This is a genomic window from Vibrio sp. 9-16B-A1 (genome assembly GCF_056726165.1).
On record NZ_JBSDZD010000006.1, the window covers coordinates 230,686 to 288,356 of the forward strand.

General features: G+C 54.6%; 40 protein-coding genes (2 of these 40 only partly in view). 21 read left to right on the plus strand and 19 right to left on the minus strand.

Features of this window, described 5'->3' with window-relative positions:
• Positions 1-1,003: the 5' portion of an ATP-dependent zinc metalloprotease FtsH gene (gene ftsH, locus ACVB80_RS12260; protein ID WP_481081566.1), read on the minus strand. The gene continues 941 nt to the left of window position 1, outside the view; only the first 1,003 of its 1,944 coding nucleotides appear in the window; its start codon is at positions 1,001-1,003; its stop codon lies beyond the left edge, outside the window.
• A 99-nt stretch (positions 1,004-1,102) separates the two neighbouring features.
• Entirely contained in the window at positions 1,103-1,732 is a 630-nt protein-coding gene (gene rlmE / locus ACVB80_RS12265; protein ID WP_481081567.1) for a 23S rRNA (uridine(2552)-2'-O)-methyltransferase RlmE, read from the minus strand.
• A gap of 129 nt (positions 1,733-1,861) precedes the next feature.
• Between rlmE and yhbY the strand changes: the two genes are divergently transcribed.
• Positions 1,862-2,158 carry a ribosome assembly RNA-binding protein YhbY gene (yhbY, locus tag ACVB80_RS12270; protein WP_481081568.1) on the plus strand — a complete coding sequence of 99 codons (297 nt, stop codon included), beginning with the start codon at positions 1,862-1,864 and terminating at the stop codon, positions 2,156-2,158.
• Positions 2,159-2,305: 147 nt separating this feature from the next.
• Here yhbY and greA read toward each other — a convergent pair whose 3' ends face one another.
• A complete protein-coding gene (gene greA / locus ACVB80_RS12275) occupies positions 2,306-2,779 on the minus strand; it encodes a transcription elongation factor GreA (RefSeq protein WP_481081569.1) in 474 nt (157 codons plus the stop codon).
• Between the two features lie 543 nt (positions 2,780-3,322).
• On the opposite strand from greA, the gene ACVB80_RS12280 reads away from it, so the two are divergent.
• Together ACVB80_RS12280 and dacB are read left to right on the plus strand one after the other, a co-directional pair.
• Complete coding sequence (locus ACVB80_RS12280) at positions 3,323-4,360, plus strand: porin (RefSeq protein WP_481081570.1); 1,038 nt, start codon at positions 3,323-3,325, stop codon at positions 4,358-4,360.
• A 126-nt stretch (positions 4,361-4,486) separates the two neighbouring features.
• The gene (dacB, locus tag ACVB80_RS12285) at positions 4,487-5,887 is read left to right on the plus strand and encodes a serine-type D-Ala-D-Ala carboxypeptidase (RefSeq protein WP_481081571.1); all 1,401 of its coding nucleotides are present in this window, start codon (positions 4,487-4,489) and stop codon (positions 5,885-5,887) included.
• Here dacB and ACVB80_RS12290 read toward each other — a convergent pair.
• Positions 5,853-6,680, minus strand: a complete 828-nt coding sequence (locus ACVB80_RS12290; protein WP_481081572.1) for a magnesium transporter — start codon at positions 6,678-6,680, stop codon at positions 5,853-5,855. The genes dacB and ACVB80_RS12290 overlap by 35 nt on opposite strands.
• A gap of 665 nt (positions 6,681-7,345) precedes the next feature.
• Positions 7,346-8,533 carry a tyrosine--tRNA ligase gene (gene tyrS, locus ACVB80_RS12295; RefSeq protein WP_481081573.1) on the minus strand — a complete coding sequence of 396 codons (1,188 nt, stop codon included), beginning with the start codon at positions 8,531-8,533 and terminating at the stop codon, positions 7,346-7,348.
• 131 nt (positions 8,534-8,664) lie between these two features.
• Here tyrS and ACVB80_RS12300 point away from each other — a divergent pair, with 131 nt between their 5' ends.
• Positions 8,665-9,954, plus strand: coding sequence for a peptidoglycan DD-metalloendopeptidase family protein (locus tag ACVB80_RS12300; protein WP_481081574.1), 1,290 nt, complete (start codon positions 8,665-8,667; stop codon positions 9,952-9,954).
• Between the two features lie 96 nt (positions 9,955-10,050).
• Here ACVB80_RS12300 and ACVB80_RS12305 read toward each other — a convergent pair whose 3' ends face one another.
• The 4 genes from ACVB80_RS12305 to erpA form a co-directional block, all read right to left on the minus strand.
• Positions 10,051-11,124, minus strand: coding sequence for a glycosyltransferase family 9 protein (locus tag ACVB80_RS12305; RefSeq protein WP_481081575.1), 1,074 nt, complete (start codon positions 11,122-11,124; stop codon positions 10,051-10,053).
• Positions 11,125-11,198: 74 nt separating this feature from the next.
• Positions 11,199-14,333, minus strand: coding sequence for an efflux RND transporter permease subunit (locus tag ACVB80_RS12310; protein WP_481081576.1), 3,135 nt, complete (start codon positions 14,331-14,333; stop codon positions 11,199-11,201).
• Between the two features lie 9 nt (positions 14,334-14,342).
• Positions 14,343-15,428 carry an efflux RND transporter periplasmic adaptor subunit gene (locus tag ACVB80_RS12315; RefSeq protein ID WP_481081577.1) on the minus strand — a complete coding sequence of 362 codons (1,086 nt, stop codon included), beginning with the start codon at positions 15,426-15,428 and terminating at the stop codon, positions 14,343-14,345.
• Positions 15,429-15,624: 196 nt separating this feature from the next.
• A complete protein-coding gene (erpA, locus tag ACVB80_RS12320) occupies positions 15,625-15,966 on the minus strand; it encodes an iron-sulfur cluster insertion protein ErpA (protein WP_481081578.1) in 342 nt (113 codons plus the stop codon).
• Between the two features lie 381 nt (positions 15,967-16,347).
• Between erpA and hemL the strand changes: the two genes are divergently transcribed.
• The 14 genes from hemL to ACVB80_RS12390 all read left to right on the plus strand — a co-directional run bounded on the left by hemL (position 16,348) and on the right by ACVB80_RS12390 (position 39,055).
• The gene (gene hemL / locus ACVB80_RS12325) at positions 16,348-17,640 is read left to right on the plus strand and encodes a glutamate-1-semialdehyde 2,1-aminomutase (RefSeq protein ID WP_481081579.1); all 1,293 of its coding nucleotides are present in this window, start codon (positions 16,348-16,350) and stop codon (positions 17,638-17,640) included.
• A gap of 234 nt (positions 17,641-17,874) precedes the next feature.
• A complete protein-coding gene (locus ACVB80_RS12330) occupies positions 17,875-18,960 on the plus strand; it encodes an AI-2E family transporter (RefSeq protein WP_481081580.1) in 1,086 nt (361 codons plus the stop codon).
• 81 nt (positions 18,961-19,041) lie between these two features.
• Entirely contained in the window at positions 19,042-20,064 is a 1,023-nt protein-coding gene (rsmC, locus tag ACVB80_RS12335) for a 16S rRNA (guanine(1207)-N(2))-methyltransferase RsmC (protein ID WP_481081581.1), read from the plus strand.
• Between the two features lie 169 nt (positions 20,065-20,233).
• The gene (locus ACVB80_RS12340; protein ID WP_481081582.1) at positions 20,234-23,617 is read left to right on the plus strand and encodes a response regulator; all 3,384 of its coding nucleotides are present in this window, start codon (positions 20,234-20,236) and stop codon (positions 23,615-23,617) included.
• An 846-nt stretch (positions 23,618-24,463) separates the two neighbouring features.
• Positions 24,464-26,140 (plus strand): ABC transporter substrate-binding protein, encoded by a 1,677-nt coding sequence (locus tag ACVB80_RS12345; protein WP_481081583.1) that lies wholly within the window; start codon positions 24,464-24,466, stop codon positions 26,138-26,140.
• Between the two features lie 158 nt (positions 26,141-26,298).
• Positions 26,299-27,285, plus strand: a complete 987-nt coding sequence (locus ACVB80_RS12350) for an ABC transporter permease (protein WP_481081584.1) — start codon at positions 26,299-26,301, stop codon at positions 27,283-27,285.
• Positions 27,286-27,287: 2 nt separating this feature from the next.
• On the plus strand, positions 27,288-28,313 hold the full coding sequence (locus tag ACVB80_RS12355; protein WP_481081585.1) for an ABC transporter permease: 1,026 nt from the start codon (positions 27,288-27,290) through the stop codon (positions 28,311-28,313).
• 1 nt (position 28,314) lies between these two features.
• Positions 28,315-29,298: an ABC transporter ATP-binding protein gene (locus ACVB80_RS12360; protein WP_481081586.1), complete on the plus strand. Its 984-nt coding sequence runs from the start codon at positions 28,315-28,317 to the stop codon at positions 29,296-29,298.
• Positions 29,299-29,336: 38 nt separating this feature from the next.
• Positions 29,337-30,332, plus strand: a complete 996-nt coding sequence (locus ACVB80_RS12365) for an ABC transporter ATP-binding protein (RefSeq protein ID WP_481081587.1) — start codon at positions 29,337-29,339, stop codon at positions 30,330-30,332.
• Between the two features lie 57 nt (positions 30,333-30,389).
• A complete protein-coding gene (locus ACVB80_RS12370) occupies positions 30,390-32,105 on the plus strand; it encodes a glycoside hydrolase family 9 protein (RefSeq protein ID WP_481081588.1) in 1,716 nt (571 codons plus the stop codon).
• A 6-nt stretch (positions 32,106-32,111) separates the two neighbouring features.
• Positions 32,112-33,002, plus strand: a complete 891-nt coding sequence (locus ACVB80_RS12375; protein WP_481081589.1) for a glucosamine kinase nucleotide-binding domain-containing protein — start codon at positions 32,112-32,114, stop codon at positions 33,000-33,002.
• Positions 33,003-34,907 carry a beta-N-acetylhexosaminidase gene (locus ACVB80_RS12380; RefSeq protein WP_481081590.1) on the plus strand — a complete coding sequence of 635 codons (1,905 nt, stop codon included), beginning with the start codon at positions 33,003-33,005 and terminating at the stop codon, positions 34,905-34,907.
• 67 nt (positions 34,908-34,974) lie between these two features.
• Complete coding sequence (locus ACVB80_RS12385) at positions 34,975-37,380, plus strand: glycoside hydrolase family 94 protein (RefSeq protein WP_481081591.1); 2,406 nt, start codon at positions 34,975-34,977, stop codon at positions 37,378-37,380.
• A 262-nt stretch (positions 37,381-37,642) separates the two neighbouring features.
• On the plus strand, positions 37,643-39,055 hold the full coding sequence (locus ACVB80_RS12390) for a phosphoglucomutase/phosphomannomutase family protein (RefSeq protein ID WP_481081592.1): 1,413 nt from the start codon (positions 37,643-37,645) through the stop codon (positions 39,053-39,055).
• Between the two features lie 157 nt (positions 39,056-39,212).
• Here the strand turns inward: ACVB80_RS12390 and ACVB80_RS12395 are convergent, their stop codons facing one another.
• The 6 genes from ACVB80_RS12395 to ACVB80_RS12420 all read right to left on the minus strand — a co-directional run bounded on the left by ACVB80_RS12395 (position 39,213) and on the right by ACVB80_RS12420 (position 45,219).
• Positions 39,213-40,241, minus strand: a complete 1,029-nt coding sequence (locus ACVB80_RS12395) for an ABC transporter ATP-binding protein (protein ID WP_481081593.1) — start codon at positions 40,239-40,241, stop codon at positions 39,213-39,215.
• Positions 40,241-41,866 carry an ABC transporter permease gene (locus ACVB80_RS12400; protein ID WP_481081594.1) on the minus strand — a complete coding sequence of 542 codons (1,626 nt, stop codon included), beginning with the start codon at positions 41,864-41,866 and terminating at the stop codon, positions 40,241-40,243. Before ACVB80_RS12400 ends, ACVB80_RS12395 begins: the two co-directional genes overlap by 1 nt.
• Before the next feature lie 51 nt (positions 41,867-41,917).
• The gene (locus ACVB80_RS12405) at positions 41,918-42,931 is read right to left on the minus strand and encodes a Fe(3+) ABC transporter substrate-binding protein (RefSeq protein WP_481081595.1); all 1,014 of its coding nucleotides are present in this window, start codon (positions 42,929-42,931) and stop codon (positions 41,918-41,920) included.
• Between the two features lie 150 nt (positions 42,932-43,081).
• Positions 43,082-44,311: an ammonium transporter gene (locus ACVB80_RS12410; RefSeq protein ID WP_481081596.1), complete on the minus strand. Its 1,230-nt coding sequence runs from the start codon at positions 44,309-44,311 to the stop codon at positions 43,082-43,084.
• 17 nt (positions 44,312-44,328) lie between these two features.
• Positions 44,329-44,667, minus strand: coding sequence for a P-II family nitrogen regulator (locus ACVB80_RS12415; protein ID WP_481081597.1), 339 nt, complete (start codon positions 44,665-44,667; stop codon positions 44,329-44,331).
• Positions 44,668-44,850: 183 nt separating this feature from the next.
• On the minus strand, positions 44,851-45,219 hold the full coding sequence (locus ACVB80_RS12420) for a YacL family protein (RefSeq protein ID WP_481081598.1): 369 nt from the start codon (positions 45,217-45,219) through the stop codon (positions 44,851-44,853).
• Between the two features lie 52 nt (positions 45,220-45,271).
• Here ACVB80_RS12420 and ACVB80_RS12425 point away from each other — a divergent pair, with 52 nt between their 5' ends.
• From ACVB80_RS12425 to ACVB80_RS12435, 3 genes are all read left to right on the plus strand, one after another.
• Complete coding sequence (locus ACVB80_RS12425) at positions 45,272-46,414, plus strand: sugar diacid recognition domain-containing protein (protein WP_481081599.1); 1,143 nt, start codon at positions 45,272-45,274, stop codon at positions 46,412-46,414.
• 147 nt (positions 46,415-46,561) lie between these two features.
• Complete coding sequence (locus ACVB80_RS12430) at positions 46,562-47,827, plus strand: GntP family permease (protein WP_481081600.1); 1,266 nt, start codon at positions 46,562-46,564, stop codon at positions 47,825-47,827.
• Between the two features lie 10 nt (positions 47,828-47,837).
• Entirely contained in the window at positions 47,838-48,971 is a 1,134-nt protein-coding gene (locus ACVB80_RS12435) for a glycerate kinase (RefSeq protein WP_481081601.1), read from the plus strand.
• 267 nt (positions 48,972-49,238) lie between these two features.
• Here the strand turns inward: ACVB80_RS12435 and acnB are convergent, their stop codons facing one another.
• The 4 genes from acnB to hrpB form a co-directional block, all read right to left on the minus strand.
• Entirely contained in the window at positions 49,239-51,836 is a 2,598-nt protein-coding gene (acnB, locus tag ACVB80_RS12440; RefSeq protein ID WP_481081602.1) for a bifunctional aconitate hydratase 2/2-methylisocitrate dehydratase, read from the minus strand.
• A gap of 296 nt (positions 51,837-52,132) precedes the next feature.
• The gene (locus ACVB80_RS12445; protein WP_481081603.1) at positions 52,133-54,445 is read right to left on the minus strand and encodes a patatin-like phospholipase family protein; all 2,313 of its coding nucleotides are present in this window, start codon (positions 54,443-54,445) and stop codon (positions 52,133-52,135) included.
• 50 nt (positions 54,446-54,495) lie between these two features.
• Entirely contained in the window at positions 54,496-56,871 is a 2,376-nt protein-coding gene (gene mrcB / locus ACVB80_RS12450; RefSeq protein ID WP_481081604.1) for a penicillin-binding protein 1B, read from the minus strand.
• Positions 56,868-57,671: the 3' end of an ATP-dependent helicase HrpB gene (gene hrpB, locus ACVB80_RS12455; RefSeq protein ID WP_481081605.1), read on the minus strand. It continues 1,644 nt past the right edge of the window; 804 of the gene's 2,448 nt are visible here — the last part of the coding sequence; the start codon falls outside the window, past its right edge; it ends in the stop codon at positions 56,868-56,870. Before hrpB ends, mrcB begins: the two co-directional genes overlap by 4 nt.

Here is a 57,671-nt window from a genome sequence, read left to right on the forward strand (position 1 = left end):
TGTGTACTTTCAGGATCTGCTCACGACCGCGAACATCCGGAAGACCAACCACAACCTGACGGTCAAAACGGCCAGGACGCAGCAGCGCAGGGTCCAGTACATCAGGACGGTTGGTTGCCGCGATAACGATAATACCTTCGTTACCTTCGAAACCATCCATCTCAACCAGCATCTGGTTCAGGGTCTGCTCACGCTCATCGTGACCACCACCTACACCAGCACCACGCTGACGGCCTACCGCATCGATCTCATCGATAAAGATGATACAAGGCGCGGCTTTCTTCGCCTGTTCAAACATGTCACGTACACGGGATGCACCAACACCAACGAACATTTCTACGAAATCAGAACCAGAAATCGTGAAGAACGGCACTTTCGCCTCACCTGCAATTGCTTTCGCCAGCAGAGTTTTACCTGTACCCGGAGGACCAACCATCAGAACACCAGTCGGGATCTTACCGCCCAGCTTCTGGAAACGGCTTGGATCGCGCAGGTAATCTACCAGCTCTTTCACGTCTTCTTTGGCTTCATCACAGCCTGCAACGTCGCCGAACGTGGTTTTGATTTGCTCTTCGCTCATCATACGCGCCTTGCTCTTACCGAACGACATGGCGCCTTTGCCACCGCCGCCCTGCATCTGGCGCATAAAGAAAATCCACACACCGATAAGCAGAATCATCGGGAACCATGAAATAAAGATGGTGCCCAGCAGGCTCTGCTCTTCCGGTGGTGTACCCACTACTTTCACGTTCTGGTTGATCAGATCATCAAGCAGTTTGTTGTCGTACACCGGCATATAGGTGACGTAACGCGAGTTATCACGACGGTAGAAGACGATCTCCCTGTCTTTAAACTGCGCTTCCCGAATCTGGCCTTGGCCAACTTCCTGTACGAATGTGGTGTAATCCACTGTTCTGCCATTGTTTTCCCCAGGGCCAAAGCTCTGGAACACTGACATCAGCACTACGGCGATCACAAGCCACAATATTAAATTTTTTGCCATGTCACTCAAGGTGTCAGCCTCGCGATAACTATTTGTAATTAAAAGGTAGGGTACTACAGTTTCTCGGCTGTAGCCACAGTGTTAATTTGTAACCAGGTATTAGCCTTTATAACCGGTAGCCACGATGTAGACTTCGCGTGAGCGTGCCCGGGATGAATCCGGTTTACGGATTTTCACCACCTTAAACATGTCACGGACATCTTTCATGTACTGGTCAAAGCCTTCCCCCTGGAAAACCTTAACCACAAAGCTACCACCCGGGGCCAGTACCTGTCGACACATATCCAGTGCCAGTTCAACAAGATACATAGCGCGTGGCTGATCCACCGCCAGGTTACCGGCCATGTTTGGTGCCATATCAGACATCACCACATCGACCATATCCGGCTGAATACGCTCAAGCAATGCATCCAGTACCGCCTCCTCACGGAAGTCCCCCTGAAGAAATGCCACACCGGCAATTGAGTCCATCGGCAGAATGTCACAGGCAATCACCTGACCTTCCTGACCGACAATCTTTGCCGCATACTGTGACCAGCCACCTGGCGCTGCACCAAGGTCAACCACGGTCTGGCCCGGCTTCAGAAGTTTGTCTTTGTCCTGAATTTCTTCAATTTTAAAGATAGCACGCGAACGATAGCCCTTCTTTTTGGCTTCATTTACGTACTTGTCATCAAAGTGTTCTTTCAACCATCGGCCTGAGCTGGCCGAGTGCTTTTGTTTACTCATTTGAATCCTGTTTCGCTCTGTTGGCTGCTGCCCCGTCTGTCCGGTAATTGAATAAACGGTAGTCTTCCAGCATAGATGGCGTTAAAATGCGGGTTTTCAACCCTAATAGTAAAGAAATTTGGCCGCATAATGAACCTAAGCACAAAACAAAAGCAGCATCTCAAAGGCCTGGCACACAGTCTGAAACCTGTAGTGCTGATGGGCGCAAATGGATTAACTGAGGCCGTGCTTGCAGAAATCGAAATCGCTCTGGACCACCACGAGCTGATCAAGGTGAAAGTCGCGTCAGAAGACCGCGAAACCAAAAACCTGATCATCGACGCTATCGTACGCGAAACCAAAGCGGAAAAAGTACAAACCATCGGTAAAACCCTGGTTCTGTTCCGCCAGTCTGAAGCGCGTAAGATCGAGCTGCCGCGTAAATAAAGGCTCTGGGCTCTGGGCTCTGGGCTCTGGGCTCTGGGCTCTGGGCAAGAAAAAAGAAAAGGTCGCATTATGCGACCTTTTTTGTATCCGCTGTCAGTGAAACGCCGCCCTTCCGCGAACCACGTCCCACGAACCTCGCGACCGCGATTAAATATACTCAACCTTATCGATTTCGTAATCTTTCGCGCCACCCGGGGTGTTAATAGAGACTTCATCGCCTTCCATCTTACCGATAAGGCCGCGTGCGATTGGTGAGCTGACAGAAATCTTGCCTGCTTTAATATCCGCTTCGTCGTCACCGACGATCTGGTAAGTGTGCTCCTGGTCAGTATCAATATCAATAAGCGACACTGTAGTACCGAAAATCACTTTACCTGTGTTTTCCATCTTGGTTACGTCAATAACCTGAGCAACAGACAGCTTGTATTCAATGTCACGGATCTGAGCTTCACAGATACCCTGCTCTTCACGGGCAGCGTGGTATTCCGCGTTCTCTTTAAGGTCGCCCAGCTCACGGGCTTCAGCGATAGCTTCAGAAATCAGCGGACGGCGCTTCATCAGCACTTCCAGTTCTTCACGCAGCTTTTTCTCGCCGCTGGTCGTCATTGGGACTTTTTCCATTGGTAACCTCATAGCTAAAGACAAGGGCATGCCCTTTCTTCAGGCAACAAAAAACCCACTCGCACCAACAGTGGTTCAAGTGAGGCAAATTCAAAAACAGATTTTCTCTAGTGTAATAAAAGTTGCTCAGCAGGTCACCTAAAAAGCGTGGTCCCGATCACATTTCGCCTTTCATTCAGGGGGTTAATCATTTTGCGTAATACAATTTATAAAATAATCAAAGCTCACAAATCGGGTTGAAATCCCGGGCCAAAACAAAAAACATTATCAAATACAGCTTTTATATAAACGAACACAAAACACACAAACCATTGTTTAGATTGAAATTTAAAGATAAAAAAAGATAATAAAACAGTGTTCAGTCAGAGCTTTTACAACATTTTACTACCCTCACAGTGAACTTTAGGGGTACAACTCTCCCACCAACGAAATGCGAGTGATGTCACGGGCATTATTGCTGCCGGGTATTGGCGCATTTCATTTAGCAGAGCGGACCCTCCCGCCTGCTTAATTTATGGACTATCAATTAGGACTTAGAAAGCAATGAACAAAAAACTGATTGCTCTGGCTGTTGCTGCAGCTGCAAGCACCGGCGCTACTGCTGCTGAAATCGCAAAAACTGACGCATCTACTATCGAAATGGGCGGCCGTGTTGAAGCACGTCTGGCTCTGCAAGACGGTAAAGTAGAAGACCAGTCTCGCGTACGTCTGAACTTCCTGGGTAAAACTCAGCTGACTGACGAACTGTACGGTCTGGGTTTCTACGAGGGTGAATACAATGCAACTAAGTACGACGACTCTAAAACCAAAGCGAAAAAAGACTCTGACACTCTGGAGCACCGTTACATGTTCGCTGGTATCGGCGGCAACTTCGGTGAAATCACCATGGGTACTGTTAAAGGTTCTCTGGCTGCAGTAACTGACTTCACTGATATCATGGCTTACCACGGTAACGGTGCAGCTCCTAAGTTCGACGTAGCTGACCGTCCAGACCGCTCTATCGCTTACGCTGGTGAGTTCAACGGTTTTGAAATCCGTGCTAACTACGCATTCGCTTCTGCAACCCGTGCTGATGCAAACAAAGACACTGTAGCTAAGAGCGACGAGAACGAAGGTTACGCGCTTTCTGGTATCTACAACATCGGCGAAACTGGCGCTCGTGTAACAGCGGCTTACGCTAAGCAAAACGGCCACGTATTTGACAACCAAGTAACTGATGCATCTGAGTACATGCTGGGTGCTTCATACGCGTTTGGTGACTTCTACGTTGCAGGTCTTTACACTCGTGCAGATTATGATGTAAAAGCGTCTTCTGACGAGCTGAAACAAAACGGTTACGAACTCGCTGCTGCTTACACCCTGGGTCAGGCTAAGTTCACCACTACTTACAACCGTTCAGACCTAGACGATGGTTCTGAAAAAGAAGCAAACGTAGACGCGTTCGCTGTTGATGCAACTTACTTCTTCAACGCTAACTTCCGTTCTTACGTTTCTTACGAGTTCAACCTGCTGAAAGAAGACAAAGTTGGTAAGTTCGCTTCTCAGGACCAGGCTGTACTGGGTCTGCGTTACGACTTCTAATTTGGCTTTCAGCTAAATATGAATCCCAAAAACGTCCGCTTTTACGGGCGTTTTTTTATGCCTGTCCCCCCATATCCTGCCCTGCTATAATTAACAGCCCGGAAACACTTGGCTGGAAACCCTGTTATGCGAATTTGGCTGCTGCTTTGCGCCCTTGTCAGTACTACCGTGCTGGCAGAGACTGGATTAAACAAACTGCCCCCGGGCAGCCGTGCGAGCCTGGTGACCGCCGATCTCAGCGGCAGCGAGCTGGAAGTGAATCATACCCAGTTGTTTCCCCCTGCCAGCACCATGAAGATACTGACCGCACTGGCCGCTAAGTTTGAGCTGGGCGATGCGTTTCGTTTTGAGACCCGTATAGAGCGTATTGGCTCAGAATACGTGATCCGCTTCAGCGGCGATCCAACCCTGACCAACGAGCACCTCAGCGCCCTTATCCGTCAGGCCAAAGCCGGCGGCATGACCAACCCTTCCAATCTCTACCTGGATGCCAGCATTTTTACCGGTTATGAGCGTGGTGTGGGCTGGCCATGGGACGTACTTGGTGTCTGCTACAGTGCACCGGCCAGTGCGATTACCCTGGACAGAAACTGCGTTCAGGCTTCGGTTAAAAACCTGAAGAGCGGCCGTACTCAGGTTTATGTGCCTGAGCACCAGCCGATCTCTGTTTCCACCATGGCGATTGCACTGAACAAAGTGGCCAAGAAATCCCGTCAGTGCGAACTGGAACTGACCACCACCAAAGGCAACAACTACCACCTCTCCGGCTGTATGCTGAAGCGGGATAAGCCGCTGCCACTTAAGTTTGCCCTGCAGGATACCTATGACTACACCCGCCAGGTGCTGGAACGGATCCTGAAAGAGAACGGAGTAAAACTGAGAGGTCAGATCCGCCAGCGTAACGTTAAACAGCAGGGAGTCATGGTCGCCAGCCACCGTTCAGAGCCTCTGAGCAATCTGCTCGATACCATGCTGAAAAAGTCTGACAACCTGATCGCAGACAATCTGACCAAAACCCTCGGCGCGCACTTCTTCCACCAGCCTGGCAGCTTTAATAACGGCACCGAAGCGATCAAGCAGATCCTCTACAGTCATACCGGCATCGACCTGGAGCACGCGGTACTGGCCGATGGTTCAGGTCTGTCACGCAACAACCGCCTGACCGCCCAGGACATGGCGCAGGTGCTGGAATACATCTGGCAAAACGATAAGCAGCTGGATTTCATCAGGCTGCTGCCGGTCGCTGGTGAGAGTGGCACGCTGAAGTACCGCCGCAGCATGCGCCAGGAGCCGGTAAAAGGTCACCTTCAGGCAAAGAGTGGCTCACTGTACGGTACTTATAATATGGCGGGATATGTGGTGGATGATAAAGGCCAGCCACAAAGCCTGTTTGTTCAGTTTGTCAGTGACTACCACCCAATAAAAAGGGACGATGCGCCAAAGACGCCCGCCCCGATTTATCAGTTTGAACAGCAGTTCTATAACGAGCTGGTTAAGACAGCCCGAGGAAGTGGTTCACCACAGTAAAGTAGATCCAGATCCCCGAAATATCGACCACTGACGCCAGCACCGGGCTGACCAGTACCGCCGGGTCAAGGTTACAGGCCCGGGCCAGGATCGGCAGCAAACCGCCGAGAGTGGTCGACAGCGTGACCTGAATAAACAGCGCCACCGAGATTGCAATGGCAATGGTATTCAGGTCAAACCCGCCCGTTGAACTCTCACCGCTGAACAGCAGCACCCGCATCATGATCACCAGAGCGATCACCGCCGCCAGGCAAAGCGCAATCCGGCTCTCTTTCCACAGCACATGCAGCCACTGACGCTTTTTAAGCTCACCGGTTGCCAGCGCCCTGATAACCAGGGTTGCCGCCTGTGAGCCGGTATTACCACCCGCTGCCGCGATCACCGGCATATAGACAGCAAGCAGTACCAGCTGGCTCAGGGTGTCTTCATACTGGGCGATAATCAGGCCCGATACGATACCCAACAGAGCCAGGGCCACAATCCAGCCGACCCGCTGACGAAAGTGAGCGAGCACACTGGTCGCCAGATAATCCTGAGCAGTTTCCGCCTCAGAAAAGTTCAGACCCAGCTGCATAGCATAATGACGGGCTCGCTTGTTGTGCCCCTGCTCTTCAAGTTTTTGTAAATACCAGTGCACATTGGTCACTTTGCACTGATGTAATATCTCAACCGCTTCTTCAATCGGCATTACCGTTAAAAGGTGAAGCTGAGTTTCCTGGTCATACTGACGAAACGCGCTGTGCGCTGCGCCGATTTCCTCTGCTGAATACAGAGTAGAATGAATTACCGTCATGGCGAATCTCCCGATTAGCTGGTAACGACCAAATAAGAGCGCTGGGTCCTGGGTCCTGGGTCCTGGGTCCTGGGTCCTGGGTCCTGCAAGCAGGTTTACCGGTACTAAAGCCTGGTGCCTAGTACCTAGTACCTAGTACCTAGTACCTAGTACCTAGTACCTAGTACCTAGTACCTAGTACCTAGTACCTAGTACCTAGTACCGGAAGCGTAGCGCCCTTAAAGCAATAAACAGGAGAAAAATACGAGGGGAAAATTTGAAAAGTTATCCCTGCCGCTCAGGCAGGGCGGAGTCGCCAATACCGAAGCGGTTTATTTTTCTCCCTTACTACTTGGGGGATGGTCGGTATTGTTCATGTTTAACTCCAAAAGTAGCTGCACTTTGCAGCGCGGGTATTATATAGGCGGGATGCGGAAGAGGCAAAGGGAAAATGGGTTCTGGGTTCTGGGTTCTGGGTTCTGGGTTCTGGGTTCTGGGTTCTGGGTTCTGGGTTCTGGGTTCTGGGTTCTGGGTTCTGCACGCAGAACGACGTCATACCTGCCGTACCGTCAATCCAAAACATACTCTTATTCACAATAGTTACAGCAAGCCCTAGGACCTAGGCCCAAAAAACAAAAAGGCCCCCAACCGGAAGCCTTTCATCAAAATCTCAGCACACGCCAGATTTACTTAACTGTAACCCGCGCAAACTTGCGCTTACCTACCTGGTAAACCGCAGTGCCTGCTTCAGGAGTCAGTTTGGTATCTTCCACTTTAGCGCCGTCAATTTTCGCTGCGCCCTGGCGGATCATACGCATTGCGTCTGAAGTAGAACCAACCAGACCGGCTTCTTTCAGCAGGTTAGCGATTGCGATACCCGCTTCAAATTCGAATTCCGGCATCTCCTCAGGCATTGCGCCTTTCTGGAAGCGGTTGATGAACTCCTGCTCCGCTGCATCAGCATCTGCTTCGCTGTGGAAGCGGGCGATGATCTCTTTCGCCAGCAGGATCTTAATGTCACGTGGGTTTTTACCCGCCGCAACGTCCGCTTTAAACTGCTCGATTTCTGGCAGAGGACGGAATGACAGCAGCTCGTAGTATTTCCACATCAGATCATCAGAGATAGACATCAGCTTACCAAACATCTCGCCTGGTGCTTCGCTGATACCGATGTAGTTACCCGCAGACTTGGACATCTTCTTCTCGCCGTCCAGGCCCACCAGCAGTGGCATCATGATAACAGCCTGCTGCTTCTGACCATGCGCTTTTTGCAGCTCGCGGCCCATCAGCAGGTTGAACTTCTGGTCAGTACCACCCAGCTCAACGTCGGTATCCATAGCTACTGAATCGTAACCCTGCAGCAGCGGGTACATGAACTCGTGGATAGCGATAGGCTGGCCACCTGCGTAACGCTTTTTGAAGTCATCACGCTCAAGCATACGTGCAACAGTCTGGTTCGCAGCCAGACGGATCATGCCTTCAGCGCCAAGCTCAGACAGCCACTCAGAGTTGAACTGAATTTTGGTCTTAGCCGGGTCCAGGATTTTGAATACCTGCTCTTTGTAGGTTTCCGCGTTACGCAGAACGTCTTCACGGCTCAGCGGTGGACGGGTCTTGTTCTTGCCCGATGGGTCACCCACCATCGCGGTGAAGTCACCGATAAGGAAAGTCACTTCGTGCCCCAGGTCCTGGAACTGACGCAGCTTATTGAAAATAACCGTGTGGCCCAAGTGAATATCTGGCGCAGTCGGATCCGCACCCAGTTTAATACGCAGCGGACGATCTTCTTTTAACTTTGCAATCAGCTCTTCTTCCGGAATAAGCTCTTCTACACCGCGCTTAATCTCCGCCAGTGCCGCTTCAAAACTCGCCATTTTTGTTCACTCCCACAGAATTGGCAAAAAAATCATATCAGGGCAGTGTACTAGAATAGCGCTCGGTTTTGAAACCAGTTAGACTCAGTTATTGCTTATTTTTATTGTACTGCCAGGCATGATGGATTCAGATGTCTAAATTTGCTCGTCTTCCCCTGATACATAAGCTGTGGATCGGCTTCTTCTCCGCCATCGTGATTATCGCGGTGTTTTTCCTTCCCGATGCAAAACAACTCAGGCAGCACCAGACCATTCTGGAAGTCGGCAAACTCTACCCGCTGACACTGGACACTGAAGCACTCAGCCCGGGAGAGACCATTGTCCCGACCACCATGATTCGCTGGGAGTCTCATACCGTTCGTTCCGGCGAAAGCGCAGCTGTGCTGTTTAACCGAATCGGCCTCTCTGCCCGCCTGCTGCACAACCTTATAAGCAGTGAAAAAGCCATCAATGACCAGCTTTCCCGGCTCCGCCCAGGCAACAAACTCATGTTTGGTTTCGATGAAGACAATCAGCTGGTTCAGCTCAACCGCATCATCAACGACTACGAAACCTTCCAGATAACCAAAACCGACAAAGGATTCAGCTCAAAGCTGGATAAAAAGAAAGTTGATATTCAGTACAACTACGCAGAAGCCAAAATCACCTCCAGTTTCTGGAACGCCGGTGTCAGCGCCGGCCTGACCGCCAACCAGATCATGGAGCTTGCTGGTATTTTTGGCTGGGATATCGATTTTGCCCTGGATATTCGTGGCGGTGACAGCTTTCAGGTGCTGTATGAAGAAAAGCTGGTTGAAGGCGAAAAAATGGGGCGCGGCAACATCATCGCAGCGGTCTTCACCAACCAGGGTGACACCTTTAAGGCCATTCGCGACAGCAAGAGCGGTAACTATTACGACGAGAACGGCCGGGCGATGAAGAAAGCGTTCCTGCGCTCACCGATCAACTTCCGCTACGTGAGCTCCAACTTCAACCCCCGCCGTCTGCATCCGGTTACCGGCAGGGTAAAAGCACACCGTGGTACCGATTATGTAGCGCCTGTTGGCACCCCTATCTGGGCAGCTGGTGACGGTATCGTGGAAAAAGCCGGTTATAACCGCTTTAACGGAAACTATGTGTTTATCCGCCACAGCAACACCTACATTACCAAGTATCTGCACATGAAGCGCCGCTCAGTGAAAACCGGCCAGCGGGTAAAACAGGGGCAGACCGTCGGAACACTTGGCGGCACCGGCCGGGTAACCGGCCCTCACCTGCACTACGAGTTCCTGGTCAACGGCGTGCACAAAAACCCGCGCACGGTAAAACTGCCTCAGTCCAAGTCACTGAAAGGCAATGCTAAGCAGACCTTTATCGGGGAAGCTCAGATGAAACTGGCTCAGCTGGAGAAATATCAGCAGTTGTTAATGCCGGTGGGGTAAAAAGCGGTTCGAGGTTCGAGGTTCGAGGTTCGAAACTGTGCCCCTGACAAACAAAAGAGGCAAGCATTACCTGCTTGCCTCTTTTTTATCTGGCTATTACTCAGCTTTCGGCGTTGTCAGTCCCAATCGGGTGAAAATCTCTTCCCCATCCAGCGAATCAAGCCCATCCACATCCACGCAGTTCTGGCCCAGCAGGCCGTAGCGGATGGTATTGGTGTGGGTGAAGATGCCGATACAGCTGGCGCCAGCGGCGTCTGCCAGGTGGAGCGGGCCGGTGTCGCAACAGATGAAGGCATCCATCTGTTTCAGCACTGCTGCCAGGTGACGCATATCTTTGGACTGGAAGGTTTTGCGGCCGGAAACCAGAGGTGCGGTGATATCCGGGCTCAGGATTTCAACCCACTGTACCGGCTTGTCGCTGCCCTGCTCGAGTTTATCCAGAATGGTGGTCCAGGTAGCTTCGTCGAGCAGCTTCTCACCGCGTGCACCACGGAAATACGCTAGGGTAATACCCTGATGATCGCCTTTCAACTCTGCTGCTACTTTTCCACCCTGCTCCAGCTCCGTATCACTGAACTCCATGGTGTGGTCATACTGCTCATCCAGCGTCAGTCCCATTGCCGTCAGAACATCCAGGCTCTCCAGCGCAGCGTGAATCTTACGGTTCACCGGCGGATTTGAGTGAGGTGCAGCTAACTGACGGCGTGGATTGTATTCGGCGACCTTGTTACGGGCATCCAGCATGGCGCACATCATCGAATCGCCTACCGAAGAATATGGTACCAGCACCAGGTCATAGCGCTCTTTTTTCAGCGCTGACATACAGCTCAGCCATTTACCCAGCCCCTTAAACGAAAAGTGTGAGTACGAGATATTGGTAAAGCCCATCTCCGCAAATACCTGTCCCTGCCAGGGTTCGTTGAGCAACAGGTCAATCTGTGCGTTCGGGTACTGGCGGCGCACTTCACGCAGGAATGGCAGCATAAAGTACATATTGCCAATGCGTTTGTTGTTACGGATCACCATCACCCTTTTGACCTGCTCTGGCGAAAGCAGCTTCTCTTCAAAGCTGCGGGTGTTTCCCAGCAGTTTATACAGCAGGGATTCCGAATTGCCCATCTTGTCACGGCGGTAACTGTCAAAACGGCGTAGAGCATTGCGTAGTGTCATAGCGGGGGTAAATCCTTAACAAACAAAAAAAGCGCTTATTCATGTTCTGAATAAGCGCCCGATTCTAACATACTTTATTGCTCAGGTAGCAGCTCTGGCTTCTCTGCCTCCGGCGGCTCTTCCGGTTCCGGTTTGGGCTCCCTTCCCAGCATCAGCAGACACGGGGTCAGAACCAGGGTCAGACCGGTAGCAAAAGCCAGACCGCCAGACACCGCTGTCGCCAGCTGAGACCACCACTGGGTACTCGGAGCACCGAACTCGATCTTCTGGTTAATCAGGTCAATGTTCATCTCCAGTACCATCGGCAGCAGGCCCAGGATGGTGGTCACCGTGGTCAGCAATACCGGACGAAGACGCTGCACCCCGGTGCGCAGGATGGCATGCTCTTTATCCAGGCCGCGTCTGCGAAGCTGATTGTAGGTATCAATCAGTACGATATTGTTGTTCACCACGATACCCGCCAGTGCGATCACCCCGATACCGGACATGATCACCCCAAACGGACGCTGGAAGATGAGCAGTCCGGCAAACACGCCCACAGTAGAAAACAGTACCGCAGACAGGATAAGCAATGCCTGGTAGAAGCTGTTGAACTGGGTGATCAGGATAAGCGCCATCACCGCCAGCGCAACGATAAATGCACTCTGAAGGAAGGCTGACGAGTTCTCCTGCTCTTCATTCTGACCACGCAACTTAAACTCAACGCCCGATGGCAGGCCGAGCTCTTCAAGCGATGCCGCTATCTTTGGCAGCTCCAGCGCAAGGTTATAACCTTCGGCCATATCCGCTTTGATGTTCAGTACCCGGTGGCCATCTACCCGGTGGATGGTGTCCTGCTTTCTGTCCGGGGTAATGCTGGCAAAGTTGGTGATCGGTACCAGACCGGCCGGGGTTTTCACCCTGAGCTGATCAAAGCGGCCAATATCGCGCTTCTCTTCCGGGAAGCGAACCAGGATATCGACCTCTTCACTGGCGTCATCGGGCAGATAATCACCGATCTTAAGACCATTAGTCACAAACTGAACCGTGTTCCCCACCAGGGTCGCATCGGCGGCAAAGCGGGAAGCATCATCCCGGCGGATATCAATTTGCCAGTCGATACCTTCCTTACTCGAATCATCACTGATATTGGTAAAGGCCGGATTGTTATCCGCCCAGTGGCGCACCATTTTCGCAGCCTCATCCAGGTTCCCCGGCAGTCTCGCTGACAGCTCGATCACCAGATCGTTTTCCACCGGCGGACCGGCATCCGGGAACTTATACTCGATCTCAATTCCCGGGAACGGGTCAGTCAGCGCCCTCAGCTCATCGATGACCACTTTCACCTTACGGCGATACTGCCAGTCAACCGGCTTGATCTGGATCTGACCGATCACATCGTTACCACCGGTGCGGGTATAGACGCTCTCAAACTCCTCGTGGCCCAGCATCACCTGCTCAACCTCACGCATGATGGTGTCTTTTTCTGCTATCGATAGGTCACCGTACGAGCGAACCTTAACGTTAAAAAACGGTGGGTCCACTTCCGGGAAAAACTCGGCACCAAGCCCTGCTTTGCCATACCCCACACCAACGCCGACCGCGACCAGAATCGCGCTCAGCAGTATCTTCACCGGGTGGCGGATCGCTATCGCCAGAGTGCGGTAATAAAGCCAGGTGATACCGGTCGCTTTATCAAACTCGCCATCATGCAGCGCAACCATTTCCGCGCGCACTTCCGGTTTTACGTTTTGCGGTCGCCCTATCAGGCCACCAAGCACAGGCACAAACAACAGCGCCATCACCAGTGAAGCGGTCAGGGTCGCGATAAGCGTCAGTGGCAGGTATTTCATGAACTCGCCGGTAATATCCGGCCAGAACAGCAGGGGCGCAAACGCGGCCAGGGTGGTTGCGGTCGAAGCGGTTATCGGCCAGGCCATACGTTTGGCGGCATCGCGATAAGCCTCTTTGCGCGGCGTCCCTTCCTGCATTCGCCGGTCGGCAAACTCGGTGACTACAATGGCCCCGTCCACCAGCATGCCGACGGCCATGATCAGCGAGAACAACACAATAATATTGATCGTAAGACCAAATACCGACAGCACCAGCAGACCGGTCAGGAACGAACCCGGGATCGAGATCCCCACCAGCAGTGCGGTCCGCATCCCCAGAATCGCGATGATAACAATCACCACCAGAATAATTGCCGACAGGATATTATTCTGCAGATCGTTAAGCATGATTTTAACGTCTTTGGACTCATCCCAGGTGTATTTCACCATCAGGTTACCTGGCCAGTCTTCCCGCTGCTGCGCTTTTTCCAGCACCGTTTTAACCAGATCCACCGTCTCGATAATGTTTTCCCCGGCGCGCTTTTTCACATCCAGCACCACGGCGGACTCACCGTCCAGGCGGGCAAAGCTCTCCGGATCGCGGAATGCACGGCGCACGGTAGCGATATCGGCAAAGGTGATCACCTGCTTGTCATCCACTTTTACCGGCAGTTCCAGCACATCTTTGAGGGAATCAAATACCGACGGCACTTTGACCGAGAAACGGCCGTAACCGGTATCCACGTACCCCGCTGCGACAACCTTGTTGTTCAGCGCGATCAGGTTATAGATATCACCCTGATCAAGCCCGTAACTCTCCATCAAAAGCGGGTCTACAATGATCTCAACCACATCTTCCCGGTCACCGGCAATGTCCACTTCCAGCACCTGACGATAGCTCTCCAGCTTGTCACGCAGCTCCCGGGCGATCTGCACTATGGTGCGCTCAGGAACGGTGCCGTAGAGCACTACAGACAGGACCGGCTGGGCTGAAGCCAGGGTGACTTCATTGACCGTCGGCTCATCACTGTCTGCCGGCAGTTTTGGTTTGGCGAGGTCCACCGCTTCACGCACATCGGCCATCGCCTTGTTGAGATCAACCCCAACGTTAAATTCCAGCGTGACCGAAGCGTGACCTTCAGAGGCGGTCGCCGTCATCTCTTTCACCCCTTCAATGGAGCGAAGTTCCTGCTCTATCGGACGAACCAGCAGACGCTCGGCATCATCAGGCGAAATCCCCTGGTGGCCCACAGACACATAAATAATAGGAATGGTGATATCCGGGCTCGACTCCTTGGGAATCGACAGATAAGTGCCCACACCGGCAATCAGGATCAGCACCAGCAGGGTCATCATGGTGCGCGCCCTGGAGAGGGCCGCGTCAATTACTCCAAACATAGCCGCTCCTTACTGTTTACGAACCGCGATAACCTGGTCGCCGTCCCGGACAAAGCCCTGGCCGACAGTAATGATGTCCACCTGCTCGCCCAGCCCGGTCAGCCAGACACCGTCCTGCTCAGCTTTCACCAGCTGGATAGGAACAAACTTCACCCGCTCACCGGTCAGGGTTTTAACCCCCAGGTTACCGTCTGCATCAAGCGCCAGCATCGCCGGGGTAACTTTTACCGCCAGTTGTTTATCCAGAGTCAGGGTGACTTCTGCGCTGATCCCGGCAGAAATCATCTGGCCCGGATTAGGAATGGTTATTTCTATATCGAAGGTGTTGGTCGCCGGTGAAGAGATACGCGACAGATAGCTGAGTTTTCCTTCCAGCACCTCTCCTGTCACCAGCCGTACCTGTGCTGTCTGACCGTCTTTGAGCTGATGAACGTGCTGCTCGCTGACATCCGCTTCAATCACCAGCGAATGCAGGTCGAGCAGATTGGCAACCGGGTCACCCATGCCGACAAAATCCCCGACCTCAACAAACAGCTTATCCACCACGCCATCAAATGGGGCCCGGATTTGAGTATTACGTAAAGACAAACGGGCGTTTTCGACCATCGCCTGCGCTTCAGTCAATGCTGCCTGGGCACTGCTGTAGGCTACTTCACCCTGAAGCCCCCGGCTTTTCAGCGATTTGGCCGCCTTAAACTCTTTCTCTTTGACCGCCAGCACCGCTTTGGCCTTTTCAAGCCGGATCTCCAGGTCACCTTTATCAATCTGGGCTATCGGCTGACCCTTTATTACCGCATCGCCTTTTTCAACCTCAAGCTTAACCACCTTCCCGGCGATTTCTGCGCCCAGCCGGGCTTCCCGGTCCGGGGCGGTACGGCCATAGAGATCAATATTGCGCCAGGTTGGCACCGCTATAAAGGATTCAAAGGCGACTTTGGCGAGAGGGACAGTCTGGTCCTTTTTCTTCTCCTGAGCGGGAGGCTCTTCAGCACGCAACATGCCCATGCCCAGCCACAGGGACAGCAGGCAAAACAGAATAAGGGAGATCAGCCACGGACGCTGAGAAATGAAACCGCGTAAGCGAATGCCTGGCATAGCACAATCCTTGCTTATTTGTGTGGACCGGCGACATCCTACTGCCGGTAAAATTTGGTTCTGTATCGTTTAAGTGTATCGGACTTCTTTTAAAGAATCTGTCCGCCAGTGCTCAAACTTGGTTTGTAAGCATAATAAAGTAAAAACGGAAACCCCGCCGAGCGTTGGTTTCCGTTTATTCCGTCTTTCTTATTTCTTAGACGCTGAAAGAAGCGCCACAACCACATGTAGTGGTCGCATTCGGGTTATCCACGAAGAAGCGGGAACCTTCCAGCCCTTCGGTGTAATCCACTTTACCGCCAATCAGGTACTGCAGGCTCATAGGGTCTACCACCAGAGTCACGCCCTGGTTTTCAATCACCATATCGCCTTCATTTACTTTCTCATCAAAAGTAAAGCCGTACTGAAAACCACTGCAACCACCGCCGGTAATGTACACACGCAGCTTCAGGTTCGGGTTTTCCTCTTCAGCAATCAGCACCTTAACCCGCGAGGCTGCCGCATCCGAAAACGACAGGGGAACTTGTACTTCGCTCACAAAGACCTCTCTAAATCTGTAATTCCGGGTTATCCCGGCTAATTGTAATAGCGGGGATTATCTAATACCTGAGTATTGCGTTCAAGTATTAATAACCAGGCGCTGGGCGCTGGGCGCTGGGCGCTGGGCGCTGGGCGCTGGGCGCTGGGCGCTGGGCGCTGGGCGCTGGGCGCTGGGCGCTGGGCGCTGCATGATATTTTAATTACTCTGGACGCATGTCAACTAACACATTCACTTTAAACGCTCTGCACTCCCTGCGATCTCCCCCAGAGCCCAGAGCCAAGGGCCCAGCGCCTGAGTCTTCACTTTTTTACTCCCGCTGATGCAAAAATCCTGTTAAAGAGTACAATGCCTGCGGAATAAAACTAAGAGGATAAATCCATGAGCAAGTCAGCCGATCTGTATCAAAAGGCTCAGCAAACTATTCCGGGTGGGGTTAACTCACCGGTTCGTGCGTTTAATGGTGTGGGTGGCACGCCGCTGTTTATCGAGCGTGCGGACGGGCCGCTTATTTTTGATGCGGATGGCAAAGCCTATATCGACTACGTGGGCTCATGGGGACCAATGATCCTGGGTCACAACCACGCGGTGATCCGCGATGCGGTGATCGATGCGGCTCAGCGCGGCCTGAGTTTTGGCGCGCCGACTGAAATAGAAATCGCCATGGCTGAGCTGGTATCTGAGTTGGTCCCATCCATGGAGCAGTTGCGCATGGTGAGCTCGGGGACCGAAGCGACCATGAGTGCTATCCGCCTGGCACGTGGCTTTACCGGCCGCGATAAAATCATGAAATTCGAAGGCTGTTACCACGGCCATGCTGACAGCCTGCTGGTAAAAGCCGGCTCAGGCGCTCTGACCCTGGGTCAGCCAAGCTCTCCGGGCGTTCCGGCTGATTTTGCCAAACACACCCTGACCGCGACGTTCAACGACCTCGATTCAGTGCGTGAGCTGTTTGAAGCCAACCCGGGTGAAATCGCCTGTATCATCGTTGAGCCGGTAGCAGGCAACATGAACTGCATTCCTCCGGTAGAGGGCTTCCACGAAGGTCTGCGCGAACTGTGTGATGAGCACGGCGCACTGCTGATTTTTGACGAAGTAATGACCGGCTTCCGCGTAGCCCTGGGCGGCGCGCAGGCGCACTACAACATCAAACCGGATCTGACGACCCTTGGTAAAGTGATCGGCGGCGGTATGCCAGTGGGCGCATTTGGTGGTCGCAAAGATGTGATGCAGTACATCGCCCCAACCGGTCCTGTTTATCAGGCAGGTACCCTTTCCGGTAACCCAGTTGCTATGGCGGCAGGTTTCGCCAGCCTGAGCCTGCTGAAAGAAGAAGGCAACGAAAAACGCCTGGCCAACAAGACCCGCCAGCTGGCAGACGGCTTCCGTCATCTGGCAGAAAAACACCAGATCCCGCTGGTAGTAAACCAGGTAGGCGGCATGTTTGGTTTCTTCTTTACTGACAAAGAGAGCGTGACCTGTTACCAGGACGTGACCGAATGTAACCTGGAACGCTTTAAGCGCTTCTTCCACCTGATGCTGAACCACGGTGTTTACCTGGCACCATCTGCGTTTGAAGCGAGCTTTACCTCACTGGCTCACGGCAGCAAAGAGATTGAAGCTACCCTGGATGCAGCTGACCGCTGTTTTGCCATTCTGGCCCAGGAAGCCTGACCCGGCACGCACTCACTGACAAAGGCAGGCCTGGTGCCAGCCTTTTTTATTATCCGGCAAAAGCTGCGACAGCCATCAGAGTTTACCGGCTTCCGGTTTATCATTCTCTCCCTGCACTGGTTTTCGCTCACAAACACACCGCTAAGCACCGCCCCCTGCGGTAATTAATCATTGATTAAGCCGGGTTTTCTGGCCATTATTGGCCAAAAGCCACACCACTGACGGGGTATGACTGTGTCAAATAAACTGAAAATGTCGTCCAGCCACTGGGTACTCATCGCCGCCCTGCTAGCCGCTGCCTGGGCCTGCTTCCTGCTGGTTGCGCCTTATATCAACTCCATTGTCCTGGCCTTTATCATCTCTCTGCTGATGTTCCCGGTTCATGAGTGGGTAGAAAAGAAGTTGCCCAAATACCCTAACACTTCCGCGGTGGTGTCCTGCCTGTTTCTGACGGTAATTATTGTCATGCCATTGCTAGCGGTGTTTGCCGCCATTGTTCAGCAGGCGGCCAGCGTCTCCCAGAACGTCTACCTGTGGGGCACCAACGGCGGAATACATGAGGCGCTCAATCACCCTTACGTGCTGATGGTGTTTGACTTCATCAACAAATATCTGCCGTTTGATGCTATTGAGCCACAGCAGCTGGCCCAAAAGGCAGCAGAACTCCTGTCCGGCCTCGGCACCCAGCTGGTCGCTGTTGGCGCAAAAATTCTTGGTGATGCCACCAGCTTTATGGTCAACTTCTTCCTGATGCTGTTTGTGCTCTTCTTCCTGCTGAGAGACCACGACAAGATCATCGCCGCCGTCCGGCATATCCTGCCACTTTCCCGCAGCCAGGAAGATCGCCTGCTCAATGAAATTGAAAAGGTATCCAAATCCGCCGTGCTGGGTTCTTTTCTCACCGCGATTGCTCAGGGCATGGCCGGAGGTTTCGGTATGTGGCTGGCCGGATTCCCGGGACTGTTCTGGGGCACCATGATGGCTTTTGCCTCCTTTATCCCGGTTGTCGGCACCGCGCTGATCTGGGTTCCGGCTGTCGCCTGGCTGTTTATCACCGGGACCACCGGCTGGGGCATCTTCCTGCTGGTATGGAGCATTCTGATCGTCGGCTCCATTGACAACGTCCTGCGCCCGCTGCTGATGCAGGGCAGCGCCGGTATGAGCACCCTGATGATCTTCTTCTCCCTGCTGGGTGGTATTCAGCTGTTTGGCCTGATTGGCCTTATCTATGGCCCGCTGATCTTCGCCATCACCATCGTGTTGTTTAACCTGTACGAAGAAGAGTTCCAGAACTTCCTCAGCCGTCAGGACCAGAGCTGAGCAGGAAATTAACCTTAAAGCCTTTTAAGCCGTGGGCGGATTGTGCGACAATCCGCCCACGCTTTTTTGTATGGTTTCCCTATGTCCAACTACACCGCCCCGAGCCAGATCGCCGAGCGCCAGCTGGCCTATTTTGAAGGTAAAAACGTCCTTGTTGCCGGAGAGGCAGAAGACCTGTTTCCGGTTGAACTGGCAAAACACTGTCAGTCGGTATCTGTTTTTACCACCAACTATGGCTATCACCGCCAGCTGCAGCCTTACACTCAGGTGACCAGTCATTTTGGCGCGGAACTTATCGACGCCGGCGATGCAGATATGGTGCTGCTCTACTGGCCAAAAGCCAAAGCAGAAGCCCAGTACCTGCTGGCGATGCTGATGGCAAAAATTGGCACCGATTGTGAAATCGTAGTGGTGGGTGAGAACCGCTCGGGCGTCAAGAGCATAGAGAAAATGTTTAAACCTTATGGCCGGGTCACCAAATTCGACTCTGCCCGCCGCTGCTCCTTCTACTGGGGCCAGTGCAGCGAGACACCTGAGCCGTTTAATCTCAGTGACTGGTTTAAGCGCTACCCGCTGGAAGCCGCCGGACAAAAACTGACCATCATGAGCCTGCCGGGCGTATTCAGCCACGGCGAATTTGACCTTGGCAGCCAGCTTTTGCTGGAAAACCTGCCGGAACTTAACGGAAAAGTACTCGACTTTGGCTGTGGCGCCGGCGTACTGGGTGCTTATATGGCAAGCCGTTTCCCCGGGATTGAGCTTGAGATGTGTGACATCAGCGCACTGGCGGTCGCATCAAGCCAGGCCACCCTGGAAGCAAACGGCCTGGCAGGCAGAGTCTTTGCCAGCGATGTTTACTCTGATATCCGGGGTCCGTACAACTACCTGATCAGCAATCCTCCGTTCCATGCTGGTCTGGATACCAGCTACAGCGCCACCGAAACCCTGCTGGCCGATGCCCCAAAATATCTGGCTCACGATGGCGAAATGACCATTGTCGCCAACAGCTTTTTGCGTTATCCGCCAATCATAGAGCAAGCGTTTGGTCACTGCGACATCCCGGCGAAAACCAACAAGTTCGCCATATATCGCGCCAAAAAGTAAGTCAACTGCCCGGCCCCTGAGCCGGGTGTTTTTTACCCATCCCCCCGCCAAAACTGCGCCGCCTTCCACGAAATTCTGCTGACTTACTTGATAATGAAAAAAAACACCGTATAAGTGGATCGGATCACCATCCGACACCGATTGCATTTGGAAGCATTGAGTACCATATATGTTTAAGTTCCATCGCAAACAGAGATTCAAACGTCTGCAGCACACCCTTATGGTCGCCTTTATGGCGCTCAGTATTATCCCGCTCACCGTTCTGGCACTGTTTTTCCTTCAGTCACACAGTCAGGACCTGGAGGAGCAGAGCACCTCTCACCTGATTTCCGTCCGGGACAGTAAGCAACAGCAACTGGCAGACTTCTTCTATTCCAAAGAATCTGAACTGATAGGTTTTGTTCGTTCAGAACTGGCTTACGCCAGTGGCGGCCGCTTCTACGGTCTGGTTAATGCCTTCCAGAACCTGGGAGAAAACATCGAAAAAGCCCGGGCACACGCCCAGCAACGCTATGTCACTGGCTCAGGAAACCAGGTCAAGACCTCGGTATTGCCCGAGTCCGGGGACTACGTGGGCAGCGAGCGTTACCGCCTGCTGCACAAGCGCTACCACTGGGCCTACATCGAGCTGCTCAAACGCTCAGACTTTGACGACCTGTTGCTGGTCGACGTAGACGGCAACGTAGCCTATTCCGTTAAAAAAGACGATAACTTCGGTACCAGCCTGGTAACCGGTAAGTATAAAGACTCCAACCTCGGCAAAACCTACCGCGCCCTGCGTGACGTGGTGGCTCAGCTGGACCTGGCCAACGATGAAATCCCAACCCTTATTTCGGATTTCAGCGAAGAGAACGGTGAACAGGTTTCCTGGTTCGCCGCCCCAATCGTTCAGCAGGGATACCTGCACAGCTATGCGCTGCTCAGAATGCCCGCGACCCGGCTGCTGCCGCTGTTCGATGAGGGCAAAGGCAATAATGAAATCACTAACCTGCTGGCCGGTGAGGATCTTCGTCCTCGCCTGCTGACCAACAACCAGCAGCAGATAGATAACAGCCTGAGCATCATAGAGGCCGCGCTGGGCGGACAGAGAGCCGTAAAATCCTTCAGGAACGCGGATGGTGAGAGCATCATCGCCGCCTTTGCTCCAGTGCGCCTGCGCAACATCACCTGGGCGCTGGTTACCGAGCTGCCGGAAAAAGTTGCTTACGCACGTATTCATCAGCTGGAGAAACTGTTCGTGGTGGTGATGCTGATCGCTATCGTGCTGGTATTTATCTGCTCTCACTATCTTTCCAACTTCATCACTTCACCACTGCTCAAACTAACCTGGTCGGCTGAGCGGGTATCTGCGGGTGATTTGCAGGATGACCTGTTTACCACCGAGCGCAAAGACGAAATCGGGCGCCTGGCGGTGGCTTTTGCCAGGATGCAACGTTCGATCCGGGAAAAAATCCAGCTGATCCGGACCCAGAATGAAGAGCTGGAAAACAACCTGGCGATCATCCGCCAGCAAAACGACGAACTGCAGGTTGCCAATAAACTTAAAGATGAGTTTCTGGCCACCACCTCTCATGAGCTGCGCACCCCTCTGCATGGCATGATAGGCATTGCAGAAGCACTGATTTCAGGCGCAAACGGTCCTATTCCGGCCAACCAGCGCCACCAGCTGGACATCATTATCAACAGTGGTCAGCGGCTGGCGACCCTGGTCGATGACCTGCTCGACTACCACAAGATGCGTTACGGCAGCCTGGATATTCAGACCAGTGCCGTCAGCCTGTCCAACGCCACGCGGCTGGTACTGGAGCTCTCCCAGCACCTGTTGGGTAACAAGTCAATCCGTATCATCAACCAGGTCCCGAGCGAACTGCCACTGGTCAGCGCCGATCCCCAGCGCATGGAGCAGGTGCTGTATAACCTGGTCGGCAACGCAATTAAGTACACCTCTGAAGGCAAGATCGTTATCTCTGCCACCCTGCTCGATGATGCTATCCGGGTACAGGTGGTAGACACCGGTCACGGCATTCCGGCAGAGCAGCTGGATATGATCTTTGAACCGTTGATCCAGGCCGGCCAGGACGCCAACCGCTACCGTCAGGGCGCCGGTCTTGGATTGTCTATCAGCCGCCAGCTGGTCGAGCTGATGGGCGGCTCGCTGTACGTCAGCAGCCAGCCTATGGTTGGCACTACTTTCAGCTTCTCACTGCCACTGGCAAGCGATGATCAGATTTCACAGGCCAGAGAGCAGAGTGAACACTTACATTTCCAGGCTCCAGAGCTCAGCGAAGCCCAGCAGGAAAGTCACTCTCTGCCGGAAAACAGCGATGGCCAGCTGATCATCGTCGCCGACGACGAGCCGGTTAACCGCCAGATCCTCGACAGCTTCCTGAGAATGGAAGGCTACCGGGTAAAAACCGCCGCCGATGGCCCGGAAACCCTTGAACTGCTGGATGAAGAAAAGCCGGAACTGCTGCTGCTCGATGTGATGATGCCGGGCATGAGCGGCTACCAGGTGTGTGAGCAGTTACGTCAGCGCTTTGACCACGCAGAACTGCCGGTGATCATGCTCACCGCCCTGAGCCAGACCAACGACCGGGTCCGCGGCTTTGATGCCGGGGCCAACGACTACCTGACCAAACCGTTTAACAAGCTGGAACTTGCTTCACGGATTAAAGCGCACCTTCAGGCCAGTAAAGCCGAAACACGCAGGCTTGAGAACACAGCGCTGCAGAACGAGCTGAAACAGCGGGCGCTGGTGGAAGCCAACCTGCTCGAAACCCAGGGACGCCTGCTGGAGCAGCTGGAAAACGCCCCGGAAGCCATTCTGTGTCTGGATCTGAACCACAAAATCCACTTTGCCAACCAGGCCGCCAGTAAACTGTTCAGACGCAGCCGCGAGCAGCTTAAACGCAGCCGTGCTGATGAACTGATAGCCCCTAAGTTCCTGGATGTAAAACAGGAACACTACTGCGGCCAGGTCGACCTGTTTATCGAAGACAAACGCTGCAGTTACTCCAGTGACATCCTGCAGATGCCTGAAGGCAACGAAATCCAGGCCATGTACATATTCGATACCGGAATTGGTGCCAATACCTCGCGTATTCAGGAGCTGGAAACCGCTGTTGAGGCGCTGTCGAGCTACGCCTTTGACGGAGACAAAAACAAGCTGCAGGAGCTCAAAGAGCTCGGTGGTGAGTTTACCCGTCTGGCGGATAAAGTCGGTGACCGCAGTGGCAACAAACAGCAACTGATGCGGGAGATTCTGGTCGATGCCATGACCACAGCGCTGGAGTACTGGGAAAGCGACACCGGCCAGACCAAGTTCGCCTTTGCCGAGCAGAGCGGATTATGGCGGGTATATCTCGACCGCAGCACCCTGCAAACCCGTACCTTGGACAAGTACCTGCGTCAGGAAACCCTGCCGAAAACACCACGCTGGCGCACCGTGCTCAACTCCATGGACTACATCCTGGAACACTGCCACGGCGCCACTAATCAGCGTGAGAGGCTCATCAGCCTGCGTGACCAACTGCAGCGGCTGCTGACGCAGTAAGTCCTTAAATCAACCTCTGAGCCGGTCCTGTGACCGGCTTTTTTGACGCTGGGTGCTGGGTGCTGGGTGCTGGGTGCTGGGTGCTGGGTGCTGGGTGCTGGGTGCTGGGTGCTGGCAGCCTTTCCCAACTCCCAGGACCTGTCAACCCAGGACCTCTCTTCACTCCCCCGTTTCTCGTCCCACGTAACCTCGCCCCCTAATCAATCCCTGCCGCCCTGATATCCACACCCTCCACCCCCTTCCTGCCACCTCTGAATCTCCTGCGCACACCCGGTGACAAAAAGGTTAATTTTCCACACTAAATAACCCCTTTAAACAAAGCATACAGAGGCTGTTTTGGGCTCCGCAAACGATCAAATGACCGCTTCAGTGGAGAGAATGTGTTCGCTTTGCGAAGCCAATCACAACAATTTGTCGAATTTATTTTTTCCTTATAAATTGACGGAGCCGGCGTGGGTTGACATGGATCACCATACTGACACTCCACAATAAAAAACCTTTAAATAATTACCCTATATAGTTAGCAACCACCAACATCAACACAGACATGGCCCATTTTTTGTGAGCCACATCGACCCACCAATTTTGCCGGACTTCATAGAGCTAAAGCAGGATTTAACGAAAATAACGTAGGCATTCGGGGTTTTAACGTTTTTAACGGAACATTCGTTTGACCATTTGCTTAGCAGGGTGTTTTCTTAGCCATGACCACAGGCTATAGGCCACCCAACTTCTGCCCGATGCAGTACGGTTGGACTCAAGTTGGGATAGTCAGTGGGGAGTGTTTATCAATTGATGACATTCACATTCATTTAGTGAAATAAAAGCAATGAGTAAGGAACAGCTATGCTTGCCAATATTAAGAAGACAGCACTGGCAGCTGCAGTGATTGCCGCAGCCACCTCGGTTGCCCCAGTCGCATCAGCCGCAGAACGTAGTGAACTCACTATCGTACCGGACTTCTACCCTACAATGGTACGTAACTTCAACCCGTACCTGCCTACTAACCTTCGTACGACAACTGACTTTATCTACGAGCCTTTAGTTGTATTCAACGAAATGCACGGTAATACGCCTGTTATGCGTCTGGCGAAAGATTTCCGCATGTCAGATGACCTGATGAGCGTTACTTTCGACATCCGCGAAGGCGTTAAGTGGTCTGACGGCGAGAAATTCACAGCTGATGATGTGGTTTACTCTTACAAGCTTCTGAAAGAGAACCCAGATCTGGATCAGCGTGGTATCAACAAGTGGGTATCTAGTGTTGAACGTCTGAATGAGTACCAGGTACGCTTCCGTCTGACTGAAGCAAACTCTAACGTACCGTACGAAATTTCTCTGGTACCAATCGTTGCTGAGCACGTTTGGTCTAAAGTGAAAGAGCCTGCGGCATTCACCAACGAAAACCCTGTTGGTACCGGTCCTTTCACCGAAATCGACACCTTCACTCCTCAGCTGTACATCCAGTGTCGTAACCCTCAGTACTGGGATAACGACAACCTGGAAGTTGACTGTCTGCGCGTTCCACAGATCGCAAACAACGACCAGCTGCTGGGTAAAGTGGTTAACTCTGAGCTGGACTGGACTTCATCGTTCATTCCTGACATCGACCGTACTTACGCGGCTGCAAGCCCTAACCACCAGTACTGGTACCCGCCATCAGGTACTCAGGCGTTCGTAGTTAACTTCAAGAACCCTGATCCTGCCAAGAACGAAGCACTGGCTAACGTAGACTTCCGTCGCGCGTTCTCTATGGCTATCGACCGTCAGACTATCATCGACATCGCATTCTACGGTGGCGGTACTGTGAATGACTTCGCATCTGGTCTGGGCTACGCGTTCGAAGCATGGTCTGATGAGAAAGTTCACAACCAGTATAAGAAGTTCAACACCTACAACGCTGACGGCTCTAAAGCGCTTCTGAAGAAAGCTGGCTTTAAAGACGTGAACGGTGACGGTTTCGTTGAAACTCCAACTGGTAAGACTTTCGAGCTGCTGATCCAATCGCCAAACGGCTGGACTGACTTCAACAACACTGTACAGCTGGCTGTTGAACAGCTTCAGGAAGTGGGCATCAACGCGAAAGCACGTACGCCTGAGTTCGCGGTTTACAACGAAGCAATGGTTAAAGGTACGTATGACGTAGCTTACACCAACTACTTCCACGGCGCGGATCCACACCTGTACTGGAACAGTGCATACAACTCAAACCTTCAGAAAGGTGCGGGTATGCCACGTTTCGCGATGCACTTCTTCACGGACAAGAAACTGGACAGCCTGCTGGACAGCTTCTACAAGACTGCGGATAAGAACGAGCAGCTGGAAATCGCTCACGGCATCCAGCAGATCATCGCATCTAACCAGGTTACCATCCCTGTAATGTCTGGCGCATACATGTACCAGTACAACACTTCACGCTTCACCGGCTGGTGGAACGAGAAGAATCCTAAGGGTCGTCCAAACATTTGGGCTGGTATCCCAGAGCGTCTGCTACACGTACTGGACCTGAAACCAGTTAAGTAACACGCTACTCCTCGCGGTGCACTCCGGTGCACCGCCTTTCAAAACTCCCCCTCTCCTTTTGCAAGGTATGGCGCTCGACGTCAGGGGATGACTCGTTCTGAAAAAGGACGTCCTGGTTCCAGGATCAGGTAAAAAACTGGGTGAGTAAGGTAAAAGTTATGGGATATTTTCTAAGACGTTTGTCGTTCTATTTGGTGGCGTTACTGTTTGCAGCCACTCTGAACTTTATAATACCAAGGGCAATGCCTGGTGATCCGGTCACCATGATGTTTGCCAACGCCACGACTCAGGTAACCCCTGAACGTATCGAGGCAATGAAAAAACTGCTGGGTTTTGTTGACGGACCAATCTTCGTCCAGTACCTGACCTACATTAAAAGCATCCTGAGCTGGGAGCTGGGCACTTCAATCAAATTCTACCCGCTGAGCGTAAATGAGCTTCTTGGCAACGCGTTTGGCTGGTCACTATTCCTGGCTGGCTCTGCGGTAATTCTTTCATTCTCGCTGGGCTCGATTCTCGGCATCTTTGCGGCGTGGAAACGCGGCAGTAAATTCGACACCTTTATCACTCCGGGCATGCTGATTGTTCAGGCGGTGCCTCAGGTGGTTATCGCCATGCTGACACTGTTCGTGTTCGCTATCGGCCTGCGCTGGTTCCCGACCGGCTACGCCTATACCGCAGGTAACATTCCTGACTGGACCAGCTGGGAGTTTATCAAAGACGTTGCCTACCACGCCGTTCTGCCTCTGTTCTGTGCATCCATTGTTCAGGTAGGTGGCTTCCTGGTCAACATGCGTAACAACATGATCAACCTGCTGGCAGAAGACTACATCACCATGGCGAAAGGTAAGGGCCTGAGCGAAAACCGTGTGGTATTCAACTACGCTGCGCGTAACGCCCTGCTGCCAAGTGTAACCGCACTGTCCATGTCGCTGGGTATGGCCATCGGTGGTCAGCTGATTGTTGAAATCATCTTTAACTACCCGGGTCTGGGCAAAGTCCTGCTGGATGCGATTAACGCGCGTGACTACCAGGTACTTCAGGGTCAGCTGCTGATCATGACTCTGTTCATGCTGTTCTTTAACCTGTTGGCAGACATGCTGTATGTCGTGCTGGATCCTCGCCTGCGCAAGGGAGGCAAATAATCATGAAAGATCTATTTAAACTGATCGTCGGTAACCCGGTAGCCCGTATTGGCCTGGTGATCCTGAGCTTCTTCCTGTTCGTTGCAATCTGTGCGCCGCTGATTACCAAGCACGCCCCGGACAAACGTACCGGTAACCCGCACGAATACCCTGGTTTCGTAGTGAAAGCAGCCAAGGAAAACCCGAATGGCTGGGTCGCTGAAAATCTGGCAACAGACCGCCGCACCCTGATCATGTCGAAAAAAGCAGACCACGTAATGGGTACCACCCGTATGGGCCGTGACGTATGGTCTCAGCTGGCTTACGGTGCGCGTGTATCTCTGTCTGTCGGCTTCGGTGCTGGTATGACGGTATGTTTCCTGGCGACCGTTATCGGTATCTCAGCAGGTTACTTCGGCGGCCGGGTGGATGACATTCTCACCGCAGCGATGAACATCATGCTGGTAATACCTCAGTACCCGCTGCTGTTCGTACTGGCTGCATTTATCGGTGAGGCAGGGCCACTGACGATAGCCATCATCATAGGCTGTACCTCCTGGGCATGGGGCGCGCGGGTTATCCGTTCCCAGACCCTGGCACTGCGTGAGAAAGAGTTTGTAAAAGCTGCAGAAGTTCTGGGTGAATCTTCATGGCGCATCATCTTTGTTGAGATTCTGCCAAACCTTATCCCAATCGTGGGTGCGAGCTTCATCGGCTCGGTGATGTACGCCATCATGATGGAAGCGATCATCTCGTTCCTGGGTCTGGGTGACCCGAACACCATCAGCTGGGGCATCATGCTGTACAACGTACAGACTTCATCTTCGATGCTGATCGGCGCATGGTGGGAACTGATTGGCCCATGTATCGCCCTGACCCTGCTGGTTACCGGCCTTGCGCTGCTTAACTTCGCAGTCGATGAGATTGCCAACCCGCAGCTGCGCTCTCACAAAGGCATGAAGCGCTGGAAGAAGCTGGCTGAGAAGGATCACAAAGAGCGTGAGCCTGAAATGCCGCCACAAAATGCACTATGGAGCGGAGATAAGTAACATGACTGAACCATTGATTTCCATCCGCAACCTTTGTGTGGATTACATTACCGACGCAGGCGACGTGCGCGCCTGTAACAACGTAAGTTTTGATATTGCGCCAGGCGAAGTATTCGGCCTGGCAGGGGAATCGGGCTGTGGTAAGTCCACCGTCGCCTTCTCCCTGATGCGCCTGCATAAGCCGCCAGCGTTTATCACCGGTGGTGAGGTTATCTTCAACGGTGAAGATATCCTCAAATACAGCGACCAGCGCATGCAGGCATTCCGCTGGAGCGAGATGTCCATGGTATTCCAGAGTGCGATGAACGCCCTCAACCCGGTACTGACCATGGAAGAGCAGTTCTGCGATGTGATTATGCGTCACACCAATATGAACCGCGAACAGGCCCGCCGCCGCGCAGAAGGTCTGCTGGAGATTGTTGATATCCACCCAAGCCGTCTGACCGACTACCCGCACCAGTTTTCTGGTGGCATGCGTCAGCGTCTGGTTATCGCCATCGCACTGGCTCTGAATCCTAAGATGATCATCATGGATGAGCCAACCACAGCACTGGATGTAGTGGTACAGCGCGAGATCCTGCAAAAGATTTACGCACTGAAAGAGGAGTTCGGCTTCTCAATCCTGTTTATCACCCACGACCTGTCGCTGATGGTCGAGTTCTCGGACCGCATCGGCATCATGTACTCGGGTGAACTGATTGAAGTCGCGCCTTCAAAAGAGATCCTGGACAACCCATACCACCCGTACACCCGTGGTCTGGGCAGCTCGTTCCCGCCGCTCACAGGTCCGAAGACCAAGCTGACCGGTATTCCGGGCAACCCGCTCAACCTGCTGGAAATCCCGCAAGGTTGTCGCTTCCAGGCCCGTTGTGACCGGGTTCACGATGCATGCCGCTCTACCGCGACCTGCCTGCGTGAAATCGAAGCGAACCGTTTTTCCAACTGCCACCTGTATGGTGAGCCGATCGCTCAGGCCAAGGTGTAAAACACCCTGGCCGTGGTAACAAGATTCTGGAGACAATTATGAGCAAAGATTTAGGCGAACTGCTGGTAGAAGGGAAAAACCTGGTTAAAGACTTCCCGATCACCAGTAACGCACTCAAACAACCAATGATGCGCGCCATCAACGACGTGTCATTCAAGATGTACAAGAGCCGTGGTCTGTCTGTGGTCGGTGAGTCCGGCTCGGGCAAATCCACTACTGCAAAAATGATCGCCAAGATGTACGCCCCAACCAGTGGCGTGATCGAATACAAAGGCCGTGATATCCAGGATATCACCAGCCGTAAAGACACCATGCACTACCGTGAAGGCGTGCAGATGGTATGGCAGGACCCGTTTGGCTCGCTGAACCCGACCCACAACATCTTCCACCATATCGCGCGTCCGCTGATCATCCACAAAAAAGTGGATCCGCGTAACAAGAAGGAGATCGAAGAGCGCGTTTACGATCTGCTGGAGCAGGTAGGCCTGATCCCGCCAAAAGAGACCGCGGCCAAGTTCCCGCACCAGCTCTCAGGTGGTCAGCGTCAGCGTGTCAACCTGGCGCGTAACATCGCGGTTGGTGCAGAAGTGGTACTGGCGGATGAGCCTACCTCGATGCTGGACGTTTCTATCCGCGCAGGTGTTCTTAACCTGATGGAAGAGATGAAGTTCGAGAAGCAGATGTCCCTGCTGTACATCACCCACGATATTGCGACAGCGCGTTATATCGCTGAAGACCTGGCGGTGATGTACGTCGGTCACATGGTGGAATGGGGTGATACCGAAGAGATCATCCACGACCCTCAGCACCCGTACACCCAGTTGCTGGTTTCTGCCGTGCCGGATCCGAAAAAATCCATCCACGAAAAGCTGAAAGGCAACAAAGGGGAAATCCCGCTGTGGACACCGGATTCTGTGGGCTGTCCGTTTGCCGGCCGCTGTACTCACGCCACTGACAAGTGTCGCGAGAAACTGCCGGAAGTGACCCAGCTGGCGGATAACCACTTTGTCCGCTGCTACCTGTACGAGAACTAACAGTACGAAAATTTCGCGGGGCCTGCGGGCCCCATGTTTTGCGATACGGAGAAAGAGATGCAAATTTTAACCAACCATATTGGCTACGAAACGCAGGGAAACAAACAGGCAGTGATCCTGCTTGAAAATACCCCCGCCCCGTCACAGCCATTTGAGCTGGTCTGTGCTGATACCCGCCAGGTTCTGGACACCTTCACTGCCGGTGAGCCAGGTCTGGTGGATAACTGGCACCAGGGCGCGTTTTGTTGCGTCGATTTCTCTTCTTTTTGTCAGCCTGGCCGCTTTTACCTGCGCGGCCCTGGCTGCCACTCCCACCCATTTGAGATCGGGACGGGACTGGCGATGCAGCACTGCTTTTCAGATCTGCTGCACTACTTCAAATCTCAGCGCTGTGGCGGAATATTCGACCGTCAGGACCAGAAGGTTCCCGTGTTTGGCAGCGATGAGACCGCAGACGTACGCGGTGGCTGGTACGACGCATCCGGCGATGTCAGTAAGTACCTGACCCACCTCTCTTATGCAAATTTCTTTAACCCTCAGCAGACACCCATGGTGGTGTGGAACATGCTGAAAGGCCTGGAGCTTTTGGAGGAGCGCTCCGACTTTGCAGCATTTTCCCGGGTAAGACTGGAAGAAGAAGCGCTGTTTGGCGCGGATTTTCTGGTTCGTATGCAAAACCCGGAGGGTTTCTTTTATACCACTGTCTTTGACAAATGGAGCAAAGACACACAGCAACGGGAGATCTGTGCCTACGAAACCCAGCAGGGGCATAAAACCGCCGATTATCAGGCCGGTTTTCGTCAGGGTGGTGGTATCACCATCGCCGCCCTCGCCCGTGCAGCACGCCTTGGCGAACACGGTGAGTACACCAGCCAGGAATATCTGCACTGCGCAGAGCTGGGTTACCGGCACTTAAAGGAGAACAACCTGCGCTACCTCGATGATGGAGAGGAGAACATCATCGATGAGTACTGCGCACTGATGGCGGCCACAGAGCTGCACCGCACCACGGGCGAACAGCGCTACCTGGCAGAAAGCCAACAGTGGGCTGCCCGCCTGTGTGCCCGTCAGAAAAGTGATGAACAGCAGCAGCACTACTGGGCGGCGACAGCCGACGGCTCCCGCCCGTATTTTCACGCCGCCGAAGCCGGCCTGCCGGTCATCGCCCTGTGCGAATACCTCGCAGCAGAGCCGGACAGCGGACGCCAGAGCCAGGTTGCTGAAATCGTTGAAAACGCAGTGCGTTTTGAGCTGACTATTACCGCTCAGGTCGCCAACCCATTTAGCTACCCGCGCCAGTACGTCAAAGCCGTCTCCGGTGACAAACGTGACGCGTTTTTTGTCGCCCAGGAGAACGAAACCGGTTACTGGTGGCAGGGTGAAAACGCCCGCCTGGGTTCACTGGCCACCATGGGATGGCTGGCAAGACCCTGGCTGAGTGAACAGACTGCAGAGCAGGCCGGGCACTACGCCCAGCACTGCCTGAACTGGATTTTAGGCCTGAACCCGTACGACATGTGCATGCTCGACGGGAAAGGTTTCAATAACCCGGACTACCTGCCTGAGCTTGGCTTTTTCAACGCCAAAGGCGGGGTATGTAACGGGATCACGGCCGGATTTGAAGACGAGCACGACATCGCCTTCAATCCAGAGCCTCAAAAAGACGATATGTTACAAAACTGGCGCTGGGGCGAGCAGTGGATCCCGCACGGCGCTTGGCTGTTAATGGCGGTCATGGCTCAGTTTGACCAGTGTCCGCTTCAGGAGGAGTAGTTCATCATGACAGTTTTTTATGTCGGGATTGATGGAGGTGGTACCTCTTGCAGAGCGCGGGTTAAAGACGCGCAGGGAAACCTTATCGGCGAAGCCAAAACCGGCAGCGCCAACATTCTGCTCGGCACTCAGGTAGCGATGGACTCCATCGTTGCCGCCATCACTCAGGCTGCAACGCAGGGCGGGTTAAACAAAGACAACCTCAGCCAGATGCACGTCGGTCTGGCTCTTGCCGGCGCGGAACAACAGAGCGCGTGGTATGAGTTTATGGCCCTTCCCCACCCGTTTGCCAGCATGGTACTCAACACTGACGCTTATGGTGCCTGCCTTGGCGCACACGGCGGAGACGACGGCGCCATCATGATTGCCGGTACTGGTTCGTGTGGCATCTTGCTGTGTCAGGGCAAGCAGCACGTTGTCGGCGGACGTGAGTTCCCGATCTCTGACCAGGGCAGTGGCGCGGTAATGGGCCTGCATCTTATCCAGCAGGTACTGCTGGCCGAAGACGGTATCCGCCCAAAAACAGCACTCAGCCGCCATGTCATGGCGCACTTTAACCATGACGTGGATGCGATTGTGGCCTGGTCCAAAACCGCCCGCCCGCGCGACTATGGTCAGTTTGGCCCGGAAATTTTTGCCTTAGCCAAAGAAGGTGACGAGCTGGCAGTTCAGCTGCTGAAACAGACAGCCGCCGATCTGGAGATGTTCCTCTCCGCGCTCAACCAGCGCGGCGCAACGCGCATCGCCATGATGGGCAGCATAGGCGAACGAATTACAGACTGGCTTGCCCCACCGGTACGCCAGTGGCTGGTAACCCCTCAAGCAGACGCCATCGAAGGCGCGTTGATGATGGCAAGCCAGCCTGAGCACAACCTTTTTCAAACCAGGAATAATTAAATGAAATATCGTGTGGATCTCGCGGTTCTTTCAGACAAAGACAACCTGGCACGCTTTGGGATGACCCTTCATAACCTGAGCGACCAGCCGCTGACCGACTGGCAGCTGCATTTTGCGATCGACCGTTACATCCAGCCTCAGAGCCTGACCCAGGGCAGCATCACTCAGACCGGCACCTACTGCCGTCTGAAACCTGAGCCCGGGCATACCCTTGAGGCTAATAACCTCTATTACGTGGAGTTCGAAATCAACACCGCGCCGTTCCGTTTTCTGACCGATGGCCTGGATGACGCTTTTCTGGAAGCCAATGGCGAACGTCATGATATCGACATTACCCCTATCGTACTGGCGACGCCGTATAAGGAGCGGGAAAGCATTCCTCAGGTGAGCAGCGCTGAGCTGGCCCTGATCCCAAAACCCGCGTCGCTGACCAGAAAAGCAGGCCACTTTGTCCTGAGCGCCGCTCACCGGATTGAAATTGAAACCGATCTGGCCGGCGCTGCAGCCAACTGGCTGAGCGAAGAGCTGACCACCCTGACCGGGCTGGAACTGGCGCAGGCACCAAAAGGTGAGCTGTTGTTCCGTCATAACCCGACCCTGGATAACAGCCACTATCAGCTGCGTATCCATGAGCAGGGGATCACCCTGGAGTCAGGCTCCTCGCAGGGCTTTGTCCACGCAGTGGCCAGCCTGCTGCAGCTGATTTCTTCTGCCCAGGTCAACCTGGTGCTGCCGTGTCTGACCATCAAAGACAAACCACGCTACCGTTACCGCGGCATGATGCTCGACTGTGCCCGCCACTTCCATCCGGTTGAGCGGGTTAAAGCCCTGATCAACCAGCTGGCAGGCTACAAGTTCAACCACTTCCACTGGCACCTTACCGATGACGAAGGCTGGCGACTGGAGATCAAAGCGTTCCCGCAGCTGACCGAAACCGGCGCCTGGCGCGGACTGGAAGAGGCCATTGAGCCCCAGTACAGCCACCTCAGCAGCCGCTACGGCGGTTACTACAGCCTGGATGAAGTGCGCGATGTGATCGAATACGCCAAAGTCCGCGGCATTACTGTCGTACCTGAGATTGACATTCCCGGCCACTGCCGTGCAGCGCTGAAAGCCCTGCCGGAGCTGCTGTTTGACCCGGAAGATAAGTCGCAGTACCGCAGCATTCAGTACTACACCGATAACGTGCTATCTCCTGCACTGGAAGGCACCTATGAGTTTATCGACAAAGTACTCGATGAAGTGGTCGCGCTTTTCCCTGCGCCGTACGTCCACATTGGTGCAGATGAAGTGCCGGATGGTGTCTGGACCGACAGCCCGAAATGTCAGGCCATGATGGAAAAACACGGCTACAAAGACCCGAAAGAGCTGCAGGGTCACCTGCTGCGCTACGTGGAACAGAAACTCAAAGGCCTCGGCAAACGCATGCTCGGGTGGGAAGAAGCCCAGCACGGCGACAAGGTCAGCAAGGATACTGTGATCTACTCATGGCTGAATGAAGACGCTGCGCTCAACTGTGCCCGCAAAGGCTTTGACGTGGTGCTCCAGCCAGGCCAGACCACCTACCTGGATATGACTCAGGACTACGCACCGGAAGAGCCAGGCGTTGACTGGGCCAATCCGCTGCCGATCCGGGATGCTTATCACTATGAGCCACTGGCCTCACTGGCAGAAGACGACCCGCTGCGTAACCGCATCTGGGGCGTCCAGTGTGCGCTGTGGTGTGAAATCATCCACACCCAGGAGCGCTTTGAGTACATGATTAACCCGCGTCTGTCTGCGATGGCTGAAGTGTGCTGGACCGACAAAACGCAAAAAGAGTGGCTGGACTACCTGTCCCGCCTGCAAAGCCATTTACCCCATTTACAACGCCTGGGTGTGAACTATCGCAACCCGTGGAAGTAACCAAAATTAGTATTACCGGGCGCAGCGGCCACAGCAATGTCGCCCCCATAAAAAGGAACTGAAAACCATGAAATACGGCTATTTCGACAACGACAACCGCGAGTATGTGATCTCCCGACCAGACGTCCCTGCGCCATGGACCAACTATCTGGGCACCGAGAAATTCTGTACCGTCATCTCTCAAAATGCCGGCGGCTACTCATTCTACAACTCACCGGAATACAACCGTGTGACCAAATTCCGCCCGAACGCGAGCTTTGACCGTCCGGGACATTACGTTTACCTGCGCGACGACCAGAGCGGCGATTACTGGTCAATCTCCTGGCAGCCGGTGGCCAAGTCTCTGGACGAAGCCGACTACGAAGTGCGCCACGGCCTCTCTTACTCAAAGTTTAAATGTAACTACAACGGCATCCTGGCGACCAAGACCCTGTTTGTACCAAAAGGCGAAGACGCAGAGGTGTGGGACGTGGTGATCAAAAACACCTCAGACACCCCACGTACCATCAGTGCTTTCTCGTTTGTTGAGTTCTCTTTCAGCCACATCGCGTCGGACAACCAGAACCACCAGATGAGCCTTTACTCAGCCGGTACCGCATACCGCGAAGGCGTGATTGAGTACGACCTCTACTACAACACCGATGATTTCGAAGGTTTCTACTACCTGGCGTCCACCTTCAGCCCGGACTCTTACGACGGTCAGCGCGATACCTTCCTGGGTCTGTACCGCGATGAATCTAACCCGATTGCCGTTGAGCAGGGCCGCTGTGGCAACAGCGCGCAAACCTGTTACAACCACTGTGGCTCACTGCACAAGCAGTTCGTGATCCAGCCTGGTGAAGAAGTACGTTTTGCATACGTGCTGGGTATCGGTAAAGGCAACGGTGAGCGCCTGCGTGAGAAGTACCAGGACCCGGCAGCCGTCGATGCGGCATTTGCTGAAATCAAAGCCCACTGGGATGAGCGCTGTGACAAGTTCCAGGTATCTTCTCCAAACGAAGGTCTGGATACCATGATCAACGCCTGGACCCTGTATCAGGCGGAAACCTGCGTGGTCTGGTCGCGCTTTGCTTCCTTTATCGAAGTCGGCGGCCGTACCGGTCTGGGTTACCGTGATACCGCTCAGGACGCCATCTCGGTACCGCACGCCAACCCGGCGATGACCCGCAAGCGTATTATCGACCTGCTGCGCGGCCAGGTGAAAGCCGGCTACGGTCTGCACCTGTTTGATCCTGACTGGTTCGATCCGGAAAAAGAAGACGTTGAGCCATCAAAATCTCCGACCGTGGTACCAACCCCTTCTGATGAAGACAAGATCCACGGCATCAAAGATACCTGTTCTGATGACCACCTGTGGATCGTACCGACCATCTGTAAGTACGTGATGGAAACCGGCGAAGAGAGCCTGTTTGAAGAAGTGATCCCTTACGCAGACGGCGGTGATGCGACTGTATATGACCACATGAAAGCGGCGCTGGACTTCTCGGCTGAATACGTTGGCCAGACCGGTATCTGTAAAGGCCTGCGCGCTGACTGGAACGACTGTCTGAACCTGGGCGGCGGTGAATCTGCGATGGTTTCCTTCCTGCACTACTGGGCACTGGAAGAGTTTATCGACCTGGCGAAACACCTTGGCCGCGACGAAGACGTAGCCAAATACAGCGAAATGGCGGCTAACGTACGCGAAGCGTGTGAAACCCACCTGTGGGACGAAGAAGGCGGCTGGTACATCCGTGGCCTGACCAAAGACGGCGACAAGATCGGTACCGCTCAGCAGACCGAAGGCCGTATCCACCTGGAGTCCAACACTCTGGCGGTACTGTCCGGTATGGCCTCTCAGGAGCGCGGTGAAGCAGCGATGGACGCGGTAGACGAAAACCTCTACTCCGAGTACGGCCTGCACCTGAACGCCCCGTCATTTGCCACGCCAAACGACGATATCGGCTTTGTGACCCGCGTTTACCAGGGCGTGAAAGAGAACGGCGCTATCTTCTCTCACCCGAACCCATGGGCATGGGTGGCAGAGACCAAACTGGGCCGTGGTGACCGCGCGATGAAGTTCTACGACGCGCTGAACCCATACAACCAGAACGACATGATTGAGACCCGTATCGCTGAACCGTACTCATACGTGCAGTTCATCATGGGCCGCGACCACCAGGACCACGGCCGTGCCAACCACCCATGGCTGACCGGTACTTCCGGCTGGGCGTACTTCGCAGTCACCAACTTTATTCTGGGTGTACGCGCCGGCTTCGATGGCCTGACTATCGACCCGTGTATCCCAACAGAATGGCCTGGCTTTGACGTAACCCGCCAGTGGCGCGGCGCGACTTACCAGATCAAAGTGACCAACCCGAACGGTGTCAGCAAAGGCGTAGCCTCCATGACCCTGAACGGCGAACCGGTCACCGGCGCCCTGCCAATCCAGCCTGAAGGCTCAGTAAATACTGTGGAAGTGGTATTGGGATAAGACGATGGGCTGGGTCCTGGGTCCTGGGTCCTGGGTCCTGGGTCCTGGGTCCTGGGTCCTGGGTCCTGGGTCCTGGGTCCTGGGTCCTGGGTCCTGGGTCCTGGGTCCTGGGTCCTGGGTCCTGCACAGAGATTGAGATTTTTTAGTATCTGCAGTCAAACAATAACTGCAGTTTTTTGGAACTGGATTTCAGCGCGCTCCCCGGGAACCGCGAAGCGAAGCGCCCCAGAACCCAGGACCGTTTTTTAGTAAGGAATACGTTATGATCAAATTCGGTACAGGCGGCTGGCGCGCCTTTATCGGTGAAGAGTTCACCAAAGACAACGTACGTCTGGTGGCTCAGGCCGTCGCCAATATCATGTTGAAAGAAGAAGTGGCAGACGAAGGTTTTGTGATCGGTTATGACCGCCGCTTTCTGTCTGACAAAGCCGGCCGCTGGTTTGCAGAAGTACTGGCGGGCAATGGCATCAGAGTCAGCCTGATCAACAAGTTTGTTCCAACCCCGGTGGTGATGTTTAAAGCCAAGCAGATGAACTGCGCTTACTCGGCCTGTATCACCGCTTCACACAACCCGGCCGACTACAACGGCATCAAAGTCTTTATCCGCGGCGGACGTGACGCCGACGAAGTGATCACCGCCAAGATCGAAGAGCAGATCGCCACCCTCAGTCATGATCAGGTGAAGAGTCAGGACTTCGAATCAGCCGTAGAAGGCGGCACCATTGCACTGATTAACCCGATGAACGAGTTTGTCGATTCGATTGTGGACTTCATCGATATTGAAGCGATCAAAAACGCCAATCTGCGTGTGCTGATCGACCCTATGTTCGGTGTGGCGAAAAACGCCCTGCAAACCGTTCTGATCAACGGCCGCTGTGACGTGGACGTGATCAACGACGGTAAGAACCCGGACTTCGGTGGTCTGATGCCATCGCCAAGCGCCGCGACCCTGTATCGCCTGAAACACCTGGTGGCCGCAGAAGGCTATGACATCGGTATTGGTACCGATGGTGACGCCGACCGCCTTGGCATCATCGATGAAAAAGGCGACTTTATTCACCCGAACGAAGTACTGATCCTGCTTTACTACTACCTGCTGGAGTACAAAGGCTGGAAAGGCTCAGTCGTGCGTAATATCGCGACAACCCATATTCTGGATAAGATCGCCGAAGACCACGGTGAAAAATGCTTTGAGGTACCGGTAGGCTTTAAGCATATCAGCTCCCAGATGGAGCAGGACGACTCGCTGATCGGCGGTGAGAGCTCCGGTGGTCTGACGATCCGCGGTCATATCAAAGGAAAGGACGGCGTGTTCGCTTCCAGTCTGCTGGTAGAGATGATCAGTGTGACAGGCAAGAAGCTGTCTGAAATGCTCGATGAGATCTACGCGCGCTACGGCTACGCCTACACCGCAGAAGGTGACTGCACCTTTAAGCCATCGCAAAAAGATTCGCTCTACAACCGCATCTATGTTGAGAAACAACTGCCGGAGTTTGATTATGAGATCGAGAAGGTGAGCTACGAAGATGGCGCCAAGGTCTACTTCAAAAACGGCGGCTGGGTAATCGCCCGCTTCTCCGGCACCGAACCACTGCTGCGTATTTTCGCTGAGATGGAGAATAAGCAGATTGCAGATCAGGTGGTTGCTCAGATGAAGGCCTTTCTTGCCCTCTGAGCCCCTGAACTGCGGACCGGCGCCTTAGCGTCACCCTATAGGTCCATTAGCCCGGTGTTTCACCGGGCTTTTTTTATTTTTGGTTGCGCGGGACGTGGTTCGTGGTGCGCGGGGGAGGCGCTGAGAGGAGCGAGAACAGAACGGAGATTTCTGCCCCTTAAAATGCCACCAAACCTTCTGGTTCCAGTTCCAGCCCTACCTTTTGTCCGACGCTGAGTGGTTCATTTGAACAGGCCAGCAGGCGGGCTCCGGCAACATCTGTCACGTAACGGCAGTGGTCACCCATAAACTGCTGCTCCAGCACCTTATACTCACCGTCTTCGCGGGCAAAGATCTTCACCTGCTGGGGACGCAGCAGCAGCTCCTTCTCGTTGCCCGGCTTACTGCCGGCACCGGTCACAGCCGGCAATTTGCCAAGCGGTGTTTCAAACTCCCCGTCAGCCATCCGGCGCGCAGGCAGGTAACTGCCACCGCCGAGAAAGTCCGCCACAAAACGGCTCGCCGGGCGGTAATAAAGCTCGGCTGCCGTGCCAAACTGTTCAATCACCCCGTGGTTCATCACCGCCATCTTGTCGGCAAAGGCAAACGCCTCTTCGCGGCTGTGGGTCACGAAGATCGCCGTTACCCCCTGCTGCTTGAATATCTTACGGATCTCGCCGATCAGCTGATGGCGCACCTGGGTATCGATATTGGAAAACGGCTCATCGAGCAGCAGCAGATCCGGCTTATACGCCAGCGCACGGGCGATCGCCACCCGCTGCTGCTGTCCGCCTGAAAGCTGGTGAGGGTAGCGCTCCTGCAGCCCGTCCAGTTTTACCAGAGCCAGCATCTCATCCACACGGGCCTGGCGCGCTTTGGGCTCCATATCCTGCAGGGCAAAGCCCACATTGCCGGAAACCGTCAGGTGAGGAAACAGGGCGTAATCCTGAAAGATCATCCCGATATTGCGGTGCTCCGGGGCTACCCAGTGTTCGCTGTCATCCATCAGCTGACCGTTGAGCCGGACTTCCCCCTGACTCAGCGGCAACAGACCGGCAATCGCCTTGAGCAGTGTGGTTTTACCACAGCCACTGGCACCAAGCAGACAGACGATCTCCCCCTGCTCCACGTCCAGCGAAAGAGACTCAAGAATGGTTTGCTGCTGATAACGGCAGCTGAGATCGGAAACGGTTAAAGCACTGCTCATCAGTGAATCCTCTCAAGGGAACGGTTAATAATAATCAGCGGCACCAGGCCAACCAGAACAAGCAGTACCGCCGGCATCGCCGCCAGTTCAAGGTGCTCATCCGAGGCAAAATTGTAAACATAGGTCGCCAGGGTTTCAAAGTTGAACGGGCGCAGCAGCAGGGCCGCATTGAGCTCTTTCATCGACTCGATAAACACCAGCAGCATGGCGATCAGAATCCCGCGGCGGATAAGCGGCAGGTGCACCCGGCGCAGCATCTGAGCCGGCCCTGCACCCATGGTGCGGGTTGCCATATCCAGGCTGGGCGGAACTTTGTTCAGACTACTCTCGACACTGCCAATCGCCACCGCAGCAAAGCGCACCACCATGGCAAAGATAATCGCAAACATAGAGCCGGAGAAAATCAGCCCCGGTCTGCCCCACTCCATAGCTTTGGCCACATCGTTAACCAGATGGTCCAGCCCGACAACGGGCACCATCACGCCAATCGCCAGTACCGTACCCGGCACCGCATAACCGAGCGAGGCAATTCGCATCGGATACTGGGCCCGCGGGCAGCTCTGCAGGCGGCGGGCAAAGTTGACCACCAGCGCCACCGCAACGGCAATCAGCGCCGCGATCACTGAGATCTGCAGGCTGTTAATCGCAAAAATCCGGAACTCCTCGGTCCAGCTCTGGCTGAAGTAGGTCCAGGAGTAACTGAGCAGTTGGGCCAGCGGCAGCAAAAAGGCCACCGCAACCAGTCCCCAACACCAGCCAAGGGCCAGCCACCTGCGCCAGCCACTGAGCTGATAACGCTGATCTTCACTGTCATCGAACTGATGCTGATAGAGCTTCTGACGGCGGCGGCTGTAGCGCTCCGCGCTCAGAAACAGCACCACCACCAGCAACATAGCCGCTGAAATTTTGGCGGCGGCATTGAGGTTAGAATAACCCAGCCAGGTGTCGTACACCGCGGTAGTCAGGGTGTTCACCGCAAAGTAACTGACGGTGCCAAAGTCTCCCACCGTCTCCATCGCCACCAGCGACAGGCCAACGGCAATCGCCGGACGGGCCATCGGCAGGGAAATACGGAAAAAGCTCTGCAGAGGGGAGCATTTTAAAAGCCGGGCAGACTGCAGAAGGGTCTGGCTTTGCTCCATAAACGCGCTGCGGGCAAGCAGGTAAACATAAGGATAGAGCACCAGCGCCAGTACCCATATCGCCCCGCCGAGGGTGCGCAGGTCCGGGAACCAGTAATCACCGCCCTGCCAGCCAGTCAGGTCACGCAGCCAGACCTGTATTGGCCCGGCAAAATCGAACCAGTCGGTAAAGATATACCCCACAATGTAACCAGGCATGGCCAGCGGCAGCACCAGCGCCCACTGCAGGATCCGGTCGCCAGGCAGACGGCACATTGCCATCAGCCAGGCGCAGGGGACGCCCAGCACGAGGGTCAGCGCCATCACGCCAAATACCAGCGCAAAGGTATTCCAGGTGTAAGTGGGCAGCACGGTATCAAGCAGATGAGTAAACAGCTCATCCGTTTCACCAAGGGCAATCCAGAAGATCGCCAGGATCGGCAAAACCAGCAGAAGGGCAACGCCCCAGCTGCTGGTTTTCCATCCGGTATTATTATCTTTCATTTGCCTTAATACTTCAGGCGGAAAACAGGAGGCCAGGCCTCCTGATTCGCATTAAAGGTCAAACTTCACTTCATCCAGAAGACGGATAGCCGCGGCATGGTGAGCTGAAATCTCATCCAGCGACAGGGTATCGGCTTTGTAGTCGCCCCATGACGCCACCAGCTCAGAGCGTTTCACGCCAGCTTTTACCGGGTGCTCGAAGTTCACTTCTGCGTACATCTGCTGGGCAGTGTTACCGGTCAGGAACTCCATCAGCTTCTGTGCATTAGCTTTGTTTGGCGCGTATTTCGCCATCGCCATACCACTGATGTTTACGTGTGTACCCTGCGCATTCTGGTTCGGGAAGTTAATGTACACAGCGTCAGCCCAGGCTTTCTGCTCTGCATCGTTGACCATCTTACCCAGGTAGTAGCTGTTACCCAGTGATACGTCACACAGGCCTTCTTTGATCGCTTTCACCTGAGCACGGTCGTTACCCTGAGGCTTGCGCGCCAGGTTGGCTTTTACGCCTTCCAGCCAGGCTTTGGTTGCTGCTTCTCCCTGCTCTGCAATCATGGCAGAAACAAGCGAAACGTTGTAAGGGTGCTTACCGCTGCGGGTACAGATTTTGCCTTTGAACTCAGGAGTTGCCAGGTCTGCGTAAGTGAAATCATCACCCAGCTTACCCACACGGTCGCGGGATGAGTACACTGCACGAGCACGGGTGGTAATACCAAACCACTCGTTGTTATCGTCCTGGTACTGGGCCGGAACATTCGCTTCAATCACGGCACTTTCTACGGGCTGAACCAGGCCACGCTTTGTCAGCTCTGCCAGACGACTGATGTCTACAGTCAGGATCACGTCTGCCGGGCTGTACTCGCCTTCCTGAGCCAGTTTTTCTGCCAGACCTTTCTTGGCAAACTTAACGTTGACTTTAATGCCGGTCTCTTTAGTGAACTCATTAAACATTGGCTCAACCAGAAATGGCTGACGGTAAGAGTAGACGTTCACTTCTTCAGCGGCCATCGCAGCCGGAGCCAGGGTGGAGCTGGCAAGAGCGGCCAGGGCGAGCAGTTTTTTCATTACTTTATTCCTTGTGAAAGCTTAATGATAAGTGTTATCAATCGCCTTTATTATAGAAATTCATTTCACGCCTGCAATGATTTATTTATATGCAACATAAAAAAACCGGCTCAATGGAGCCGGTTTATCGTTTCAAAACGTAACCAAAAATTACTTAACGGTCACAAATTCCGGGTAGGCACCTACACCACAATCGTGCATGTCCATGCCTTCCAGTTCCTCGTCTTCCGGCACCCGGATTCCGACGGTGTATTTCAGTGCCGCCCATACCAGCAGGCTTGCGCCGAATACCCAGCCGAAGATCACTGCCGCGCCAAGCAGCTGAGCACCAAAGCCGGCATCGCCATTGCTGAACGGCACCACCATCAGACCAAAGAAACCACATACGCCGTGCACCGAAATCGCCCCAACAGGATCATCAATTTTCAGCTTATCCAGCGCGATGATGGAGAAGACCACCAGCGCACCTGCTGCCACACCGATGCTGACGGCAACCAGTGGTGACGGAGAAAGAGGGTCAGCGGTAATCGCCACCAGACCAGCCAGTGCACCGTTGAGGATCATAGTCAGGTCCGCTTTGCCCCAGGTGGTTTTACACACCAGCAGGGCGGCGATAGCACCGGCAGCGGCTGCTGCGTTGGTGTTCAGGAAGATCTGACCGACCGCGGTCGCGTTTTCAAAGTCGGACACCATCAGCTGTGAACCGCCGTTAAAGCCGAACCAGCCAAACCACAGGATAAAGGTACCGAGAGTTGCCAGCGGCATGTTAGAGCCCGGAATTGGGTAGATTTCACCATTCTTACCGTACTTGCCTTTACGTGCGCCCAGCAGCAAAACTCCAGCCAGAGCCGCAGCCGCACCCGCCATGTGTACAATACCCGAGCCGGCGAAATCACTGAAGCCTGCTTCTGACAGGAAGCCGCCACCCCAGGTCCAGTAACCTTCAACCGGGTAGATAAAGGCGGTCAGTACCGCAGCAAAGATAAGGAAAGACCACAACTTCATCCGCTCGGCGACCGCGCCGGAAACCACAGACATCGCGGTTGCCACGAACACCACCTGGAAGAAGAAGTCCGATTCCAGCGAGTGGTCTGCCCCCTCGCCCTGGGTGCCGATCAGCGCACCAATGGATGGCAGCCAGCCGCCTTCGCCGTTATCGACGTACATAATGTTGTAGCCCACCACCAGATAGGTGGTACACGCGATGGCGTACAGGCAGAAGTTTTTGGTCAGGATCTCGGTGGTGTTCTTCGAGCGTACAAGACCCGCTTCGAGCATGGCGAAACCTGCCGCCATCCACATCACCAGCGCGCCGGAAATTAGAAAGAAAAAAGTGTCGAGCGCGTATCTGAGTTCAGTTACTGTCAGTGAAAGTTCCATAATCGTATCCCCCGTCCTTAAAGAGCTTCTGTATCCAGTTCACCGGTACGGATGCGCACCGCCTGGCTCAGGTCATAAACGAAAATCTTGCCATCACCGATTTTTCCGGTGTGGGCTGCTTTGCTGATCGCTTCCACGATCCGCTCCACATTCTCTGCCTGGGTCGCGATTTCGAGTTTTACTTTAGGCAGAAAGTCCACCTGGTACTCGGCACCACGGTAGAGCTCGGTATGACCTTTCTGACGGCCAAATCCTTTGACCTCGCTGACTGTCATCCCCTCAATGCCAACATCGGCCAGGGCCTCCCTGACGTCATCGAGCCGGAAAGGTTTAATAATTGCGCTAATCAGTTTCATGACTTCCTCACTTGTGTATGTCCTTTACGATATGGATATAAACAAGGAGCGTGCCATTTTTGTAACCCATTGTTTAGTAAGGGGTTGGCATTTTCATCCCGCCAGAAACGCAACAAGCCGCACCAAAACAGTGCGGCTTGTTCACCAATTCGTTGCACATTGAGTGCAGCAAAGTGCAGTTTCTCAGTAACGGCAGACAAACGCCCGCCAGGCGAGCAACGCCTGGTGCAGATCTTCAAATCCACAGACCGAAATACTCTCTTCATCCCACAGATGCATGTCTTCATCCAGCTCTTCATCGTGCTGGCTGAACAGGCAGTTTTCCTGCACCAGGGCTTCGTTGTCCTGCAGGACCAGCGTCAGCTCTTCACCACTGAGCAGCCACTCCTGACCGGTATCTTTCAGGCTCTCCAGCTGACGGACCACCAGATCCAGCTTTTCCAGATCACGACCCAGCTCTTCTGTAAACCAGCGTCCAAGTACTTCATGGCCCATGGAGAACTCTGCCCGGTAGGTACCATCGAGAGTATTCTTTTTAAAATCGTAATCCACTGCTATTCTCACTCAACCAATCAGACCGGTATTGTCAGGATCCTCAGCCAAAATGCAACTCAACACCACCATAGCCAGACAAATTGTTCACCGCGCGATGAAGATCATCAGTCACTCCGTCAACGTGATGGATGAGCACGGCCGCATTATCGGCTCCGGCGACCCAAGCCGGATAGACCAGCGCCATGAAGGCGCGATTCTGGCACTGAGTGACCACCGCACCATAGAGATAGACCAGGCTATGGCGGAAAAGCTCAAGGGCGTAAAACCCGGGATCAACCTGCCTATTATGTTTGGCCGCCAGGCAATCGGCGTGGTGGGGATCTCCGGAGAGCCGGACCAGGTACGCAACTATGGCGAGCTGGTTAAGATGACTGCCGAGCTAATCGTCGAACAGGCGGCGCTGATGGCGCAGGTACAGTGGAACAAGCGTCACCGTGAAGAGCTGCTGCTGCAGCTGATCCGGGGCAGCACGCTGGAAGAGGAGCAGCTCAACGCCATCGCAGAGAAGCTACAGCTCGACCTGACCCAGCCACGCATCGCCGCTGTCGTCCGGGTTACCGGTGAGCAGAACGTCTCACTCGACCACCTTCAGGAGCTGGTGCACCTGCTCGAACACCCGGAGCGTGATAACCTGGTCGGGATCGTATCGGTGTCGGGTAATGAAGTGGTGGTGCTCAAGCCGGTCACACTGGAAAACGGCGGCTGGTCACGGGAAAAAGAACAAAAACGCATTAACCAGCTGCTGAAGCGGGTGGAAAAACTGGGCAAGTTCCGGGTGCGGATCGCCCTTGGTGGTTACTTCCCGGGCCTGTCCGGTCTGAGCCAGTCCTACCAGAGTGCCAAAGCGACCCTGCAGAGCGCGCCGCAAAGCGCCGGAGAGGTTCTGTTCTATCAGGACTACATGCTGCCGGTACTGCTTCAGGGGCTGAAAAAAGACCACTGGCGCAGCGCCCAGCTGGAGAAGCCGCTGCGTCTGCTGCAGCAAAACGACCCCAAAGGCACCCTGGTGAAAACCCTGACGGCATTTTTTGCTCAAAATTGTGACCAGGCTCAAACCTGTGAATCCCTTCATATTCACCGCAATACCCTGCGTTACCGGCTGGAGAAAATAGAGCAGATAACCAGCTTATCTTTCAATAAGATAGATGACAAAACCCGGCTCTATTTAGCCCTGTCATTAGTGGGGGAATAACCCTTAACTTGTGCAAGTGCACAAAAAGCTACTTTTGAGCTGGTGATATATTTGTCAGTTTGCCTAAAGCATCACCCGGTCAAAATGGTTAGAGTTCCGCCTGAGCTATCTCACTCAATAAAATTAAAATATACGGAACACAACCTTATGATCGAAGTCTCTACCCTTGGCGCTCTGGCCGCACTGGTCGTCGCCATCTCACTCATCCTGAAAAAAGTGCCGCCTGCGTACGGCATGATCGTTGGTGCCCTTGTCGGTGGTATCGTTGGCGGCGTCTCCCTGACCGATACCGTCAGCCTGATGATCGGAGGTGCCCAGGGCATCACAACCGCAGTATTGCGTATTCTGGCCGCTGGTGTGCTGGCCGGTGTACTGATTGAATCCGGTGCGGCGACCTCTATCGCCGAAACCATAGTTAAAAAAGTCGGTGAAACCCGTGCCCTGCTGGCGCTGGCACTGGCAACCATGATCCTGACCGCGGTTGGCGTATTCGTTGACGTGGCGGTGATCACTGTATCCCCTATTGCACTGGCAATCGCCCGCCGTGCCGACCTGTCTAAAATGGCTATCCTGCTGGCAATGGTCGGCGGCGGTAAAGCCGGTAACGTCATGTCACCAAACCCGAACGCGATTGCTGCTGCTGACGCCTTTGGCGTTCCGCTGACTTCTGTCATGGCAGCGGGTGTTATCCCTGGCCTGTGCGGCATGATCGTCGCTTACTTCATCGCCAAAAAGCTGGTTAACAAAGGCAGCAAAGTACACGAAAGTGAAGTCGTGAGCGTGGACGACCGACGTCTGCCTAAGTTTGGTGCAGCCATCGTGGCTCCGCTGGTCGCTATCGCCCTGCTGGCTCTGCGCCCAATCGCCGGTATCAATGTTGACCCGCTGATCGCCCTGCCACTGGGTGGTCTGATGGGTGCCATTGCCATGGGCCGCTTTAACGACTCCAACCACTTCGCTGTATCCGGCCTGACCCGCATGGCACCGGTTGCCGTAATGCTGCTGGGTACCGGTACCCTGGCAGGCATTATTGCCAACTCCGGCCTGAAAGCCGGTCTGATTGACGTGCTGACGGCTTCCGGCCTGCCTTCTTACCTGCTGGCTCCTATCTCAGGTGCCATGATGTCACTGGCAACCGCTTCGACCACTGCGGGTACCGCAGTAGCGGCGAGCGTGTTCAGCCACACCATTCTTGAGCTGGGCGTTCCGGCACTGGCAGGTGCGGCAATGATCCACGCTGGTGCAACGGTTCTTGACCACATGCCTCACGGCAGTTTCTTCCACGCAACCGGCGGCGCACTGCACATGGACATCCGCGAGCGACTAAAACTGGTGCCATACGAGTCTATGGTAGGTCTGGTTATCGCATTTGTTTCTACCATGATCTTCGGCGTATTCGGTCTGTTTGTATAAAAGGTTCACTATGAAAATTGTTATCGCCCCTGATTCTTACAAAGAAAGCCTGACGGCAATGGAAGTGGCCCTGGCCATCGAAACCGGCTTCAGACAGGTTATGCCTGACGCCGAATACATCAAACTGCCAATGGCAGACGGTGGTGAAGGCACGGTTCAGTCCCTGATTGATGCTACCGGTGGTGAACTGGTTCACCATCAGGTAACCGGCCCGCTGGGTCAGCCGGTGGACGGCTTCTATGGCCTGCTTGGCGATGGCAAAACCGCCATTATTGAGATGGCCGCCGCATCCGGCCTGCACCTGGTGTCACCATCGGAGCGCAACCCGCTGATCACCACCACCTTTGGTACCGGTGAGCTGATCCTGGCCGCGCTGGATAAAGGCGTTGAGCACATCATGGTCGGCATCGGCGGCAGCGCAACCAACGACGGCGGTCTTGGCATGGCGCAGGCACTGGGCATTCGTATGCTTGATGCTGACGGTGCTGAACTGGGTCACGGTGGCGGAGAGCTGGACAAGCTGGCGACTATCGATATGAGCGGTCTGGATCCGCGCCTGGCGTCGGTGAAACTGGAAGTAGCGTGTGATGTTGACAACCCGCTTTGCGGACCAAAAGGCGCATCGGCGGTATTTGGCCCGCAAAAAGGCGCCAGTGCCGAGATGGTGGTTCAGCTTGATGCCAACCTGGCTCACTACGCAGAGGTGATCAAAACTCAGCTTGGCCGTGAAGTTAAAGACCGCCCGGGTGCCGGTGCAGCCGGTGGTCTTGGCGCAGCCCTGATGGGCCTGCTTGAAGCAGACCTGCGTCCGGGTATCGAAATCGTAATGGACGCAGTGAACCTGCCGGAAGTGGTCGCCGATGCTGATCTTGTGATCACCGGCGAAGGCCGTATCGACAGCCAGACCATCCACGGTAAAACCCCGATCGGCGTTGCCCGCACCGCCAAACACTACAACATCCCGGTACTGGGCATCGCAGGCTGCCTGTCAGCCGACTGCGGTGTAGTCCACGAGCACGGTATCGACGCGGTATTCAGCGTAGTCCCACGCTCAGTCAGCCTCGAAGAAGCCCTGCGCGAGGCGGCAGTGAATGTGGAGCTGACCGCGAGAAATGTGGCGGCGATGGTGGCGTTGAAGCGCTGACGCGCTGGGCGCTGGGCGCTGGGCGCTGGGCGCTGGGCGCTGGGCGCTGGGCGCTGGGCGCTGGGCGCTGGGCGCTGGGCGCTGGGCGCTGGGCGCTGGGCGCTGGGCGCTGGGCGCTGGGCGCTGCAAGATGTTGATACCGCTGAAACCCTGCGTCAACAGAAAACCGTAAGTTTTTCACAATACTCCCAGCCCACTCCCCCAGAGCCTAGTGCCCAGGGCCCCGAGCCAAAAAAATCCCCAGTCACAAACTGGGGATTTTTTTATCTATACCGGCTCCTGAAAAATAACCGTATCCGCTTTCTGCGTATACTCATCCATCTTATGGAAGTTCAGGTAGCGGTAGGTGTCCGCTGCGGTCACGTCGATCTGTTTTGCGTACTCCAGATACTCATCCATGGTCGGGATACGGCCAAGGATAGCGCCAACTGCAGCCAGCTCAGCAGACGAGAGGTAAACGTCTGCACCGGTGCCGAGGCGGTTCGGGAAGTTACGGGTTGAGGTCGACATTACCGTGGACTTATCGGCGACGCGGGCCTGGTTACCCATACACAGGGAACAGCCCGGGGTTTCGATACGTACACCGCTGCGGCCAAAGATGCCGTAGTAGCCCTCTTCAGTCAGCTGGTCGCGGTCCATCCGGGTTGGCGGCGCTACCCACATCCGGGTATCGAGCTGGCCGCTGAATTTCTCCAGCAGTTTACCCGCCGCGCGGAAGTGACCGATATTGGTCATACACGAGCCGATAAATACTTCATCGATCTCCGTACCCTGCACATCAGACAGCAGACGGGCATCGTCCGGATCGTTTGGCGCACACAGGATTGGCTCTTTGATGTCAGCCAGATCGATTTCAATCACATGAGCGTACTCTGCATCCGCATCCGCTTCCATCAACTGCGGGTTGTCCAGCCACTCCTGCATCGCCACGACGCGGCGCTCAATGGTACGGCGGTCACCGTAACCTTCAGAGATCATCCATTTCAGCATGGTGATGTTGGAGTTCAGGTACTCTTCGATAGACTCCTGAGACAGCTTAACGGTACAACCAGCTGCAGAGCGCTCTGCAGAAGCATCCGACAGTTCAAACGCCTGCTCAACAGTCAGGTGCTCAACGCCTTCAATCTCCAGTACCCGGCCGGAGAACTCGTTGATCTTACCGGCTTTCTCTACGGTCAGCAGGCCCTGCTTAATACCGTAATAAGGAATTGCATGTACCAGATCACGCAGGGTGATGCCTGGCTGCATATCGCCTTTAAAGCGCACCAGAATCGACTCTGGCATATCCAGCGGCATGACGCCGGTCGCCGCAGCAAACGCCACCAGGCCAGAGCCAGCCGGGAACGAAATACCCAGCGGGAAGCGGGTGTGCGAGTCACCACCGGTACCCACGGTATCCGGCAACAGCATACGGTTCAGCCAGGAGTGGATAACGCCATCGCCAGGGCGCAGCGACACACCGGCACGGTTCATAATAAAGTCCGGCAGGGTGTGGTGAGTGTTCACATCCACAGGTTTCGGATAAGCAGAGGTGTGACAGAAAGACTGCATCACAAGATCCGCTGAGAAGCCCAGACACGCCAGGTCTTTCAGCTCATCACGGGTCATCGGGCCGGTGGTATCCTGAGAGCCGACCGTGGTCATCTTAGGCTCACAGTAGGTGCCCGGACGAATACCGTCGGTACCGCAGGCTTTACCCACCATCTTCTGCGCCAGGGTGTAACCTTTACCGGTATCTTCAACTGCGACCGGACGGCGGAATACCTCTGACGGCTCAAGACCCAGTGACTGACGGGCTTTGTCAGTCAGGCCGCGGCCGATGATCAGCGGAATACGGCCACCGGCACGCACTTCGTCAATCAGTACATCGGTTTTCAGGCCAAATTCTGCCAGGGTTTCACCGCTGTCGTGGCTGCATACCTTGCCTTCATACGGGTAAACGTCGATCACATCGCCCATATTCAGTTTGGTCACATCCACTTCGATCGGCAGTGCGCCGGCATCTTCCATGGTGTTAAAGAAGATCGGGGCGATCTTGCCACCCAGCACATAACCACCAGCGCGCTTGTTCGGCACATTTGGAATGTCGTCACCCATAAACCACAGCACTGAGTTAGTGGCCGACTTACGTGAAGAGCCGGTACCGACCACATCACCCACGTACACCAGCTGATGACCTTTCTCCTTCAGCGCTTCAATCTGTTTAACCGGGCCAATGCTGCCTGGCTGGTCCGGCACAATGCCATCGCGTTCGTTTTTCAGCATCGCCAGGGCGTGAACCGGAATATCCGGGCGCGACCAGGCATCCGGTGCCGGTGACAGGTCATCGGTATTGGTTTCGCCGGTGACTTTAAATACGGTCAGGGTGATCTTCTCAGCCAGCTCCGGTTTGGACAGGAACCACTCCGCATCTGCCCAGGACTGCATGATCTGACGTGCGAAGTCGTTACCGGCTTTGGCCTTTTCTTCCACGTCATAGAAAGCATCAAACATCAGCAGGGTATGCGACAGGGCTTTGACGGCAACAGGAGCCAGCAGCTCATCATCCAGAAACTCAACCAGCGGCGCGATGTTGTAGCCGCCCTGCATAGTGCCCAGCAGGGTGGCGGCTTTTTCACGGCTCACCAGGGGGGATGTGTCTTCCCCTTTGGCTACGGCGGTCAGAAAACCGGCTTTAACATACGCCGCCTCATCAACACCCGGGGGGATACGGTTTTCCAGCAGGTCGAGCAAAACTGCTTCTTCGCCCTGCGGGGGATTTTTCAACAGTTCAACTAAACCAGCGACTTGCTCAGCATCGAGTGGCTTTGGAACCACTCCTTCGGCAGCACGTTCTGCGACGTGTTTACGATAGGCTTCAAGCACAATACATTCCTCTCATTACGGTTTACCCTTAGGCAAACATCCCTGGAAATCTGGCCTCTGTATCACGATGAAACTCAAACGCTCCTTTCGTAACACAGCGCCAGTCTGTGGTGTGGAGAATAGCAAATTTAACCAAAAGTTAAAATCTGTCCATTTTGACCAACATTACAACTTGCAACTAAAGTTGTGTGTTTTCTTCCTTTTTTTGCCTGGTAAGCAGCGCTTACAGACAAGGTTAGTTTTTCTGACAGAAAAACTAACCCGTTTAAAACTCTGATTATTTCTGTGCAGTTTGTCTAAAAAGAGGTACCAACGATCAGGTACACCGACTGATAGCCTCTTTCGGTCATACCCCAGGCCAGCACCACCGGCCCGACCGGTGACGCCACCCCGGCAAACAGCGAACCCGCCGCGTACATAGGCGCGTCATGAGGCTTCACATCCTCACCGGACCAGACACCGCCATATTCCAGCGAACCACCGACGTAAACCGGTGACTGGAACATACCAAAGTCGTTATCAAACCAGCGGTAGCGGTAAACTACACTACCATACAATTTGTTCTGCCCGATCAGGCTGTTACGCGGAATACCCGACAGGTTAAGAAATCCGCCCAGGCTTCGTGGTTCAATCGGCAGGTCAAAGTCCTGACTGTTCAGCACCTCATACTCAAACTGCCCCACCAGGGTATGGCGCTGAGAACTGGCCGCGCCTTTAAACCGGCTCACCAGTTCATGAACCGTCCCCTTGCTGCCCTCAACCTTGCCTGAATCTTCAATCTGGTCCTGGCTCAAAAAATACCTCAGGTCCACGTAGCCGCCTGTGGTGGGAAAGCTCAGGTCATCGAGGGTGTCGTATCTGTAACTGGCTGTTGGGCCAACGCGGGTATAGTTCGCCCGGCCCAGGGCTGGCAGGGATGACAACTCAACGCTGCCATCAACATACCGGACACCAAGACGAAAACGGTGCTGAAGGGCCGGACTCAGCTCAAGGTTCGTTTCCGCCAGGAAAGTGCGGTAGGTGGATGGCAGATAGTTCTGACTGTCATCAATCGAAGTGGACCAGCCATCGGCGGCCGCGCTTACAGGGAAGTTGCGTACCGAGTTGGTATAAGAGACCGTGGAGGAAGAGAACAACCGCATCTCCGGGATCAGTGGAGTATAAAACTCCGCCTCGATCAGCTTGTCGGTGCCCATCTCCAGATTAAGCGCCAGCTCAGCGCCAAGGTCGTTCAGCGCGGTAAAGTTGGTACTGATCCCCAATGCATACTGACTCTGAGTCTGAAAGTCATCTTCAAGGAAGAAGCGGAAATCGACAAAATTTGGTCCCCACTCTTTACCGCGGATATCGAGCTCCAGCACTGTCTCATCGTCAACGGTGCGGTACTGATAGGTGATACGCTCAAAGCGGTCGATGGCGTACAGAGACTCAATTCTGGCCTCGATCTGCTCCTGGGTAAGCCGCTCACCCTCTTCCAGCTCAAGGTAGCCACGCAGCGCTTTAGTGTCATAGTGGGAGTTATTGATGATTTCTATCCGGTCCACTACCAGCTGATCCCCGTACGTCAGGTTACGCCGCTGTGCCTGCTTGTGATCGATATAGTCCTGATACTGGGGCGTGGTGGCCTGAAACGCTTTCAGCTTTGGCCCGGCGGTCATTACCGACTGATAACCCAGCTCATAGGCCTCGGTCATACGGTCAAACTCCGTGGTTTCCATATCACCGACATCCGGGGAGAGTAAAATGTCTTTACTCAGGTCCAGCTTGTCTGCCTGACGGCGGGTACTGCGTTTCACCATGTAGTTGGATAACTGATCACCCACGGTCAGAAAGGATTTAAGCTCCTGCGCGTTCTTGTAATCAGTGCTGATGTCCACCGCAATGATCAGGTCTGCACCCATCTCCCGGGCCAGTTCAACCGGCATGTTATTGGTCACCCCGCCATCCACCAGCAGGTGGTCGCCGATTTTGTACGGCGGCAGTGCGCCGGGTACCGACATACTGGCCATCATGGCATCGGTCAGGTAGCCATTTTCCAGCACGACCGGTTCGAGTCTGATGATATCCGTCGCTACCGCACGGTAACGGACCGCCAGTTGGTCAAACGAGTTCAGTTCAGGAAGGTTACCGGTGGACTCGCGGATAAGGCGCAGCATATTCTGCCCCTGCACCACCCCTTTGGGCGCGGTGATCTCAAACGCACGAAAACCGATATCAGTATTGATCTGATAACGATCGCCGTACTCCTTGTCACGGATACTGCGCTCACTGCGGCCCACCCGGTCACGGTAACCGCTGTTCCAGTCGGTGGTTTCAAACAGGGCTTCGATTTCATCGGCAGAAAGGCCGGTGGCATACAGACCGCCGACAAAAGCGCCCATACTGGTACCGGTAATGATATCAACCGGGATATGCAGCTCTTCGAGCGCCTTTAACACCCCGACGTGCGCGGCCCCTTTGGCCCCGCCTCCGGCAAATACCACCGCAATCACCGGACGTCTGGCTTCGCTCTGAGACTGCTTAACCGGCTGAGCTGCGGGCTGAGCCCATACCATCACGGGCAGCATCAGCAACACTGCCGCCCTAAGCCAAAACCCGCTCCGTGTCATCCGGTCGCTCTCCGTAAAAATAACTATTGTCTTTTTAGCATGTTAGCCAGCTACCACTCCAGCAGTTTATTTAACCAGCCAGCAGCTCCGCTCTCACAAAATTTCTTCACCTCACCGTTTTCATCCCACACAGGCAGGCGGAAGTCTGCACGGCAGTCAGGGCTCAGCGCCCCGCCAGTGTCCGGCTTATACCCCTGGGTTACCACGTTTGATGGCCACGGCAGGATAAGCTGCTCCGGCGCGCGCTGGGTCAGATACTGGTGATAAACCCGCAGCGCTCCGCTGGCACCGGTCAGTTTAGTTGGTTTGTTGTCATCCCGGCCCACCCAGACAGTGACTACTTCGCGGCCATCGATACCGACAAACCAGCTGTCGCGGGTATCGTTAGAGGTGCCGGTTTTTCCCGCCAGCGCTGCACGCGAAAAATCGCCCTGCAGATAGCGGCCGGTCCCTTCACTGACCGCTTTTTTCATCGCGTAAGTGGTCAGCCAGGCGGCCTGCTCCGGTACCCGGCTGGTCACTTTCGGCAGCGAGCGGAACAGGCTGTTACCCTCTTTATCGCGCACGCTGCGCAGGGCGCTCAGCGGTGCCATTTTTCCTGAGTTGGTCAGAGTCTGGAACATCTGAGCCACCTGATACGGGGTCAGGGAAAATGCGCCAAGGAACATTGACGGCACCGGGCGGATCTCGTTGCGGTCCACGCCCAGTTTTACATAGGTCTCCATCACCTCTTTGATGCCCAGCTCAAGCCCCAAGCGCACCGTCGGTACGTTGAGTGAGCGGGAGAATGCTTTATACAGCGGCACTTCGCCACGGAATTTACGGTCATAGTTCTGCGGCGACCAGATATTGCCTTTGCTGCTCTTCATCTTCAGCGGCTCATCGTGCAGCGTGGTCGCCAGGTTATATTTCTCCGGCTGAGCAAGCGCGGTCAGGTACACCGCCGGCTTGGCCAGCGAGCCTATCGGACGGCTGGCACTCAGGGCACGGTTAAAGCCGTCATAACCGGTACGCTTGCCGCCGACCATAGCGCGGATCTCGCCGCTGCGGCGGTCTACGGCCACTGCAGCCGCTTCCAGCCCTTTACCCGAGCGCAGTTCCAGCTGCGGCACTTTACGCTGTATCGCCCGCTCCAGCTCGAACTGAGAAACCGGGTCAAGCGAAGTGAACACTTTCAGGCCCGCGTTATGATGAAATGCGTCTCCGACCTTCTGCTTCAGCTCGTTACTCAATTGCTCAAAGTACGCAGGCTGACGCGAGGCGATTTTTGGGTTGTCCTGAATATCGAGCGGCCGGTTGACCGCCATTTCGTACTCATTTGCGGTCAGGATCTGCTGCTGCATCATCAGGCGCAGTACCAGATCACGGCGGGTTCTGGCCCGCTCCGGATGACGAACAGGGTTGTAGTAGGACGGTCCTTTCACCATTCCCACCAGCAGGGCAATCTGATCGATTCGCAGCTCCTGAACAGGCTGGCCAAAGTAGAGCCGCGCCGCCAGGCCAAAACCGTGGATGGCATCGCCGCCACTCTGTCCCAGGTAAACCTCATTCAGGTAGGCCTCAAGAATCCGGTCCTTGCTGTAGCGGTAGTCCAGCAAAATCGCGATATAGGCCTCGCGGACTTTACGCCACAGGGTACGCTCACGGGACAGGAACAGGTTCTTTGCCAGCTGCTGGGTCAGGGTACTGCCCCCCTGTACCGTTCGTCCGGCTTTCAGGTTGGCGGCAAGGGCGCGGCCAATCGCCAGTGGCGAGACCCCGTCATGCTGATAGAAATCCCGGTCTTCGGTCACCAGCAGGGCGTCCACCAGCACTTCAGGGAACTGTTCCCGGCGCAGGAACAGGCGCTGCTCGTCGGTGTTCTTCTCCAGCATTCCAAGCATTTTCGGGTCAAGGCGCAGGTAGCCCATGTCACGCTCGTCTTCGAGTGACTCGATGCGCTGCACCCCTTCCGCGTTAAAGTGCAGCATCACGTGACGTGGAGGCTGAGGGCCGTCTTCAAACTCAAATTCACGCCGGATCATCTCAATTTTGGTCGATGAGGAAGAGTACTCGCCCGGGTGACGCGGGGAGCGCACTTTACGATAGTTGAGCACATCCAGCTCCTGACGCAGTTCCGCCAGATTTACCGGGCTGCCCGGAGCCAGGGTCAGAACCCGGCCGTATACCACGGTTGGCAGCTCAAACAGCTGACCATCGAAACGCTGGCGCACCACGGTATCCAGGTAGATACCGATAAATACCATCACCGCCAGCACCGCCAGAGCCAGCTTCCAGCTAAAGCTCCATAAGCGCTTCAGTATTCCGGGCTTTCCGGCTGCGGATTTAGCCGCGGTTTTCCTGCGTTTGGCAGGCGCTTTACGCCCTTTTGACGCTGAGCTGGCTTTGGACCGGGTCGGGGCCGGTTTCTTTTTATTCGTGGTCATGAGTTCAGTTGCCGTTTGGTTTTGGTGGTCGCGGTATGGCTGGCCGGATCGTCAGGCCAGACGTGTTTCGGATAGCGACCTTTCATCTCTTTTTTCACTTCCTGGTACGCGCCCTGCCAGAAGGCGGCCAGGTCCTGGGTGATCTGCAGCGGACGCTGCGCCGGAGAAAGCAGCTCCAGGGTGACTTTTTGCCGCCCGTCCGCCACGGTTGGCGATTCTTTTTCACCGAAGACTTCCTGCATCCGCACCGAGATCACCGGTGCCTGGCCCGGCAGATAGCGGATACGCTTACGGCTGCCGGTCGGCATGGTGTAATGAGTCGGCAGCCACTTGTCCAGCTCCTGGTTCAGCGGCCAGCCAAGGTATGCATTAAGCGCCTGACAGAGATCCACCGAGCGCAGCGCTTTGGCACTGGTCGCGCCGTGCAGGTATGGTGCAAGCCACTCTTCCAGCGACGCCAGCAGGCCATCATCACTCACATCCGGCCACTCCTGTTCCGGCATCCACTCAGCGGCGCAGCGCACCCGTGCCAGCCAGTTCTCACTCTGCTCGCTCCAGCTGAGCACATCCGGGCCTTTGCGGCGTACAAAATCGAGCAGCGCCTGCACCGACTGCTCTGCACCCGGTTCGGCCATCGCCTTGCGTGACAACACCAGTCTGCCAAGCATTTCACGCTTTTCAGCCACCAGCCGGCCTCTGGCTTCATCCCACTCGACACACTCTTTCTCTTCAATAAGCGCCTGAGGCAGCTGAGAGCGGGCCAGCTCACAGCCAAGCAGAATGCGGCTCGACTGGCCGCC

Excerpts from the sequence above, each read along its gene's own strand:
- tyrS (WP_481081573.1), bottom strand. The coding sequence starts at position 8,533 with ATGGCGAGTTTTGAAGCGGCACTGGCGGAGATTAAGCGCGGTGTAGAA.
- ACVB80_RS12375 (WP_481081589.1), top strand. The coding sequence starts at position 32,112 with ATGACAGTTTTTTATGTCGGGATTGATGGAGGTGGTACCTCTTGCAGA.
- ACVB80_RS12310 (WP_481081576.1), bottom strand. The coding sequence starts at position 14,333 with ATGTTTGGAGTAATTGACGCGGCCCTCTCCAGGGCGCGCACCATGATG.
- ACVB80_RS12415 (WP_481081597.1), bottom strand. The coding sequence starts at position 44,667 with ATGAAACTGATTAGCGCAATTATTAAACCTTTCCGGCTCGATGACGTC.
- hemL (WP_481081579.1), top strand. The coding sequence starts at position 16,348 with ATGAGCAAGTCAGCCGATCTGTATCAAAAGGCTCAGCAAACTATTCCG.
- ACVB80_RS12300 (WP_481081574.1), top strand. The coding sequence starts at position 8,665 with ATGTCTAAATTTGCTCGTCTTCCCCTGATACATAAGCTGTGGATCGGC.
- yhbY (WP_481081568.1), top strand. The coding sequence starts at position 1,862 with ATGAACCTAAGCACAAAACAAAAGCAGCATCTCAAAGGCCTGGCACAC.
- ACVB80_RS12425 (WP_481081599.1), top strand. The coding sequence starts at position 45,272 with ATGCAACTCAACACCACCATAGCCAGACAAATTGTTCACCGCGCGATG.
- ACVB80_RS12305 (WP_481081575.1), bottom strand. The coding sequence starts at position 11,124 with ATGACACTACGCAATGCTCTACGCCGTTTTGACAGTTACCGCCGTGAC.
- ACVB80_RS12410 (WP_481081596.1), bottom strand. The coding sequence starts at position 44,311 with ATGGAACTTTCACTGACAGTAACTGAACTCAGATACGCGCTCGACACT.
- ACVB80_RS12380 (WP_481081590.1), top strand. The coding sequence starts at position 33,003 with ATGAAATATCGTGTGGATCTCGCGGTTCTTTCAGACAAAGACAACCTG.
- ACVB80_RS12350 (WP_481081584.1), top strand. The coding sequence starts at position 26,299 with ATGGGATATTTTCTAAGACGTTTGTCGTTCTATTTGGTGGCGTTACTG.
- ACVB80_RS12390 (WP_481081592.1), top strand. The coding sequence starts at position 37,643 with ATGATCAAATTCGGTACAGGCGGCTGGCGCGCCTTTATCGGTGAAGAG.
- ACVB80_RS12395 (WP_481081593.1), bottom strand. The coding sequence starts at position 40,241 with ATGAGCAGTGCTTTAACCGTTTCCGATCTCAGCTGCCGTTATCAGCAG.
- ACVB80_RS12445 (WP_481081603.1), bottom strand. The coding sequence starts at position 54,445 with ATGACACGGAGCGGGTTTTGGCTTAGGGCGGCAGTGTTGCTGATGCTG.
- rlmE (WP_481081567.1), bottom strand. The coding sequence starts at position 1,732 with ATGAGTAAACAAAAGCACTCGGCCAGCTCAGGCCGATGGTTGAAAGAA.
- ACVB80_RS12400 (WP_481081594.1), bottom strand. The coding sequence starts at position 41,866 with ATGAAAGATAATAATACCGGATGGAAAACCAGCAGCTGGGGCGTTGCC.
- ACVB80_RS12290 (WP_481081572.1), bottom strand. The coding sequence starts at position 6,680 with ATGACGGTAATTCATTCTACTCTGTATTCAGCAGAGGAAATCGGCGCA.
- greA (WP_481081569.1), bottom strand. The coding sequence starts at position 2,779 with ATGGAAAAAGTCCCAATGACGACCAGCGGCGAGAAAAAGCTGCGTGAA.
- ACVB80_RS12430 (WP_481081600.1), top strand. The coding sequence starts at position 46,562 with ATGATCGAAGTCTCTACCCTTGGCGCTCTGGCCGCACTGGTCGTCGCC.
- ACVB80_RS12370 (WP_481081588.1), top strand. The coding sequence starts at position 30,390 with ATGCAAATTTTAACCAACCATATTGGCTACGAAACGCAGGGAAACAAA.
- ACVB80_RS12280 (WP_481081570.1), top strand. The coding sequence starts at position 3,323 with ATGAACAAAAAACTGATTGCTCTGGCTGTTGCTGCAGCTGCAAGCACC.
- ACVB80_RS12340 (WP_481081582.1), top strand. The coding sequence starts at position 20,234 with ATGTTTAAGTTCCATCGCAAACAGAGATTCAAACGTCTGCAGCACACC.
- rsmC (WP_481081581.1), top strand. The coding sequence starts at position 19,042 with ATGTCCAACTACACCGCCCCGAGCCAGATCGCCGAGCGCCAGCTGGCC.
- ACVB80_RS12315 (WP_481081577.1), bottom strand. The coding sequence starts at position 15,428 with ATGCCAGGCATTCGCTTACGCGGTTTCATTTCTCAGCGTCCGTGGCTG.
- ACVB80_RS12385 (WP_481081591.1), top strand. The coding sequence starts at position 34,975 with ATGAAATACGGCTATTTCGACAACGACAACCGCGAGTATGTGATCTCC.
- dacB (WP_481081571.1), top strand. The coding sequence starts at position 4,487 with ATGCGAATTTGGCTGCTGCTTTGCGCCCTTGTCAGTACTACCGTGCTG.
- ACVB80_RS12405 (WP_481081595.1), bottom strand. The coding sequence starts at position 42,931 with ATGAAAAAACTGCTCGCCCTGGCCGCTCTTGCCAGCTCCACCCTGGCT.
- ACVB80_RS12360 (WP_481081586.1), top strand. The coding sequence starts at position 28,315 with ATGACTGAACCATTGATTTCCATCCGCAACCTTTGTGTGGATTACATT.
- ACVB80_RS12365 (WP_481081587.1), top strand. The coding sequence starts at position 29,337 with ATGAGCAAAGATTTAGGCGAACTGCTGGTAGAAGGGAAAAACCTGGTT.
- mrcB (WP_481081604.1), bottom strand. The coding sequence starts at position 56,871 with ATGACCACGAATAAAAAGAAACCGGCCCCGACCCGGTCCAAAGCCAGC.
- ACVB80_RS12355 (WP_481081585.1), top strand. The coding sequence starts at position 27,288 with ATGAAAGATCTATTTAAACTGATCGTCGGTAACCCGGTAGCCCGTATT.
- ACVB80_RS12345 (WP_481081583.1), top strand. The coding sequence starts at position 24,464 with ATGCTTGCCAATATTAAGAAGACAGCACTGGCAGCTGCAGTGATTGCC.
- ACVB80_RS12435 (WP_481081601.1), top strand. The coding sequence starts at position 47,838 with ATGAAAATTGTTATCGCCCCTGATTCTTACAAAGAAAGCCTGACGGCA.